General features: G+C 62.2%; 50 protein-coding genes (2 of these 50 only partly in view). 13 read left to right on the top strand and 37 right to left on the bottom strand.

Annotated features, from left to right (window positions below; translation table 11 throughout):
* Nucleotides 1-1486: the 5' portion of an energy-dependent translational throttle protein EttA gene (ettA, locus tag G7068_RS15510; RefSeq protein ID WP_166292790.1), read on the bottom strand. 197 nt of this gene lie to the left of the window's left edge; only the first 1486 of its 1683 coding nucleotides appear in the window; its start codon is at nt 1484-1486; its stop codon lies beyond the left edge, outside the window.
* Between the two features lie 93 nt (nt 1487-1579).
* Nucleotides 1580-2080, bottom strand: a complete 501-nt coding sequence (locus G7068_RS15505; protein WP_166292789.1) for a DUF6993 domain-containing protein — start codon at nt 2078-2080, stop codon at nt 1580-1582.
* A 251-nt stretch (nt 2081-2331) separates the two neighbouring features.
* Between G7068_RS15505 and ssb the strand changes: the two genes are divergently transcribed.
* Entirely contained in the window at nt 2332-2847 is a 516-nt protein-coding gene (gene ssb, locus G7068_RS15500; RefSeq protein WP_166292788.1) for a single-stranded DNA-binding protein, read from the top strand.
* On the opposite strand, the gene msrA is transcribed toward ssb, so the two are convergent.
* Genes msrA through G7068_RS15480 form a run of 4 tightly spaced genes read right to left on the bottom strand, consistent with a single transcriptional unit; the run spans nt 2844 to nt 8941 of the window.
* On the bottom strand, nt 2844-3383 hold the full coding sequence (gene msrA / locus G7068_RS15495) for a peptide-methionine (S)-S-oxide reductase MsrA (RefSeq protein ID WP_166292787.1): 540 nt from the start codon (nt 3381-3383) through the stop codon (nt 2844-2846). The genes ssb and msrA overlap by 4 nt on opposite strands.
* The gene (gene nadE, locus G7068_RS15490) at nt 3380-4213 is read right to left on the bottom strand and encodes an ammonia-dependent NAD(+) synthetase (protein ID WP_166292786.1); all 834 of its coding nucleotides are present in this window, start codon (nt 4211-4213) and stop codon (nt 3380-3382) included. The genes msrA and nadE overlap by 4 nt, the downstream gene beginning before the upstream one ends.
* 46 nt (nt 4214-4259) lie before the next feature.
* Nucleotides 4260-7820 (bottom strand): DNA polymerase III subunit alpha, encoded by a 3561-nt coding sequence (gene dnaE, locus G7068_RS15485; protein WP_166292785.1) that lies wholly within the window; start codon nt 7818-7820, stop codon nt 4260-4262.
* A 53-nt stretch (nt 7821-7873) separates the two neighbouring features.
* On the bottom strand, nt 7874-8941 hold the full coding sequence (locus tag G7068_RS15480; protein WP_166292784.1) for an acyltransferase: 1068 nt from the start codon (nt 8939-8941) through the stop codon (nt 7874-7876).
* A 40-nt stretch (nt 8942-8981) separates the two neighbouring features.
* Here G7068_RS15480 and G7068_RS15475 point away from each other — a divergent pair, with 40 nt between their 5' ends.
* Nucleotides 8982-10505: a glycosyltransferase family 2 protein gene (locus G7068_RS15475; RefSeq protein ID WP_244304555.1), complete on the top strand. Its 1524-nt coding sequence runs from the start codon at nt 8982-8984 to the stop codon at nt 10503-10505.
* Here the strand turns inward: G7068_RS15475 and G7068_RS15470 are convergent, their stop codons facing one another.
* The 20 genes from G7068_RS15470 to G7068_RS15375 form a co-directional block, all read right to left on the bottom strand.
* Nucleotides 10506-11423, bottom strand: a complete 918-nt coding sequence (locus G7068_RS15470; protein WP_166292783.1) for an RluA family pseudouridine synthase — start codon at nt 11421-11423, stop codon at nt 10506-10508.
* Nucleotides 11410-12024 carry a signal peptidase II gene (gene lspA / locus G7068_RS15465; protein WP_341873753.1) on the bottom strand — a complete coding sequence of 205 codons (615 nt, stop codon included), beginning with the start codon at nt 12022-12024 and terminating at the stop codon, nt 11410-11412. Before lspA ends, G7068_RS15470 begins: the two co-directional genes overlap by 14 nt.
* Before the next feature lie 8 nt (nt 12025-12032).
* Nucleotides 12033-12695: a DivIVA domain-containing protein gene (locus G7068_RS15460; protein WP_166292782.1), complete on the bottom strand. Its 663-nt coding sequence runs from the start codon at nt 12693-12695 to the stop codon at nt 12033-12035.
* A gap of 90 nt (nt 12696-12785) precedes the next feature.
* Nucleotides 12786-13082, bottom strand: a complete 297-nt coding sequence (locus tag G7068_RS15455) for a YggT family protein (RefSeq protein WP_166292781.1) — start codon at nt 13080-13082, stop codon at nt 12786-12788.
* 1 nt (nt 13083) lies between these two features.
* Nucleotides 13084-13587: a cell division protein SepF gene (locus tag G7068_RS15450; protein ID WP_166292780.1), complete on the bottom strand. Its 504-nt coding sequence runs from the start codon at nt 13585-13587 to the stop codon at nt 13084-13086.
* 30 nt (nt 13588-13617) lie between these two features.
* Nucleotides 13618-14319 (bottom strand): YggS family pyridoxal phosphate-dependent enzyme, encoded by a 702-nt coding sequence (locus G7068_RS15445; RefSeq protein ID WP_166292779.1) that lies wholly within the window; start codon nt 14317-14319, stop codon nt 13618-13620.
* Between the two features lie 4 nt (nt 14320-14323).
* Nucleotides 14324-15526 carry a cell division protein FtsZ gene (ftsZ, locus tag G7068_RS15440; RefSeq protein WP_166292778.1) on the bottom strand — a complete coding sequence of 401 codons (1203 nt, stop codon included), beginning with the start codon at nt 15524-15526 and terminating at the stop codon, nt 14324-14326.
* A 121-nt stretch (nt 15527-15647) separates the two neighbouring features.
* Nucleotides 15648-16649 (bottom strand): cell division protein FtsQ/DivIB, encoded by a 1002-nt coding sequence (locus G7068_RS15435; protein ID WP_166292777.1) that lies wholly within the window; start codon nt 16647-16649, stop codon nt 15648-15650.
* On the bottom strand, nt 16646-18076 hold the full coding sequence (murC, locus tag G7068_RS15430; protein WP_166292776.1) for a UDP-N-acetylmuramate--L-alanine ligase: 1431 nt from the start codon (nt 18074-18076) through the stop codon (nt 16646-16648). Before murC ends, G7068_RS15435 begins: the two co-directional genes overlap by 4 nt.
* Nucleotides 18077-18140: 64 nt before the next feature.
* Nucleotides 18141-19214 (bottom strand): UDP-N-acetylglucosamine--N-acetylmuramyl-(pentapeptide) pyrophosphoryl-undecaprenol N-acetylglucosamine transferase, encoded by a 1074-nt coding sequence (locus G7068_RS15425; RefSeq protein WP_166292775.1) that lies wholly within the window; start codon nt 19212-19214, stop codon nt 18141-18143.
* A complete protein-coding gene (locus G7068_RS15420; protein WP_166292774.1) occupies nt 19211-20413 on the bottom strand; it encodes an FtsW/RodA/SpoVE family cell cycle protein in 1203 nt (400 codons plus the stop codon). Before G7068_RS15420 ends, G7068_RS15425 begins: the two co-directional genes overlap by 4 nt.
* Entirely contained in the window at nt 20397-21923 is a 1527-nt protein-coding gene (murD, locus tag G7068_RS15415) for a UDP-N-acetylmuramoyl-L-alanine--D-glutamate ligase (RefSeq protein WP_166292773.1), read from the bottom strand. The genes G7068_RS15420 and murD overlap by 17 nt, the downstream gene beginning before the upstream one ends.
* Nucleotides 21905-22990 (bottom strand): phospho-N-acetylmuramoyl-pentapeptide-transferase, encoded by a 1086-nt coding sequence (gene mraY / locus G7068_RS15410; RefSeq protein WP_166292772.1) that lies wholly within the window; start codon nt 22988-22990, stop codon nt 21905-21907. The genes murD and mraY overlap by 19 nt, the downstream gene beginning before the upstream one ends.
* A complete protein-coding gene (locus G7068_RS15405; RefSeq protein WP_166292771.1) occupies nt 22987-24402 on the bottom strand; it encodes a UDP-N-acetylmuramoyl-tripeptide--D-alanyl-D-alanine ligase in 1416 nt (471 codons plus the stop codon). The genes mraY and G7068_RS15405 overlap by 4 nt, the downstream gene beginning before the upstream one ends.
* Entirely contained in the window at nt 24399-25973 is a 1575-nt protein-coding gene (locus tag G7068_RS15400; RefSeq protein WP_166292770.1) for a Mur ligase family protein, read from the bottom strand. The genes G7068_RS15405 and G7068_RS15400 overlap by 4 nt, the downstream gene beginning before the upstream one ends.
* 30 nt (nt 25974-26003) lie before the next feature.
* Nucleotides 26004-27806, bottom strand: coding sequence for a peptidoglycan D,D-transpeptidase FtsI family protein (locus G7068_RS15395; RefSeq protein ID WP_166292769.1), 1803 nt, complete (start codon nt 27804-27806; stop codon nt 26004-26006).
* A gap of 26 nt (nt 27807-27832) precedes the next feature.
* Nucleotides 27833-28417, bottom strand: coding sequence for a cell division protein FtsL (gene ftsL, locus G7068_RS15390; protein WP_166292768.1), 585 nt, complete (start codon nt 28415-28417; stop codon nt 27833-27835).
* Nucleotides 28414-29385, bottom strand: coding sequence for a 16S rRNA (cytosine(1402)-N(4))-methyltransferase RsmH (gene rsmH, locus G7068_RS15385; RefSeq protein WP_166292767.1), 972 nt, complete (start codon nt 29383-29385; stop codon nt 28414-28416). The genes ftsL and rsmH overlap by 4 nt, the downstream gene beginning before the upstream one ends.
* Before the next feature lie 11 nt (nt 29386-29396).
* Nucleotides 29397-29828, bottom strand: coding sequence for a division/cell wall cluster transcriptional repressor MraZ (gene mraZ, locus G7068_RS15380; protein ID WP_166292766.1), 432 nt, complete (start codon nt 29826-29828; stop codon nt 29397-29399).
* 310 nt (nt 29829-30138) lie between these two features.
* The gene (locus tag G7068_RS15375) at nt 30139-30510 is read right to left on the bottom strand and encodes a DUF3040 domain-containing protein (protein ID WP_166292765.1); all 372 of its coding nucleotides are present in this window, start codon (nt 30508-30510) and stop codon (nt 30139-30141) included.
* Nucleotides 30511-30583: 73 nt separating this feature from the next.
* On the opposite strand from G7068_RS15375, the gene G7068_RS15370 reads away from it, so the two are divergent.
* Complete coding sequence (locus tag G7068_RS15370) at nt 30584-31684, top strand: polyprenyl synthetase family protein (RefSeq protein ID WP_166292764.1); 1101 nt, start codon at nt 30584-30586, stop codon at nt 31682-31684.
* Between the two features lie 6 nt (nt 31685-31690).
* Here the strand turns inward: G7068_RS15370 and G7068_RS15365 are convergent, their stop codons facing one another.
* Nucleotides 31691-32038, bottom strand: a complete 348-nt coding sequence (locus G7068_RS15365; protein ID WP_166292763.1) for an Rv2175c family DNA-binding protein — start codon at nt 32036-32038, stop codon at nt 31691-31693.
* Nucleotides 32039-32132: 94 nt separating this feature from the next.
* Here G7068_RS15365 and pknB point away from each other — a divergent pair, with 94 nt between their 5' ends.
* The gene (gene pknB, locus G7068_RS15360) at nt 32133-34064 is read left to right on the top strand and encodes a Stk1 family PASTA domain-containing Ser/Thr kinase (protein WP_166292762.1); all 1932 of its coding nucleotides are present in this window, start codon (nt 32133-32135) and stop codon (nt 34062-34064) included.
* Nucleotides 34065-34150: 86 nt separating this feature from the next.
* Here pknB and G7068_RS15355 read toward each other — a convergent pair whose 3' ends face one another.
* Nucleotides 34151-35518, bottom strand: coding sequence for a class II 3-deoxy-7-phosphoheptulonate synthase (locus tag G7068_RS15355; protein ID WP_425280483.1), 1368 nt, complete (start codon nt 35516-35518; stop codon nt 34151-34153).
* Between the two features lie 94 nt (nt 35519-35612).
* A complete protein-coding gene (locus G7068_RS15350) occupies nt 35613-36290 on the bottom strand; it encodes a lysophospholipid acyltransferase family protein (protein ID WP_166292761.1) in 678 nt (225 codons plus the stop codon).
* A 144-nt stretch (nt 36291-36434) separates the two neighbouring features.
* On the opposite strand from G7068_RS15350, the gene G7068_RS15345 reads away from it, so the two are divergent.
* A complete protein-coding gene (locus tag G7068_RS15345) occupies nt 36435-38273 on the top strand; it encodes an AMP-dependent synthetase/ligase (protein ID WP_166292760.1) in 1839 nt (612 codons plus the stop codon).
* A gap of 33 nt (nt 38274-38306) precedes the next feature.
* Here the strand turns inward: G7068_RS15345 and G7068_RS15340 are convergent, their stop codons facing one another.
* Together G7068_RS15340 and fabG are read right to left on the bottom strand one after the other, a co-directional pair.
* On the bottom strand, nt 38307-38762 hold the full coding sequence (locus tag G7068_RS15340) for a MaoC/PaaZ C-terminal domain-containing protein (protein ID WP_205881317.1): 456 nt from the start codon (nt 38760-38762) through the stop codon (nt 38307-38309).
* The gene (gene fabG / locus G7068_RS15335) at nt 38759-39562 is read right to left on the bottom strand and encodes a 3-oxoacyl-ACP reductase FabG (protein WP_166292759.1); all 804 of its coding nucleotides are present in this window, start codon (nt 39560-39562) and stop codon (nt 38759-38761) included. The genes G7068_RS15340 and fabG overlap by 4 nt, the downstream gene beginning before the upstream one ends.
* Nucleotides 39563-39696: 134 nt before the next feature.
* Between fabG and G7068_RS15330 the strand changes: the two genes are divergently transcribed.
* The 4 genes from G7068_RS15330 to G7068_RS15315 all read left to right on the top strand — a co-directional run bounded on the left by G7068_RS15330 (nt 39697) and on the right by G7068_RS15315 (nt 45276).
* A complete protein-coding gene (locus tag G7068_RS15330) occupies nt 39697-40617 on the top strand; it encodes a LysR family transcriptional regulator (RefSeq protein WP_166292758.1) in 921 nt (306 codons plus the stop codon).
* Nucleotides 40618-40741: 124 nt separating this feature from the next.
* Nucleotides 40742-42634, top strand: a complete 1893-nt coding sequence (locus G7068_RS15325) for an acyl-CoA dehydrogenase family protein (protein WP_166292757.1) — start codon at nt 40742-40744, stop codon at nt 42632-42634.
* On the top strand, nt 42631-43833 hold the full coding sequence (locus tag G7068_RS15320; protein WP_166292756.1) for a CaiB/BaiF CoA transferase family protein: 1203 nt from the start codon (nt 42631-42633) through the stop codon (nt 43831-43833). The genes G7068_RS15325 and G7068_RS15320 overlap by 4 nt, the downstream gene beginning before the upstream one ends.
* Nucleotides 43834-43911: 78 nt before the next feature.
* The gene (locus G7068_RS15315) at nt 43912-45276 is read left to right on the top strand and encodes an MFS transporter (protein WP_205881316.1); all 1365 of its coding nucleotides are present in this window, start codon (nt 43912-43914) and stop codon (nt 45274-45276) included.
* 39 nt (nt 45277-45315) lie between these two features.
* On the opposite strand, the gene def is transcribed toward G7068_RS15315, so the two are convergent.
* Together def and G7068_RS15305 are read right to left on the bottom strand one after the other, a co-directional pair.
* Nucleotides 45316-45807: a peptide deformylase gene (def, locus tag G7068_RS15310; protein ID WP_166292754.1), complete on the bottom strand. Its 492-nt coding sequence runs from the start codon at nt 45805-45807 to the stop codon at nt 45316-45318.
* Between the two features lie 8 nt (nt 45808-45815).
* The gene (locus G7068_RS15305) at nt 45816-49214 is read right to left on the bottom strand and encodes a pyruvate carboxylase (RefSeq protein WP_166292753.1); all 3399 of its coding nucleotides are present in this window, start codon (nt 49212-49214) and stop codon (nt 45816-45818) included.
* Between the two features lie 167 nt (nt 49215-49381).
* Here G7068_RS15305 and G7068_RS15300 point away from each other — a divergent pair, with 167 nt between their 5' ends.
* Nucleotides 49382-50191, top strand: a complete 810-nt coding sequence (locus G7068_RS15300) for a ParA family protein (RefSeq protein ID WP_166292752.1) — start codon at nt 49382-49384, stop codon at nt 50189-50191.
* Between the two features lie 82 nt (nt 50192-50273).
* On the opposite strand, the gene G7068_RS15295 is transcribed toward G7068_RS15300, so the two are convergent.
* The 4 genes from G7068_RS15295 to G7068_RS15280 all read right to left on the bottom strand — a co-directional run bounded on the left by G7068_RS15295 (nt 50274) and on the right by G7068_RS15280 (nt 53732).
* Complete coding sequence (locus tag G7068_RS15295; RefSeq protein WP_166292751.1) at nt 50274-50828, bottom strand: MerR family transcriptional regulator; 555 nt, start codon at nt 50826-50828, stop codon at nt 50274-50276.
* Nucleotides 50829-50977: 149 nt separating this feature from the next.
* Nucleotides 50978-51655 carry a transcriptional regulator FtsR gene (gene ftsR, locus G7068_RS15290; protein ID WP_166292750.1) on the bottom strand — a complete coding sequence of 226 codons (678 nt, stop codon included), beginning with the start codon at nt 51653-51655 and terminating at the stop codon, nt 50978-50980.
* A 1-nt stretch (nt 51656) separates the two neighbouring features.
* Nucleotides 51657-52121: an FHA domain-containing protein gene (locus G7068_RS15285; protein WP_166292749.1), complete on the bottom strand. Its 465-nt coding sequence runs from the start codon at nt 52119-52121 to the stop codon at nt 51657-51659.
* Nucleotides 52122-52217: 96 nt separating this feature from the next.
* Nucleotides 52218-53732, bottom strand: coding sequence for an XRE family transcriptional regulator (locus G7068_RS15280; RefSeq protein ID WP_166292748.1), 1515 nt, complete (start codon nt 53730-53732; stop codon nt 52218-52220).
* Nucleotides 53733-53914: 182 nt separating this feature from the next.
* On the opposite strand from G7068_RS15280, the gene aceB reads away from it, so the two are divergent.
* From aceB to G7068_RS15265, 3 genes are all read left to right on the top strand, one after another.
* Nucleotides 53915-55579 carry a malate synthase A gene (gene aceB, locus G7068_RS15275; RefSeq protein WP_425280482.1) on the top strand — a complete coding sequence of 555 codons (1665 nt, stop codon included), beginning with the start codon at nt 53915-53917 and terminating at the stop codon, nt 55577-55579.
* A gap of 151 nt (nt 55580-55730) precedes the next feature.
* Nucleotides 55731-56231: a type III secretion system chaperone family protein gene (locus G7068_RS15270; protein ID WP_166292747.1), complete on the top strand. Its 501-nt coding sequence runs from the start codon at nt 55731-55733 to the stop codon at nt 56229-56231.
* Nucleotides 56224-57671, top strand: the 5' portion of a protein-coding gene (locus G7068_RS15265) for an HSP90 family protein (protein ID WP_166292746.1). The gene runs 403 nt beyond the window's last position; only the first 1448 of its 1851 coding nucleotides appear in the window; it begins with the start codon at nt 56224-56226; the stop codon falls past the right edge of the window. The genes G7068_RS15270 and G7068_RS15265 overlap by 8 nt, the downstream gene beginning before the upstream one ends.

Genomic DNA, 57671 nt, shown 5'->3' with positions numbered 1-57671 from the left:
CCACGGCACAACCGGGGAACTCGAGCAGCGCGTTCTCAAGGCTCGACAGCGTTTCGACGTCGAGGTCGTTTGTGGGCTCATCGAGCAGCAACAGGTTGCCGCCCTGCTTGAGCGTGAGCGCGAGGTTCAGGCGGTTGCGCTCACCGCCGGAGAGCACGCCGGCAAGCTTCTGCTGATCCGGTCCCTTAAATCCGAACGTCGACACGTAAGCGCGCGACGGAATCTCGGTGTTGCCGACCTGAATGTAGTCGAGCCCGTCAGAGACGACCTCCCACACGTTCTTCTTCGGGTCGATGCCACCGCGGGTCTGATCCACGTAGCTCAGTTTGACGGTCTCGCCGATCTTCAGCTCGCCGCCATCGAGCGGCTCGACGCCAACGATGGTCTTGAAGAGTGTCGTCTTACCGACACCGTTCGGGCCAATGATGCCAACAATGCCGTTGCGCGGGAGCGTGAACGACAGGCCATCGATGAGCACACGCCCGTCGAAGCCCTTGTTGAGGTTCTTCGCGTCGAGCACCAGGTTGCCGAGGCGCGGGCCCGCGGGAATCTGGATCTCTTCGAAATCGAGCTTCTTCGTGCGCTCGGCTTCTGCGGCCATCTCTTCGTAGCGGGCGAGACGAGCCTTTGACTTGACCTGACGGCCCTTTGCGTTGGATCGCACCCACTCAAGCTCGTCCTTCAGACGACGCTGCAGCTTCTGATCCTTTTTGCCCTGCACCTCAAGGCGCGCAGCCTTCTGCTCAAGGTAGGTCGAGTAGTTACCCTCGTAGGGGTAGAGGCGACCGCGGTCGACCTCGCAGATCCAGGTGGCGACGTGGTCGAGGAAGTACCTATCGTGGGTGACGGCCATGACCGCACCGGGGTACTTGGAGAGGTGCTGCTCAAGCCAGAGCACACTCTCTGCGTCCAAGTGGTTTGTGGGCTCGTCAAGGAGCAGCAGGTCGGGCTTCTCAAGCAGCAGCTTGCAGAGTGCGACGCGGCGCTTCTCACCACCCGAGAGGTTCTTGACGATCGCATCCGACGGCGGGCAACGCAGCGCGTCCATCGCCTGCTCAAGCTGGTTGTCGAGGTCCCAGCCGTCGACGTGATCAATCGCCTCTTGCAGTTCGCCCATCTCGGGGAGCAGCTTGTCGTAGTCGGCATCGGGATCAGCCATCTCAGCCGAGATCTCGTTGAAGCGATCGAGTTTGCCCTTGATGTCTGCAACACCCTGCTGCACGTTCTCGAGCACGGTCTTGTCTTCGTCGAGCTCGGGCTCCTGCATGAGGATGCCGACGGAGTAGCCAGGTGTCAGGATCGCATCGCCGTTTGACGGGGTATCGAGCCCAGCCATGATCTTGAGGATCGTCGACTTACCCGCACCGTTCGGGCCAACCACACCGATCTTCGCGCCGGGCAAAAACGCCATGGTCACGTCATCGAGGATTACTTTGTCGCCGTGCGCCTTGCGCGCGCGCACCATCTGGTAAATGTACTCAGCCATATAACTTCCGGGGTGATCCCCGAACTCCCTGCTTTAAGAGGCGAAAAACGAAACTCTGACTACTCTACCGGCGGTCAGCAAAACTGTGTGCAGTTACCAATCAACCGAACGCGTATTGCCGATCAGGCAGATGTCGGTGTTTGGGCCGAGGGCCGGCTCGTTCTTGGCGACAAACGTGCGGTCGCTGGTGACCAGCTGACCAATCAGGCAGTCGGTACCGATACGTACCGAAACGAAGATGTTGTCGGCTTCAAGGTTGGTCTTTGTCTGGTCGAAGCTGAACTGCATCATCGTCGGATCAAACCCGGCGTCGATGACGGCCTGCGCAACCGGCTTGCCCTTGATCGGTTGGTCCCCGGCGGTGTACTTGCGGATCACCTCGGTGAAGTAGGGCAGGTTTTGCTCGGCGGTGCCATCCGGCACAAACACCGGAGCGACCGTGGGCTTTTTGGTCGTCTCTTCGCGCTTCGGCGTCTGCGGCGTTGGCCCCTCAACCACGTTTTCGACGACCGAGCACCCGGCCAGCAGGGGCAGTGCAATTCCAAGCGCCAGCACAGCTCGGCTCACACGCTTGACAGTTGTGGATTCAGTCACTCCACCAGTTTACGCAAGCCGGACCTCTGGGTAGCTGAGCGTCACCAAAAACGACCTCCGCTCACATACAGGCAATTCTCCGTTGGCTCAGGATCTTATCCACAAATTGCTGCTTCGATCCGCTCTGCGCTATCTCGCAGGGCAATCTAGAGATGGGCGGACGGATCGGATCCCGCACGGCACGGTCCGTCCGCTCACTCAACTACCCACACCGTTCAAAGTGCACGAGTGAACCCAGCAGAGGAGACAACATGTCCATCCAAATCAGCGTCGTTGGCACGGTCGCGACAGAGCCAAAACTTCTCAACTCAGCGGGGAAAACTTCATTCTGCACGTTCCGCGTGGCCAGCAATGAGCGGCGCTACGACCGAGAAAAGAACCAGTGGGTCGATGGTGAGACGACCTGGCTCTCGGTCAATGCTTTCCGCAGTCTTGCAGAACACGCGCAGCAGTCATTTTCGATTGGGGATCGCGTCATCGTCAACGGGAAGCTCCGTGTGAAACGCTGGGAATCGCAGGATCGCAAGGGCGTATCAGTTGAACTGGACGCTGAGGGGCTCGGGCACGATCTTCGCTGGGGCGTCTCAACGTTTACAAAACGGATGATCGGATCGCCCGTTCCCGACATCGAGCCGGTAGAGAGCGCCGCGACGGCATCAAGAAACCCAACCAACGCCACAAGCGAGGGTTGGTTGGCTCCAGCGACCGCCTCAGATCAGGGTCAACACGGTGATGGTTTTGGCCAGGTAAGAGCTGTGGCGGCCTAGCGCAGGTACTTCGTGAATGCCGCGCGAACCTTGTTCACTTTAGGAACCGCGACCGCAAGGCAGTACCCCTGAGTGGGGTTCTTCGCAAAGAAGTCCTGGTGATACTCCTCAGCGGGAAACATTTCCCCGAGGGGCTCAATAGTGGTCACGATCTCACTCGGCCACCACTCGCTCGCACGCTCAATTGCTGCCTCGAAGGTAGCGCGCTGAGCGTCGTCAGCTGGGAACATCGCCGAACGGTACTGTGTGCCGACATCATTACCCTGCCGGTTCAGCTGGGTCGGGTCGTGCATGGTGAAGAACGCGTCCAGGATCACGCTAGACGGGATCTCGGTCTCGTCAAACGTCACGGCAACTGCCTCAGCGTGTCCGGTAGCCCCGGTGCACACCTGTTCGTAGCTGGGGCTGCTGGTGTGGCCTCCGGTGTAGCAGGAGACTACATCGGTCACACCGCGAAGCTGGCGATAGGCCGCATCGAGACACCAGAAGCATCCTCCGGCGATCACGTAAGTGGTGAGATTGGGTGTGGCGTTCACGGTGTTTCCTTCCACCAGGTGTCAGCAGGTCCGACTGGAAGCCTACGCTTGTGCTCACTCGTGCGGTAGCGTCGTTCAAGATTTTCAGCCGCGGGCGCAGATATTTCTTCGCCGCGCAAGTATGCGTCAATATCTGGGTAGCTCACGCCAAGACTCGACTCATCAGTCTGGCCGGGATCCTCATCGAGCAGATCCGCGGTTGGAATCTTTTCCCAGAGCCGCTCGGGTGCCCCGAGTTCCTGCAGCAGCGCCGCCCCCTGCCCTTTTGTTAGTCCAGAGAGAGGAAGAACATCCGCAGCACCATCTCCAAACTTTGTGAAGAACCCCGTGATGGCTTCCGCCGCGTGGTCCGTACCGATCACCAGGAGACCGCGGTCACCAGCGATGGCGTACTGAGCAATCATGCGCATCCGTGCTTTGACATTGCCGCGGTTGAAGTCACTCACGGGCTCCCCCATCGCCCGCGTCACCTCCGCGGCGAGCGCGTCAACGCCACTCGCAATGTCTACCGTCACAGAGCGATCTGGGCGAATGAATGAGAGCGCCAACTGCGCGTCGTCTTCGTCGTGTTGCACAGAGTAGGGCAGGCGAACCGCTATGAACTCGGCGCTATGACCGTCGGCGCGCAGTCTCTCAACCGCAAGCTGAGCGAGTCGGCCTGCGAGGGAGGAGTCTTGCCCTCCCGAGATACCGAGAACAAACCCCCGAACGCCGGGGAGAGAGGAGGCGTAGTCCGCAAGGAAGGCAACTCGCCGCTCAATTTCTTCCACCGGGTTTATCTCGGGCTCAGATCCGAGCGCCTCGATAATTGCTCCCTGTGTTTCGCGCATCTTGTTCACGCTGTTCCCGTCTTCACTCGGTTTCGGTACAGATTGATTACGTTACGGCGTCTTCGATTGAGTTCAGGCAGCGCGGCCCAAGCAGCCCCTTGAGTTCACCGTACAGATCTGCGGTCACTCGCACCTGCTGCTTCAACTCAAACACTCGCACGACGTTGTTGGTCAGCAGATTCAGGCGAACCTCGCTGTCACCGCGGTGACGCCCAAGCATTGACTTCAGCTCTTCCATCAGATCCTCGGTTGCCCGGGTATCGGAGAGCGTGAGCATCAGTGTCGTCGCGTCGTCTTGCACCGCCGCGTTGATTGGGCGAACACCATAGGCGTGCATGGTCATGCCGTCGTCACGAGAGTTCATCTTGCCGCGTAGCGCAACAATCGAGTCGGGCTGCAGCAGCTGACCGAACTCCTGGTATGACTTGCCCATAAAGAGCGCCTGCACCTCACCGGTGTAGTCCTCTATGGTCACCATGCCGTAGAGGTTGCCCGACTTTGCCGTGCGGTGCTGCACGTTTGTGAGCAGCCCCGCGAAGGTGACAATCTCGCCGTCGAATCCCGGGCTCGCGTCGGGGTCGGTCACCTGCTGAATCGTCGCGGATGCCTCCTTCGCAAGCGCCGACTCGAGGCCACGCAGCGGGTGATCCGACACGTACAGCCCGAGCATCTCGCGCTCGAACGCAAGCTTGTCTTTTTTGGTCCACTCGGGGCGATCCGGAATCTGCAGCACCTGCTCCGCTTCGACCTCGCCGGCTTCGGCCGCCTCTGCGAACAGGCTGTCGAAGTCGAAGCCGACGTTGCCCTTCTCGGCGTCGCGTTTGTCTTTCACCGCGCTCTCGATCGCGGGCTCGTGAATCTCAACCAGCGCGCGCCTGGTTCCGCCGAGGCCGTCAAAGGCACCGGCCTTCACCAGTGACTCGACCGTGCGCTTGTTGAGCGCAACGAGCGGCACCTTCTTCAAGAAGTCGTGGAAACTCTCAAAGGCGCCCTGCGCCTCACGGGCGCCTCGGATGCCCTCGACCACATTCGCACCCACGTTACGAATCGCACCGAGACCAAAGCGAATGTCGTCACCGACGGCGGCGAAGTCGGCGAACGACTCGTTCACCGCTGGCGGCAACACCTTGATACCCATACGGCGGCACTCGTTGAGATAGATCGCGAGTTTGTCTTTGGAGTCGCCGACGCTTGTGAGCAGCGCGGCCATGTACTCGGCCGGGTAGTGCTCCTTCAGGTACGCGGTCCAGTAGCTAATCACGCCGTACGCGGCGGAGTGAGCCTTGTTAAACGCGTAGTCGGAGAAGGGCAGCAGAATGTCCCACAGCGCCTTGATCGCAGCTTCGCCGAAGCCGTTTGCCTTCATACCGCCGGAGAAGCCCTCGTACTGTTTGTCGAGTTCTTCCTTCTTCTTCTTACCCATCGCGCGTCGCAGAATGTCTGCTTGGCCGAGCGAGAACCCGGCGACCTTCTGCGCAATCGACATCACCTGCTCCTGATAGATAATCAGGCCGTAAGTCGTGTCGAGAATCTCGCGCAGCGGTTCCTCGAGTTCTGGGTGAATCGGGGTGATCGGCTGCAGGCCGTTTTTACGCAGCGCGTAGTTCGTGTGCGAGTCGGCGCCCATGGGTCCCGGGCGGTACAGCGCGAGCACGGCCGAAATATCTTCGAAGTTGTCAGGCTTCATGAGCCGCAACAGGCCACGCATTGGGCCGCCGTCAAGCTGGAACACCCCAAGCGTATCGCCGCGCGCGAGCAACTCATACGAGGGAGCGTCGTCAAGCTCGAGTCGTTCGAGATCCAGCACCTCGCCACGGTTCAGGCGAATGTTCTCGAGCGCGTCAGAGATGATCGTGAGGTTACGCAACCCCAGGAAGTCCATCTTGATGAGCCCGAGGCCCTCACAGGTCGGGTAGTCGAACTGCGTGACGATCTGGCCGTCTTGCTCACGCTTCATGATCGGGATGATGTCGATGAGCGGGTCACTCGACATGATCACACCGGCCGCGTGCACACCCCACTGGCGTTTCAGTCCCTCAAGCCCGAGCGCGGTCTCATAGACCGACTTCGCCTCGGCGTCCTCGGCCAGCACGGTTCGGAACTCCGCAGCTTCCTTGTACCGCGGGTGGGCAGGATCGGTAATGCCCGACAGCGGAATGTCCTTCGCCATCACGGCGGGTGGCATGGCCTTGGTGAGCTTCTCCCCCATGCCAAACGGGAAGCCGAGCACACGCGAGGAGTCCTTGAGCGCCTGCTTCGACTTAATCGTGCCGTAGGTCACAATCTGCGCCACACGCGCATCGCCGTACTTCTCGGTGACGTAGTTGATCACCTCGCCACGGCGACGATCATCGAAGTCGACGTCGAAGTCGGGCATGGAGACACGATCGGGGTTGAGGAAGCGCTCGAAGATGAGCCCGTGCTGCAGCGGATCGAGGTCCGTGATCCTCATCGCGTATGCGGCCATCGATCCCGCACCGGAACCACGACCCGGACCCACGCGGATCCCGTTGTCCTTTGACCAGTTGATGAAGTCGGCGACGACGAGGAAGTAGCCCGGGAAGCCCATCTGGGTGATAACGCCGGTCTCGTACTCGGCCTGCTTGCGCACGGCGTCGGGGATCCCACCCGGGTAGCGGTAGTGCAGGCCACGCTCGACCTCTTTAATAAACCAGCTTTCCTCGGTCTCCCCATCGGGCACCGGGTAGCGCGGCATATAGTTTGCGCTCGTGTTGAACTCGGATCCGCACCGCTCAGCAATGAGCAGCGTATTGTCGCAGGCCTCGGGCAGCTCACGGAAGACGTGCCGCATCTCGGCCGCCGACTTCAGGTAGTAGCCGCTGCCGCTGAACTGGAAACGGTTGGGATCGTCCATGCGTGATCCCGACTGCACACACAGCAGCGCGGAGTGCGCCTCGGCGTCGGTCTCGTGCACGTAGTGCAGGTCGTTCGTGGCGACAAGCGGGATCTTCAGGTCGCGCGCGATTTCGATGAGGTCTTTTTTTACCCGGCGCTCAATGTCGAGGCCGTGATCCATCAGCTCACAGAAGAAGTTCTCCTTGCCGAAGAGATCCTGGAACTCCGCCGCAGCCTCACGCGCTTCCTTCAGCTGACCCAGGCGAATACGCGTCTGGATCTCTCCGGAGGGGCAGCCCGTGGTGGCGATCAGACCGTTGTGGTACTTCTGCAGCAGCTCTCGGTCCATGCGGGGCTTGAAGTAGTAGCCCTCGATCGAGGCGAGGCTTGAGAGGCGGAAGAGATTGTGCATGCCCTCGGTGTTTTGCGAGAGCAACGTCATGTGCGTGTACGCACCGGCACCCGACACGTCGTCGCCAGCACCGTCGCCCCAGCGCACGCGCGTGCGGTCACTGCGATGAGTTCCCGGGGTCACGTACGCTTCGATACCCACAATAGGCTTCACACCCGCGTCGTTTGCAGTCTTCCAAAAATCAAAAGCGCCAAAGGTGTTGCCGTGGTCCGTCACCGCAATCGCCGGCATATTCTGCTCGGCCGCCGCCTGAATCAGCGGTTTAACTCGCGCCGCACCATCGAGCATCGAGTACTCGCTGTGCACGTGCAGGTGAACAAATCCATCGTTTTCAGCCACAGAGGACGCCCCTTTCACAGACCCTTCAAGGGTACCCTGCTTCGATGTGAGATTTACGACCCAAGATACTTTCCGACGCGCGGAATTCGCCGAATCAACACCGTCACCAGCAGGCTCGGCACCATGACGAGCACTGTCAGCACGGGAACCGTCAGCCACACCGGGCCCGTGTCTGTTTCGAACCCGAGCTGTTTGTAGAGCCACTGAAAGAAGGGGTGAATGAGGTAGACCCCCAGCGAGTTTGCTCCCAGAAACATCACGACGCCAAGAGAACGACCGGTGAGGGTGAATCGTTCACCCCAGGCCCGCGCAAGCACAAACACGGCAACCGCGACGGCGGCCACGTTAATCGTCAGGTATCGATAGAACAGCTCGTCTGATTCCTCTTGCGCGTGCGACACCAGCACAGTGCCGACGGCGGTTGCCACAAGCCCCGCCAGCCCGGCAATGCTCAGCCAGATCACTGCCCGTCGCGAGAGCCGGCAGGTGCTGAGCAGGTACCCCAGCAAAAAGTAAGCCGAGTACCCAAGCACAAGCTCAAGCTTGATCGTTCCGAGCACCTCTGCGAGCAGCTCACCGGCAACGGGAATGCGCGTGAGCAGCGGGAACACAAACGCAAACGGAATCGCAAGCGCGACGAAATACCAGGCCACTCGTCGATCCCTCGCAATCAGCCGCAGGATCGGCACCACCAGATACAGGCCAGCCAAGGCCAACAGAAACCAGAGATGAAAGTGCCCGGTCACAAAGCGCGTGACAAATTCCGCCGGATCCCGACTGCCGCCCGGTCCGTACACCACAAGCACCGCATACAACAGTGACCAAAATGCGTACAACAGCAACAGTCGCGGAATACTCTTCCGAAACAACGAGTTCCAGGTGACGTCACGCTCGGGGTTCAGAAAGAGCGCTCCCGAGATCATCAGAAACACCGGCACGCAGTAGCGAAGCATCGAGCCGAACACCGCCAGGTCATCCCAGCGCGGATTGTCGGGGGTTAGCTCGTGCCACTCAGTAATCGAGACGTGCAGCATCACGACCGCGATGATCGCGACCACCCGCAACAGGTCAAAATACTGCACTCTCGAGACAGCACGTCGCTGCTCAACCGCCCTCCCCATCTGCACATGCTAACAAGCTGAGCACGCTAAAGTTGCGAAGGTGAGCGAATCTGCAGGTACCACCAACGCCCCCACCGTAAGCGTCATCCTTCCCGTCTACAATTCGATGCCGTATCTCACGGGCACCATGGAGTCCGTTCTCGCCCAAGACCTCCACAACATCGAGGTCATTGCCGTGAACGACGGCTCGACCGACGGCTCGGGCGAAGAACTCGACCGCTTCGCGGCGCTCGACAGCCGCGTCACCGTGCACCATCAGCCCAACAGCGGCTGGCCGGGGATGCCACGCAATCGTGGGCTCGAAATAGCACGCGGCACGTTCGTTATGTTCATGGATTCCGACGACACCCTGGCAGAAAACGCGCTGAGTTCACTGGTCAACATGGCAGAGGATCGCCAGGCAGACGTCGTGATCCCCCGCTTCCAGGGCACCGGCGGCCGCCAGGTGCAGGGTCTCTTCCTGAGCTTCCCGGAGGGCGACATTGGTCTCCCCCGCGCCATGGAGACACTCTCGCCGCAGAAACTCTTCCGCCGCAGCATGATCGAGCAGGATCAGCTGCGCTTTCCCGAGGGCAAGGTGCGGCTCGAAGACGGCATCTTTATCACCCGTGCCTACACGATTGCCCGCCGCATCGCGTTCTGCGGAACGGACCCGCTCTACTTCATTGCGGAGCGCGACGACGGTCAGAACATCTCCGCGCGCCCGATCGATCCCGACAACTATGTTTCCTCGTGCCGCAAGATCGCCGAGCTGCTGCGCGACGGTGTCCCGGATGCAAAGCGGTCCGAACGCCTCATCCGCCAGTTCTTCTCCCGCAAGGGGCTGCGCTTCTACGCGGCGAAGCGATGGCTGAAGTTTGACGCCGCTCGCAAGCAACGCTGGGTCACCCTGCACCAGCAGTTTCTGCAAGACTTTGTGTCATCCGAAAGTGACGCACTCATTCAGAACGTCACCGATCGCCGTAAGGTGATGCTGATCCGCGCGGGCGACGTTGCGGGCCTCGACCGCCTGATCTCCGCGGAGCAGGATCTCGTGCACACGAACCAGTACCTCGGTGGCACCCAAGCCGCGTACGGCGTTGAGCTTCTCATCGCGATCAAGGCCGAGGACGCCACGGGCGTTCTGGGCCAGAGCCGCACACCAGCTACCTGGCGGCTCAATACCGCGCGCCTCGTACACCGTGTGCTGCGCCCGTTTTTTGGCCACCACTTTGCCCGAGGCCTCAGCCGCAAACTCTCACAGTTCGCAGTCGGGCACGTACCGGGTGCCTATCTGATGCTGGCAGGTCGTCGGGTGCGAAACGCTATTGCCGTACCGGGTCGCCTGGTCGGCGCAGAGGGCGGGTCACTGCACTTCAGGTTTGTGCTGCCTGAACAGCTACTCAAGCGCTTTCCAGGCGAGCGAGTCGACATGTGGACCATCGCCGAAGTGCACCCGAACCTGAGCGGCCGCCAGGCGCGTGTCCGCACGGCTCCGCTCAAGAAGGGTCAGAAGCTCGGTGGCATCGCCTACGCCACAAACCAGGGCAACCTGAGCCTGGATCTGCGCAAGAAGCGCGGTTAACTACGCGTCGAGCACATCAATGGCGTGCTGCAGATCGGCTGGGTAGACACTCTCGAACTCAACGGGTTCGCCCGTGCCGGGGTGTCGGAAGCCCAGCCGCATCGCGTGCAGCCACTGGCGGTCAAGGCCGAGGCGCTCTGAGAGTGTCGGGTCTGCTCCGTACATCGTGTCGCCAACGCAAGGATGGCGCTGTGCCGACATGTGCACACGAATCTGGTGCGTGCGCCCGGTCTCGAGCTCTACCTCAAGCAGGGTTGCGTAGGGAAACGCCTCGAGCGTGCGATAGTGCGTGACGGAGTGTTTGCCCTCCTGCACCACCGCAAACTTCCACTCGTGGCCGGGGTGACGCCCAATCGCGCTCTCGATCGTTCCCGAGAATGGATCGGGGTGACCCTGCACAACGGTGTGATAAATCTTGTCGACCTCACGCTGCTTAAACGCGCGCTTCAGCCTGCTGTAAGCGCGTTCGCTCTTCGCAACGGCCATGAGTCCACTCGTGCCCGCGTCGAGGCGGTGCACAATGCCCTGGCGCTCTGGTGGGCCAGAGGTCGCGATCCGGTACCCGGCGCCCGCGAGTGCTCCAAGCACGGTGGGGCCGTCCCACCCCAGGGAGGGGTGCGCGGCGACGCCAGCGGGCTTGTCGACCACAACAAAGTCTTCGTCGTCGTAGATGATGCCAAGCTCTGGCAACTCGACCGGCACGATCTCGGGACCGGTCTTTTCTGCCCAGCTCACTTCAAGCCAAGAATCCGCGGTCAAGCGATCCGATTTGCCGAGCACTTTGCCGTCAAGCGATACGCCCCCGGCCTGAGCGACCTCGGCGGCGAAGCTTCGGGAAAATCCCATCAGCTTGGCTAGCGCGGCGTCGACCCGCTGCCCGGCAAGCCCATCGGGCACGGGCAGGCTACGGTGTTCCATCGTTACTTTCGCTGGGCTCGGGATCGGACTCGCGATCCTGCTCGACTTTTGCACCCCTGCGAGCGCGTGGTGTGCCATCGAGCGGCAACCCGAACAGGGTAATGAGCACAAACAGCACCATGCCGACCACGATGCCCATGTCTGCGATGTTGTAGATCGCGGGGATCATCCACGGGGTCGAGATGAAGTCGATGACGTGACCAACCGGAAAACCGGGGTCCCGCGTCAACCGATCAGTCAGGTTACCGAGTACACCGCCAAGCAGCAGGCCCAGGAAGATCGACCACGAGATCGAACGTAGGCGCCGGATCTGCCACAGGATCACCACAACAACCACGGCTGCAAGAATGGTGAAGATCCAGGTGGAGCCACTCGCCATGGAGAAGGCTGCACCCGGGTTGCGCACAAAGTGCCACTGCAAAAACTCGCCCAGAACGGGCACGGTTTCGCCCTCTGGCAGGTTTGCGACAACCCAGTTCTTCACGAGTTGGTCAGCGATGAAGACCGCTGCCGCTACCAAAAGCAGCAGCAGCGGTATCCAGCGCTTACGCGAAGCGGGTTGCTCGACTGTCGTTCCCGATGCCTCGGGAGTCTCGCTCACGCTCTCGATTACTGCAGGCCGTCAGGAGCGCCAGCGGGCTCGGGTGAGCCGTCAAGGCCGCGCAGCTGCGACTGAATGTAGGAGCGCAGCGTTGAGCGGTACTCGCTCTCGAACTGGCGAAGGTCTTTGATCTTGAACTGCAGATCGCTGCGCTCGTCGCCGAGCAGGCGAAGCTCATCAGCACGCTGCTTCTGCGCCTCTTCGATGAGCTGCTTAGCGGTGAGCTCAGCGTCTTCGACCATCTGGTCGCGCTTTGCCTGCGCCTCGCTGATGAGGCTGTCGCGAGTTGCTTCGCCCTCACGAACGTGCTTGTCGTGCAGTTCAAGTGCGAGCTGCAGCATTGCGCTCGACTTGACGGCGTCGGGCTGCGCAGCGTGCGTTTCTTGCACCGCGGGTGCCTCTGCCGGAGCTGCGGGAGCGACCGGTGCCTCTACGACGATGGTCTGCTCGGAAACGGCCTCTTCGGACGCACCGGAGCGAGCCTCGCAAGCCGCAAGCTTCTGGGTAAGATCATCGACCTGTGCCTGAAGCTCAGACTTCTCCACCTCGTGCTGGCGCAGCAATTCGACGATTGAGTCAAGGAAATCGTCGACCTGGTCGAGATCGTAACCGTCGCGGAACTTAGTGATCGTAAATTTCTGATTTACGACATCTTCAGGAGTCAAGGCCATCGTTACGTCTCTTTCAATTCGGTTTCACTCACGTGATCAGTACAACGCTAGCAAAAAAAGCCTGATTCTCGCAGCGCGCACCATTTTCTACTACAAATAGCCAGGAATGACCGCTAACAAGATCCAGCAAGACAGCATAGTAAGCAGCCAGCCAAGGTCCAAAGAAACCTGGCCGAGCCTGATGGGAGGGAGGAGGCGTCGGAACATCCGAATGGGCGGATCCGTCAGCGTATAGACAAATTCAACTGCAACAGCCATCGGGCCGCGCGGCCGGAAATTGCGGCTGAGCACACGAATCCAGTCGATCACGAACCGCGCCCAAAGAATGATCACAAAAATGCGCAGGGCGACACGGAAGAGTGTCAGAACCCCAAAAAGTATCTCCACGTTATGCGGAAGGCGTCACAAAGAACGAACCGCTGTCGTTCGGCGCCGATTCGTCGCTGCCAACCTCGATGTGCTCGGGGGTCAGCAGAAAGACCTTGCTCGTGACACGCTCGATGCGCCCGTTGAGGCCCATGGTCAAACCGCTCGCGAAGTCGATGAGGCGCTTTGCGTCTGGTTCGTTCATGCGCGACAGGTTGATGATAACGGGAAGACCGTCGCGGAAGCCCTCTGCGATCGACTTTGCGTCGCGGTACTCTGCGGGGTGAACCGTCAAAATCTCGTTCATCACGGGAGCGCCAGCCTGCCTGGTGGGCGTAACCCTACGCAGGGGCGTGACGGCCGCGCGCTGCGGAGCAGGGCGGCTGTTCTGAGGCTTCGCCGCCGGCGTGGCGGCAGAGCTCTGCTGCACCGACTGGGTCGGCTGCTGTGCCGTGGCGTTCTGGTCTTCGAGGTCTTCCTCGGCGAGTCCCAGGAACACCATGGTCTTCTTCAGCGCGTTACTCATTTTCTCTCCCAACGGTGCGGTGTCTTGAGACTACCGGTGCTCCGGCCGATTACCCGTGATTGCACTGCCAATACGAAGGTGTGTCGCGCCCGCCGCAATGGCCTCGACGTAGTCGTGTGTCATCCCCGCGGATATCGCCGAGGCACTGGCGTCAAGCGCCCGCACCCGATCCGAGTAACCCGCAAGGCGCTCGAACGCAGCCGCGGCGGGCTCTTCCAACGGCGCCACCGACATCACACCGCGCAGTCGCAGCGAGGGCGTTGCCAGCACTTTCTCGGCGAGAGCTTCGATCCCGTCGGGGGCAACTCCCCCGCGACCCGGGTCATCCGTAAGGTTGATCTGCACAAACGCATCAATCGTTCGCTCAGATTCGGGATCCGCGAGCGCATCAACGAGCCGCTCGCGATCAATCGAGTGGATCGCGTGTGCGTACCGCGCGGCCTGCCGCGCCTTCTTTGTCTGCAACTGGCCGATGAAGTGCCAGTTCAGATCAAGCTGCGCGAGCTCCTCGGCCTTTGCCTGGGCTTCCTGGTGACGATTCTCGCCAACGTCGCGGACCCCCAGCTCAGCGAGGGCAGCCACGAGGCTCGCGGGGTGAAACTTCGTCACCACGATGAGCGTAACGTCGCCAGCGTCTCGGGAGGCCTGCTTGCAGGCCTCAGCGATACCCTCCTGCACTTGTTGCAGGCGGGCACCGAGTTCCGGGTATGACGCCAGGGCTTCGTTTGCCAACGAATTACCTCAGGAACTCGGGAATGTCGAGGTCGTCATCGTCATCGCCGTCAAACGCTGGATCAGGCAGCTGCGCCTCAACGGGAGGGTTCGAAAGCACTTCACCGAACTGCCCCGTAGCGGGGCTGGAGAGCGATTCAGCACCCCCGGCGCTCACCGCGCCAACACCGGCGGCAATGCGGGCCGTGCTTGCAGCCTCATCGATGCCCTCGACGTGGCTGCCGCGGCGGCCACGCTCGACGGGAGCGGTCTGCGCGACGGGCTCATCGTCAAAACCAGCGGCGATCACCGTGACGCGCACCTCGTCACCGAGCGTGTCGTCAATGACCGTACCGAAGATGATGTTTGCCTCGGGGTGCACAACGTCTTGCACGAGGGTCGATGCCTCGTAGATCTCGCTGAGCGCGAGGTTCGAGGATCCCTGAATGGAGAGCAGCACACCGTGGGCGCCCTCAACCGAGGCCTCAAGCAGCGGCGAAGCAACGGCAAGCTCGGCCGCCTTAATGGCCCTGTCAGCACCCCGCGCCGATCCGATACCCATGAGGGCAGCACCGGCTCCCTGCATAACCGACTTCACGTCCGCGAAGTCAAGGTTGATGAGACCCGGGGTGGTAATCAGATCGGTGATACCTGAGACACCGGCGAGCAGCACCTGATCTGCTGCGGCAAACGCTTCGATCATGCTGATGCCCGGCTCGCTGATGTCGAGCAGGCGGTCGTTTGGCACAACGATGAGCGTGTCGACGGCCTCGCGCAGCGTGTGCACACCGGCATCGGCCTGGGCAGCACGGCGCTTGCCCTCGAAGCTAAAGGGACGGGTCACAACACCGATGGTGAGCGCACCGATCGACTTTGCGATCCGCGCCACGACCGGAGCAGCACCGGTGCCGGTGCCACCACCCTCACCCGCGGTAACAAAGATCATGTCGGAGCCGGCGAGAGCCTCTTCGATTTCCTCGGCGTGGTCCTCGGCTGCGCGACGCCCCACCTCGGGATCGGCGCCAGCGCCAAGTCCGCGAGTGAGTTCGCGTCCGATATCGAGCTTGACGTCGGCGTCGCTGAGCAGCAGCGCCTGCGCGTCGGTGTTCACGGCAATGAACTCAACTCCGCGCAGACCAAGCTCGATCATGCGGTTGACAGCGTTGACGCCACCGCCGCCAACACCGACGACCTTGATCACCGCGAGGTAGTTCTGGTTCGTTGACACGTGGTTCCTCCGCCCCTAACCCTAAACCTCTACCTGAAGTTAAAAGTTAGTATCGCCGTATACATTTCCTGGGCACCAAGGTATGTCCCAGGGAGGCAAGTCGCCCGGAGACACGCCGAAACTACTGGAAGACGGGGGCCTCAGTTGATGAAACGTCGATGCGCGTGACCGCGCGATCGCCAAGGGCACCCAGCATCGAGGTGAGCACAACGGCCTTTTTCTTCGAGAGTTCGGCGTCGCCCCACATCACTTCAACCCCGCTCGCGAGCTTGAGGGTCACGTCCTGACCGCTTGAGGCGGTGATCGACACAACCTGCGCGCGCAGTTCGGCCGGCATGTCGCGCAGCACGCGGGCTGAAGCGGCGAAGGCCTTCGACTTTTTGTCTGATGCTGGGCCGCTCGCGAGTGGTACTCCCGCTGGCGGGGCCTCCGCGGTTCCAAGCATGACACCCGCCGCATCGTAGAGCTGGAACGCGCCACCCTTTTCGATCGACAGCACCGGTACACGCTCCTCAATACGTACTTTGAGCGTGCTCGGCGGGATCACCTCCATGGAATACCGCTCGATCCCGGGGAAGGGCTCGAGGGCATCTCGGATCGCGGAATCCTGAACAAGCGCGAGCGGCACTCCCCTAAAGTCCGACAGTGCCTTTTGCAGGTCTTCAACTTTGACGCTTGTGGCACCCTCGATCTGCACATCACGCACCGCCATGAGGGGCGTAAAAACCCCCACTGCCACAAAGAGCGCAAGCGCGGCAACGGTTCCGAGCGCGATAAACCAGTTGCGCCGACGCCGACGCGTATGCGCCGAGAATCTGCGGCTCTCTCGCTTCTGCTGAGACTTCACCCGGCGAGCGGCCTCACGCAGCTGTCGCTCTGCCTCGGCTACCGGGTCGGGCTCCGCCCGATACACCGGCTCCGAGGCTGACTCGAGGTCGTTTGACGCCTCAGATTGAAACCTGCGCAGCACGCCGCTCAGTCGTCGCGAATGATCGGGGGCCGGGTCTTCGTCAGTTTCCGGCACCGATGGGACCGGCACCGATGGAACCGACACCGACGCGATCGGCTGCTCATCGGGCTCCTGCCGATCCGGCAACCGGTCAAACCCGCCTGGTCGTTTCACTTCGCTGCAGGCTCCGCGACGTCGAAGCGGTTCTGCAGCGCTGCCACGATCTGCGGGATGATCTGGTAGACCGTTCCGCAGCTCATCGTGACCATCACGTCACCGGGCTTGGCGATTTCAGCGAGGTAATCCGCGGCGTTCTGCCAGTTGTCAAGGTAAGCCACCTTTGAGGCATCGTTGAAGTCGCGGGACACCAGCTCGCCTGTCACACCGGGCACCGGATCCTCGCGCGCGCCGTCAACCGCGAGCACCACCGTGTGATCGGCACCCTGTTCAAGCGCCTCCGCGAACTCGCGGTGGAAGGTACTGGTTCGGCTGAAGAGGTGCGGCTGGTGTACCGCGATCAGGCGCCCCTCACCGACCACAGCGCGGGCCGAATCAAGGAGCGCTGCAACCTCGGTCGGGTGGTGAGCGTAGTCGTCGTAGACACGCACACCCGCAACATCCGCGTGAAATTCAAAGCGACGCTTTGTGCCACCAAACTCTGCAATGGCGGCCAGGGCGGCGCCCGGTTCGTGTCCAAGGGCGGTCAGTACGGCAAGCACACCAACGGCGTTCAGGGCGTTGTGGCGGCCATACACACCGAGCTGTGCGTCGAAACGGTTGCCGTCGATCTCGACCCCAAAGCGCACGAGGTCGGAATCATCAACGTCGACCAGTCGCACATCGGCATCTGCGGCCTCACCGAAGGTGCGAATCGGTGTTGTTGTCCCCGCCGCACGGAGGGCAGCGAGCACTTCAAGCGCCCCCTTGTCATCGGCAGAGATCACGATCTGTTCGGTGGCACCACGGGCGAAGTCGACAAACGCCTGCATGAACGCTTCACGGGAGCCGTAGAAGTCGAGGTGTTCCGGGTCTACGTTGGTGATGAGCGCAACTGCCGTCTCGTAGAGCAAAAATGACTTGTCAGACTCGTCTGCCTCAATTGCAAACAGTTCGTCCGCGCCCGCGCCCGAACTCACTCCCAGCGACTCGATGATCCCGCCGTTCACAAAAGACGGATCGAGCCCGAGACCGAGCATGCCCGTAACGAGCATGCCGGTCGAGGTGGTTTTGCCGTGGGCACCGGCAACCGCCACCACACGCCTATTGCGCGACAGCCAGGCGAGCGCCTGGGAGCGGTGCAGCACCGGTAGGCCCTTTGTGAGGGCCAGCTGATACTCGGGATTATCTTGCCAGAGCGCTCCGGTCACAACGAGCGTGTCGGCGTCACCGACGTTCGCGGCGTCGTGGCCGATCGCGACCTTGATGCCGAGCTCTTCGAGCGCTTTGGTCGAGTAGTTTGCGCTGCGATCGGATCCCGTGACCCGAACCCCAGCCTGATGCATCATGCGGGCGATTCCGCTCATGCCTGACCCGCCAATGCCAACAAAGTGGACGTTACCGAGATCGGCGGGAATCTTCAGATCGAGATCAGGGTAAATCATCGGGGCTCCTTCTGGGGGTCTGCCCGTCAAGAATAGCGCTATGCGGCTTGGAAGATCACACGAGCTACCCCGCCAGCGCCTCCCGCACCATCTCGAGCAGTCGCTCGGTGCCATCAAGCGAGCCCGCGCTGCGTGCCCGGGCCGACATATCGGCGAGACGCGTCTCGTCTCCCAGCAACGGGATAAGCGTCTCCCGCACCCAAACAGGTGTCAGCTCGGTGTCTTCAACAAGAAGCGCGCCCCCCGCAGACACCACACTCGCCGCGTTAAAACGCTGCTCGCCATTCCCATGGCTGTAGGGAACAAGAACCGCGGGCACACCGAGGCCAGCAAGTTCACTCACCGTCGTGGAACCGGCGCGCGAGACTGCAAGGTCACAGGCGGCAAACGCGAGATCCATGCGGTCACAGTAGGGAATGACGCTGTAACCGGGCACACCGGGATCCTCGAGCTCCGTGAGCCCACCCCAGACGTGCAGCACCTGCACACCGGCTGCGGTCAAGTCGGCAGCTGCCGAAGAAATCCCGTGGTTGATCGCGCGGGCGCCCAGGGATCCCCCGGTCACAAGAAGTGTGCGCCGTTCGGGATCGAGGCCAAAATGTTCGCGAGCACTCGCGCGCAATCCGGCACGATCGAGTCCCGTGATCTCGGGCCGCAGCGGCATCCCCGTTACTCGGGCCCCCGCGATGGGGGTGCCGGGGAACGTCACGGCAACAAAGTTCGTGTTGCGCGCGCCCAGTTTGTTTGCCATTCCGGGCTTCGCGTTCGCCTCGTGGATCACGTACGGAATGTTCTCGGCCTTTGCCGCTCGATACGCGGGGGCAGCGGCGTAACCGCCAAAGCCCACAACAACGTCGATCCCCCTAGAGCGGATCAACTCGCGCACCTCGCGCACCGCACCCGCGAAGCGCGCAGGAAACTTCAGCGCCGCTGCGTTCGGTCTCCTCGGAAACGGGAGCCGGGCGATGAATGCCAGCTCGTAACCGCGCTCGGGCACAAGCCTGGCCTCGAGCCCCTCGCGGGTGCCAAGAACGAGCACCTCCGCGTCGGGTTCCTGAGCACGAATAAGGTCGGCGAGGGCTAGCAGCGGGTTTACGTGTCCCGCGGTGCCACCTCCTGCAAGCAGATAGCTGGTCATCGCAGAAGCTTACCCTCCGCGAGCTCTCGCTGGTACAGCGTGCCGTCGCGCGCGATCGAAATCACCACGCCCATTGCGACCAAACACGCAATGAGCGCCGTGCCTCCCGAACTGATGAGCGGAAGGGGAACACCGAGAACCGGCAGGATCCCGACGACCACGGCAATGTTGACGAAGGCCTGGCCGATGATCCAGACCATCACGCCGCCCACAACCGCCTTGCCAAAACGATCCCTCGCCCGCGCAATGACACGCAGCATCACGAGGGCGAGCACCACAAACATTGCCACGACGAGAATGGCGCCGATGAGCCCAAGCTCTTCGCCAATGATCGCGAAGATGAAGTCGTTGTCTGCCGCGGGAAGCCAATTCCACTTCGCCTTCGAGCCGCCCAAACCAACACCAAAGAGTCCGCCACCCGCGAGCGCCCATTTACCGTGCAGGGCCTGCCAGCCAAGCCCACTGTAGTCAGAGTCACCGTCAGCGTGCCCCAGGAGGCGGGCCATACGGTTCGGGCTCGTCACGAGGAAGAAAATCACTGCGAGCACCCCACCGAGCACAATGACCCCGAGCGACTTCCAGCTGACTCCCCCGAAGTACAGCGCGCCAATAACAAGCGCCGCCATAATCATGACAGTGCCGAGATCATCACCGAGCAGCACAAGGCCGAGTGCGAGTACCGCCCCGGGAAACACAACTGGAATCAGCTCGTGCTTCATCTCGCCAAGTAGCGGCTCCTTTTTCAGCAGCACCGCGCCGATCCACACCACCAACGCAAGCTTGAGCGTCTCTGAGGGCTGGGCGCTAAACGAGGTACCGATCTGGATCCAGTTGCGGTTACCGTAAACCTCAACTCCGAGCGGAGTAAACACCAGCAACTGCAAGAACAGGCCTATGCCGAACAGCCACCAGGCCCAACGCTTCCAAAAGGTTACCGGCATGGCCGCGGCGAGCAGCATAAGTGGAAGCCCGATCAGCGCAAACGTTGCTTGACGCCATAGCCCACCGAAGAATCCCTGTCCAGCCACATACGACGTGATCGAAGACGCCGAAAGCACCATGATCAGCCCGAACCCCACCAGCAACAGGGTGATGGCGTAGAGCGCAGCAACCGTACGGTCTGTTCCAGCTCTGAGAGAGGCACCCAAACTTATACGGGTCTGGGCGCCAAAAGCACCGGGATTACTCCCCGCCGACACCCGCGGCTCCTCCGGTCAACTCACGGACCGCATCCTGGAAACGACGGCCGCGATCTGTGTAACCCTTGAACTGGTCAAGCGATGCCGCCGCTGGTGAGAGCAAAACCGTGTCGCCGGACTGGGCGATCCTCGCAGCCGCCGCAACCGCCTCAACCATAATCAGGTCGGGATCCGACGTCGCAACCTCAACAAAAGGCAGCTCACCCAGGTGGCGCGTCAGCGCCGCCATCACCTCGGTACGCTCCGAGCCAATCACAACCGCACCCCGCAGCTTCGGGGCGTGCGTGAGCACGAGCTCGTCAATGTCGACTCCCTTGAGCTGGCCGCCAAGAATCCAGACGACCTCGCTCAGGGCCCGCAACGACGCATCTGCGGCGTGCGCATTCGTGGCCTTGGAATCGTCGATCCAGCGGATGCCCTCGTGTTCACCGAGCTGCTGGGCCCGGTGGGGTGAGGGCTGAAAGCTGAGGATCGCGCTCGCGACCTCGGTGGGTTCAACCCCGCGAGACCGCGCGAGTGCACTCGCAGCCAGAATATTTTGCACCATGTGAGGAGCCGCGGTTCCGCGCTCAAATAGTTCGTCGACCGTCACTAGCTCAAAGGCCTCGTTGCGGCGCTCCGCGTGGAATCCGCGGTCAACCAAAATGCCCTCGATCACACCAAACCCGCTCGGCGGCGGTGTATCTAGGCCAAAGCTAATAGCGCGCGCACCCTCAACAACATCGGCGTTCTCCACCATCTGCTCGGTTGCAAGGTCTGCCCGGTTGTACACGCAGGCGACCTGGGTGTTCTCGTACACCTTCGCTTTTGCGGCACGGTACGCCTCGGGGCTGCCGTGCCAGTCGAGGTGATCGTCTGCGATGTTGAGGCAGGCGCTCGCGTAGGGTGAGATCTCGCCCAGGCGTTCAAGCTGAAAGCTCGAGAGTTCAACGACCAGCGCGTCGTAGCCCTGCGGATCACGCAGCGCGTCCAAAATCGGCGTGCCGATGTTGCCCGCCGGTGTCGCGCGCAAACCACCGGCAACGAGCATGTGCGCGGTGAGTTCGGTCGTTGTGGTCTTGCCATTGGTGCCGGTGATGCAGATCCAGTCGGCGATCCGCGCGGTCTTATCGCGCAGCCGCCAGCCCAGCTCAATGTCGCCCCACACAACAACGCCGTTCTCGGCCGCCCACGTGGTGAGCGGGTGATCAGGGCGATACCCGGGAGACACAATGACCAGCTCGGGGTCAAACACCCGCAGGTCCGTGAGCTGACCGTCGTTGTTGTCGTCGCAGTAGCGTTCTGAACCGATGACGTCGAGTAGGCGCTCGCGATCCGGGTCGGGGGCGCCGTAAATCACCCGCACGCGCGAGCCCAGCTCCACGAGTGTGTCCGCGACCGAAAAGCCGGTTACGCCGAGGCCGAGCACAGCGACCCGAAGCTCGCTCCAGTCGTGGTGCCAGCTCGAAAGGGCCAGCACTCGATCCCGCACCGCGTTTGTCTGTTCTTGCGTCACTGCTGCAGCAACCATTCTCCGTAAAATCCACCAATGCCTGCGATCACAAAGAGCGCCGCGATTATCCAGAAGCGCACAACCACCGTCACCTCGGCCCAGCCTTTGAGTTCAAAGTGGTGGTGGATAGGGCTCATCAGGAAGATACGTTTGCCCCGCGTCACTTTGAAGTAGGCGCGCTGCAGGATCACGGATCCCGATTCGATAATGAAGAGACCGCCGAGCAGCACAAGCAGCAGTTCGGTCTGGGTGAGGATCGCAAACGCAGCAATCGCGCCGCCAAGGCCGAGAGAGCCGGTATCGCCCATGTACACGTGTGCGGGGCTCGTGTTCCACCATAGGAAGCCACCGAGCCCGCCGAGGAAGGCCGCCGCAACAACCGCGAGATCCATCGGATCGCGCACGAGGTAGCAGCCGGCTTCGTAGGCGGTGCTGAAGCAACTCTGCGAGGCCTGCCAGAAGCCGATGATCATGTAGGCACCAAAGACCATAATCGAGGCGCCACCGGCAAGGCCGTCAAGCCCGTCCGTGACGTTCACGGAGTTGGTGGTCGACACAACAATCACGATGACCCAGAGCACAAACAGGCTGATGCCGAGGATCGTGCCGAAGGACATGAAGTCGAAGGGGAGATCGCGGAAAATCGAGATGTGGGTCGACCCCGGGGTGAATCCCGCGTCGTTCGGAAAACGGAGCGCAAGGAAGGCAAACACGATCGCCACGAGCACCTGGCCACCAATTTTCGCCCAGCCGCCAAGGCCGAGTGACTGCTGCTTGCGGGTCTTCAAGAAGTCGTCGATAAAGCCGACCGCTGCGGAGCCAACGGCCATCAGGATCACGAGTAGCGCTGACGGTGTCGGCTGCTCCCCCATCAAGAACTTGCCGAGGAAGTAGGCGATGACGGCGCCAGAGATGAAGATCAGCCCACCCATGGTGGGTGTGCCACGCTTCGCAAAGTGCGACTCGGGCCCGTCTTCACGAATGAACTGTCCCCAAGACAGCTTGCGGAAACCGCGCACGAACAGCGGCGTCAGCAGCAGCGAATAGAGCAGCGAGAAGCCACCCGCGATCAACAGGGCGATCATGCGAAAGCCTCTCCAAGTCGGTCACCGAGGAATCGAAGTCCCGCGGAGTTAGAAGATTTTACGAGCACTGTGTCGTTCGGTTGCAGCGTGCTCATCAGGTAGTCGAAGGCTTCATCCTGCTCTTCGAAGAACACACTCTCGCCATCCCACGAGCCCTCGTTAATGGCGCTGATGTGAAGTTGGCGAGCTTCTTTACCCACAACCACAAGCTCATTGATGCGCAGGCGCACGGCCTGCAGCCCGATACGAATGTGCTCCTCGATCGAGTACTCGCCGAGTTCGCTCATGGCTCCCAGCACGGCAACCGAGCGCCCGTCTGGCTTGCGAATCTGCGCGAGGGTGCGGATTCCCGCCGCCATCGAGTCTGGGCTCGCGTTGTAGGCGTCGTTCACGATTGTGACGCCGTCACGGCCGCCCATCACCTCCATGCGCCAGCGCGCTGCCTTGGTGGCGCTCTGCAGAGAATCCACAATCTCGCCGAGACTGAGGCCCAGCTCGTGGCCGACCGTCGCCGCCGCGAGGGCGTTGGTGACGTGGTGCTCGCCGAGCACGTGGAAATTGACGGGAGCGGACTCACCGTCGATGTGCAGCGTAAAGCGGGTGCCAGCAGCGTCGGAGTCAATGTCGCTCGCGCGCACGTGCGCCTCGGGGTGCAGGCCGAACCAGCGCACTCGGGCCTGCGTCAGCTCCGCCATGCGCGAGACGTGAGGATCATCCCTGTTGAGTACCGCCACCGCGGAGTCCGGCAGATCCCGAACCATCTCGCTCTTGGTGCGGAACGTGGTCTCGATGCCACCAAATTCTCCGGCGTGCGCGAGCCCAACGGTGAGCACAACACCGATGCTTGGCGGTGCCATGGCCGTCAGCCGCGCAATCTCACCCTCGGCGCTCGCACCCATCTCGGCAACGAGCGTGCGGGTGTCTTGCTGCACACGCAGCATGGTGAGCGGGCCGCCCACCTCGTTGTTAAACGACTTTTCTGAAGCGACCGACGATCCGCGTCGCTCCGCCATCGCGGCGACGAGGTTTTTGGTCGTGGTCTTGCCGTTCGACCCGGTAATCCCGACGATTGTCAATTCACCGGCCGCACGCACGCGATGCACCACCGCAGTCGCGAGCTGACCGAGTGCGATCGTCGCGTCGGCGACCACAATCTGCGGCACTCGATCGTCGACCTCACGCTCAACAACGAGCAACGCGGCGCCCGCGTCGACCGCTTTCGCAACAAAAAGGTGGCCGTCAGTTTCTTCACCGCGACGGGCGAAGAAGATCTGCCCCGCTTTTACCTCGCGCGAGTCGGTCTGCGACTCCCCGCTGACAATGGTGTCCGCCGACACAGAGTCGACTGATCCGCCGATTACAAGCCGCCCGTTCATGGCCGCCGCAATCTCGGCGAGCGTCAGATCAATCACGTGAGCAATCCTGCCTCGCGGAGCGCCCCGCGTACTTCATCACGCGCCGAGTAGGGAATCATCTGCCCAGCGACTTCTTGGTAGTCCTCGTGTCCGGGACCGGCATATAGAATAACGTCCCCCGGCTCAGCAAGCGAAATAGCGAGCCTCACCGCGCGCCGCGGATCGCCCTCTTCGATCACCGTTGCGTGGTTTGCGGATCGCGCGCCGGCCAGTAGCTGAGCGCGAATTTGCTCCGGTGGCTCGGATCGAGGGTGGTAGTCGCAGATGATCACGGTGTCGGCGTGAGCCCCCGCGATCCTGCCCATCTCCTCGCGTTTGGTTGTGTCTCGGTCGCCATCGGCGCCAAACATAAAGATGATCTTTCCGGGAGCGACTTCGCCAAGGGCCTCCAGCATCGCCTCGAATGCGCCCGGTGTGTGGCCGTAGTCAACGTAAAACCGGGGGCTGTGTTCGCCCGCGTGGTCACTCATCTCTTCAAGACGCCCCGGAATATAGACCGGGATCAGACCGTTCTCGAGCCCCGCTTCAACCTGGGCAATCGGGATCCCGGCCTCGTGCAGCATGATGAGCGCGAGCGCAGCATTCTCTGCCATGAACCGACCGAACACGGGCACCCGACCGCGAAAGTGCTCACCAGACGGGCCCTGCAAAACAAACGAGACTCCGTCGAGCGTTTGCCGTGTAATCGCGAGGTGCCAGTCGGCCTGCTGCCCAAACTCGGTTGCAAGCCTGGTCACGGGAATCTGAGACTCGCGCGCGATCCTCTGCCCATACGGCGAATCGACGACCACCACACCACGCGCGGCGTGCTCGGGCGCGAACAGCGCGAGCTTCGCCGCGAAGTACGTCTCCATGTCGCCGAAGTCGTCTAGGTGGTCCTGCGAAAAATTGTTGAAGGCAACCACGTCGAAGTGCACACCGTCGATGCGGTGTCGTTCGACAGCGTGCGCCGAGACCTCAAGCGCAACCGCGTCAACCCCTGCCTCTCGCATGCGTGCGAGCAGGCCGTGCAGCTCGGGCGCCTCTGGGCTCGTCAGGTTGCTCGTAATCACCTCGGCGCCGATGCGCCTTTCAGCGGTCGAGCTGAGGCCGGGCGTGAATCCCGCTGCGCTCAGTAGCTCGGCGAGCATGTAGACAACACTCGTTTTACCGTTTGTGCCAGTGATGCCAAACGTTTTGGCGTCGAAGCGCTCGTCGGTTCCGTAAATGGTCGCCGCGACTTCACCGGCAATCTGGCGCGGGTGAACCGACGTAACCAGAATCGGCATCGCGATCTCGGCGTTCTTAAACGCGGTGGCGGCAAGTTCAGCACCATCCGCATCGGTCAGGATCGCGACCGCACCCAGTTCAGCAGCCTGTTTTGCGAATTCCGCGCCGTGGCGCAGCGCTCCCGGTATACCCAGGTACAAATCCCCAGGTCGCACGTCGCGGGAATCGAGAGTAGCTCCCGTCGCCTCCGCGTTACCAGCCTCACCAACAGCCCTCAGCGAAAACCGCTCCGTCAGGGAGGCCAGAGATACCGGCGTCGGTGCCTTGGGTCGAATGCTGAGTACGTCTCCGGAACTCACGTGTTTTTGCCTCCTGGGCGGGGTGTGCGATCAATACAACGTTGGGTACGGGGTGAACTCTCCAGTGGACGGCGGAATGTGGAACGTGCGGATCGTAGCCTCGGCCGCGTCGTGGAACGCGGCGATGGCCGCCACGCTTCCATCATCCACCGAGTCGGAGAACCCAATAGATGCTACCGCGACGTACTGCGGGTTATCGGCGGGGAACACCCCGGCGAATGAGTTGACGTAGCCGTCGGTTCGGTAGAGACCGGTGTTCGGGTCCACTTCCTCCGCGGTTCCCGTCTTGCCAGCTACGCGGTAGCCGGGGATCGCGAGATTCTTACTGAACCAGCCCTGAGTCGCAACGGTCTCCATCAAGCCCATCATCTGCTGGGCAGTCTCGGGTTTCACGACCTGTACCGGGTCTCCGTGTTTGGGCACCACGGTTTTTCCGTCACCCGTTTTGCACGATTCGACGAGGGTCGGCGGCACACGCTTTCCACCGTTTGCAAGTGCCTGATAGACACCCGCGGTCTGCACGATGGTGGAGGAGAGTCCCTGCCCGAACATGGTGTTGTAAGAAGTTTGGGGATCCCACTTGTCAACGGGGGCCAACATCCCGGAGTCTTCCAACGGCATACCCGCTTCAGTCGCGATGCCAACACCGAACTTGCGCAGGTAGTCGTAGCGCACCTGAGGGGTGAGTCTAGCGCCCAGCATCGAAGTGCCCACGTTTGAGGACCGAGTCAAGATTCCCGCAAGGGTCCACGGCATTACCTCGTGGCTGAAGGCGTCCTCAAAGTACACATCTGGCTCAGGTCGCCAGTTTTCAGGGGTCGCGTTCTGGGTCTCGGGGGTCGCCTCGCCCTGATCGACCAGCGCTGCCGCGGTGATCATCTTAAATGTTGACCCTGGCTCGTAGGGCGCCACAAAGGATCGCGCCTCACGTTTCGTGGGGTCGGAGGCATCAACGTCGTTGGGATCCACGGAGCCGTCCTCCGCAACCGCCACGAGTTCACCGGTCTTGACATTCATGATGACCAGGTAACCGTACTCGGCGTTCACTTTCTGCGTCTGCTCGTTGATGATCTGCTGGGCTTGCCATTGCAGATCACGATCAAGCGTCAGCTTGACCGTGCCACCGTCGATCGTTTTCTGGGTAACCACAACACTGCCCGGCAGCGGCACACCGTCCGCGCTGCGCTCGTAATTCTCGGTGCCATCAATACCCGTGAGGCACTTGTCCTGTGACAGTTCGATACCGGCTTGCGGTTTATCTTCAGCCCCAGAGAACCCAATGATGTTTCCCGCGACCGCCCCGTTCGGGTAGGTCCGGGTCATGTGCGTGCTAAACGTGAGCCACGGAATGTTGAGTGCCTTCAGCTTGTTCAGCACAGTGAGGTCAACTGAACGCTTGACGTACGCGAAGTCTGACTTCTTGTTCTTCTTCAGCGCGTCGTCAACCGTTTTCTGAATCTCACTTGCCTTCTGGCCGGTGATCGCACCGATCTCCTCAAAGGCCTCTTTCGCGGTGACGTTGATCGTACCGACGCCGCCCTTCGGGTCTGGCCGGGTAAACACTCCCCCGTTCAGCCTCGTGTTTTTGGGCGAGAGCTGCACGTCGTATCGGGCGTCCGTGGTCGCCAGCACCACGCCGTTACGATCAACGATGTCACCGCGCATGCTCGGAATCTCAACGGGCACGGCACGCTTATCTTTTGCGTCCTCGTTCAACGCCGCGGCCGACACCAACTGCACGTCAGTCAGTCTCACCAGAAAGGCCAGCGAGGCGACCACAACGAGCGCTAGGGCAATTACGCGGCGAAACCGCGGTTGGCGCAGTCTCAACATCCCGCTCCTCACGTCTGTAACCGGGCCTAGTGCGTGTCTGGCGCCGGAAGTTTACCCTTCCACCGTACCGGCGCGTCAGTTGACTTGGCGGTAGTGGCAGCTGGGAGTCCGGTGTTACGGGAGACGGACACACCCTGTGCGTCGACCGTCGGCAGAGTGCTCAGTGTGGCGTTGGGCACGAGGTTGCTGTTCGCCTCCGTGGTCATCGAATCTAGCGAGCCAAGAATCGCACCGGTGCTGAGTTGCAGCGTCGCGGGCTGCACGTTCTGCACCATGCCCTGCGCGGCAGCGTTTGCGGCAAGGTTCTGCGGCGAAGCGAGCTTGTCGACGTTCTGCGAAAGCAGTCGTTGCACACGACCAAGGTCGCGCTTCTCGATCTCGAGAGCGCGTACCTCGTAGGCGCCCTGCGAAATGGCGATGCTGAGGCCAAGCTGCGCTGCGAGAATTCCGAGCACAATACCAACCGATACAAGAGCACCGATCAGTGGGCTCTTTCTGACGCGTTTGGGGGCCTCGGCGAGCCGCAGGGGTCGCTCGGTCGGCTCGGGCAGCGGTGCGACCGCCCCGAGTAGCCTGTCTCGGTCTAGTTCGAGTGGAACGGTAACGCTCATTCCACACCCCTTACTCGTTCAGCGGCGCGCAAGCGCACCGGGATTGCCCTTGGGTTCTGGGCACGTTCTTGCTCGTCCGCGAGTTCCGCGCCGCGGGTAAGCAGGCGGAACTCGGGACGATGTTCAGGAAGTTCGACGGGCAGCCCGGCCGGGGCCGTCGAACGGGATCGCTGCGCAAGCTCTCGCTTCACGAGACGATCCTCGAGTGACTGGTAGGCCATGATGACGGCGCGGCCGTTCAACGCAAGCAGGTCAAGAGCCGCGGGGATCGCGCGCTCGAGCACTGAAAGTTCGCTGTTGACCTCGATCCGCAGCGCTTGGAAGACACGCTTTGCGGGGTGTCGCTGGTCACGCACTGCAGCGGGTGTTGCCTGCTGCAAGATGTCAACCAGCTGTCCGCTTCGCTCGATCGGTGTTTCGGCCCGGGCCGCAATGATGGCCCGCGCGTACCGTGCTGCGAGCGGCTCTTCGCCGTAGCGCTCAAAAATCGCGCGCAGCCGCCCCTCGGGGGCAACCGCCAGCACCTCGGCTGCGGTCTCACCACTGCTCTGGTCCATGCGCATGTCGAGTGGCGCATCCTGCGCGTACGCGAATCCGCGTTCTGCCTCGTCCAACTGCAGTGACGAGACGCCCAAGTCAAAGAGCACTCCATCGATGCGGTTGAACCCGGCACTGCGCACGGCCTCGGCAATTTCGTCGTAAACCGCGTGCACAAGAATCGCCCGCTCGCCAAACCGCGCAAGCCTGTTCCCTGCCAGTCGCAAGGCCTCGGTGTCGCGATCCAGGCCGATCAGTGTGAGGCCTGGGTGAGCCTCGAGGAGTGCCTCGCTGTGCCCGCCCATGCCGAGCGTCGCGTCAACAACCACGGCGCCCTCTTGCGAGGCAGCCGGGGCAAGGAGTTCAAGGCAGCGTTGCAGCAGCACCGGAGTGTGCAGCGCGCTTGCATCACGTTCATCGTGTTGAGTCATGTGTCTCCGGGCTAGAACATGCCCGGAATCACCTCCTCTTCGATGTCAGAGAATGCAGATTCCTGAGCCGTCAGGTAGGCCTGCCAAGCTTCGGCATCCCAGATTTCAGCTCGGGATCCCGCGCCGATCACGGCAAGCTCACGGTCAAGCCCCGCGTACTCGCGAAGGCCGGCGGGTATCGTCACTCGAGACTGCTTATCCGGGGTTTCCGGGTGGGCACCCGACAGAAACACACGCAGGTAGTCACGCGCCTGCTTTGAGGTGACGGGTGCCTGTCGAATGCGCTCGTGCATCGAGGCAAACTCCGCCTCACTGAACACGTAGAGGCAGCGTTCCTGTCCACGAGTGATCACAAGTCCGTCAGAGAGCTCGTCACGAAACTTCGCGGGAAGGATCAGCCGTCCTTTGTCGTCAAGGCGAGGCGTGAAGGTTCCCAAAAACATGGCACCTCTCCTCTCCCTGACGCGATCAACGACCCCAGACTACTCCACTTTCCTCCACTTGAATGACTTTTTGCTCCACTTCGTTGCAGCGGAGCCAGACTTGCCCGTCATTACGCCAAGTTTTTTGGCGCGCCAAAGCGACCTGCTGACGCAATTGGTCGCGAGAGATCGCCAAAGAAGCGACCAACAGCGCACTCATCGATCATTTGTGGAGCAAAGTGGAGCAAAAGTGGGACGCAGAAGCGCGCAACAAAAAAGGGATCGTGGCCGAGGCCACGATCCCTAGATTGTGCTTACTACGCGAGCGGTACTACCGGTCGCCTTCCATACGCTCGTCCCAGCGGCGCTCCATGCGCTCGCTAAAGGACTCGCGCTCTTCCGCTTTCTTCTTCGACGAGTCGCCCTCAGGCGTTTCTTCAGCTTCTGGGCCGCGCGCAAACATAAGAAGTACCCCACCCAGCATGGCGGCAAAGCCGATTAGCCCCAGCCATAGCTGTTGGGCAGCAACTCCGCCGATCAGCACGCCGATGCCGACGATGCAAACAACGATGCCCAACACGAGTGAACGGTAATTTGTACGAGTGCGACGCACGGAAGCGGTCTGCATAACGTCAGCTTCGCTGCGATAGAAACCACGTTCCATTTCGTCCAGCAGCCGCTGTTCGTGCTCTGACAGAGCCATAACACCCTCCTGCGGTCGATGGATCCTGATGTCACAACAGTCTACGCTGCCCCACCACGGCTAGGCTAGTTGCGTGCACGAAACGACACGACTCGCAGGCCTTATTCAGGAGCGGATCTCCGATACCCTCTCGAACCACCGGCGCAACCTTGAACCACTCGGCCGCGATACTGAGCCCCTTCTCGATGAGGCACTCGGATTCCTCTCGGGCGGCAAGCGATTCCGCGCTCAGTTTGCCACTCTCGGTTACCGGGCCGTAAAGCCTCTCGACCTAGCCGGAGAGGTCACCCCAGAATTTGGTGCGGTTCTTGACGCTGCCTGCGCGCTTGAGCTGTTCCACGCCGCTGCGCTGATCCACGACGATCTCATCGACCGTTCCGACACGAGGCGCGGCCGCCCGTCCACCCACCGCCTTTTCTCCGCCATGCACCAGCAGCACGGCTGGCGCGGAGCCTCTGAGCACTTTGGACTCGCGGGAGCCATCTTGCTTGGCGACCTGTTGCAGTCGTGGGCCGACGAACTCATGCAGGCGGCCTGTGATGCAGTGACCGATCGCGCCGCCGCCCGCGCAGCGCGTGCTCACTTCAATCGCATGCGCAGCGAGGTCGCCCTGGGGCAGTACCTTGACGTGCTGGAAGAGCAGCAGCCCGTGTTTGCCGAGCACGCTGAGCAGCTGGAGCGATCGACCAGGGTGCTCGTTTACAAGTCAGCGAAATACAGCGTGGAGGCCCCACTGCTGATCGGCTCGGCGCTGGCCGGGGCGAACGAGGCACAGGAGACCGCACTTAGCAGCTTTGGGCTTCCCGTTGGTGTTGCCTTCCAGCTGCGTGATGATCTGCTCGGGGTTTTTGGCGATGAAGAGGTCACCGGCAAACCGAGCGGCGACGACCTGGCAGAGGGCAAACGCACGGTTCTGGTGACACTCGCTCGAGAGAACCTGCCGACAACTCACCGGCGCATCTTTGATGATCTGCTGGGAACCGACCTGGACCCCAGCCAGATTGCCATTCTGCAGCGTTCGATTCGCGAGAGTGGTGCCGTCGATCAGGTCGAGGGCATGATCTCGCGAAACATCGCCCGCTCGACGGCAGCGGTAAACGGGGCACCACTTCGCCCCGACGCGGTCGCGTCGCTCACGCAGCTTGCGGAGCGGGCGGCGCGTCGGAGCGCGTAGCTTTAGCTAAAACGCGAGCGACTGCGTCGCGCGGCGCACCGCGCTCTTACGACCCGCCATCAATGAATCAATGGGGCGCTCACCGAGCTCCTCATTGATATCAAAGACCCAGGCAACGGCTTCCTCGTTGGAGTACCCAGCATCGAGCAGTGCCAGCAGCGTGCCGCGAAGCGGAGGCAACGGCTCGTTGCCCTGCACAAATTCTGCGGGAACTTTCAGCACCCCATCGACTCGAACCGCAGCGAGGTAGGAATCTTCAATTAACCGGTGGATCTTTCCGGGGGCGAGATCTAGCCGCTCAACCAGATCAGGGATAGTCAGATAAACAGTTTCGGGCGTTGATTTCTCGGACACACCTTAACTTTGCCAGTGACCTCGCGCGAGCGCAATCTTCGGCCATCCGGCGCGCGTACGGCTTCGCTCCTCAGATGTTCCGTAAACTCTCGGTGTGACCTCCGTGCCTTCCGACCCGCTCATCGGGCAGACGCTTGACGAGCGATACGTGATTCGCTCACGCATCGCTCGCGGCGGCATGGCCATGGTCTACCTCGCAAACGATCTCAGACTCGAACGCCGCGTTGCCGTCAAGGTGATGCACGAGCACCTCGCTGAAGACGACAACTTCACGAGACGCTTCGAGCAAGAAGCTCGCAGCGCAGCCCGCCTCTCCCACCCCAACCTGGTGAATGTGTTCGACCAGGGGCAAGATCTCGGGCGCACCTACCTGGTGATGGAGTACCTCCCGAGCATCACGCTGCGTGATCTCCTCAAGCAGCAAAAGCGGCTCACCATCGAGCAGACGCTCGAGGTCGGCGAGGCAGTGCTGGCAGGGCTCTCCGCGGCCCACCACGCCGGCATTGTGCACCGCGATCTGAAGCCCGAAAACGTGATGCTCGCCGACGACGGCCGCATTAAACTCGGTGATTTTGGCCTCGCCCGCGCAGTTTCCGCCAACACCACAACCGGCCAGGCGCTCCTCGGAACAATTGCCTATCTCTCCCCCGAGCTTGTGACTCGCGGGGTCGCCGATGCCCGCAGTGACCTCTACGCCTTCGGTGTGATGCTGTACGAGATGCTCACTGGCACTCAGCCATTCACGGGCGAGCAGCCTATGCAGATCGCGTACCAGCACGCCCACTCAGAGGTTCCGGTCCCGTCGCTCAAAAACCCAGAAACTCCTCCCGAGCTCGATGAGCTCGTGCGGTGGACGACCCAGCGCGAACCCGATAACCGCCCAAGGGACGCCGGCGAGGCTCTCGAGTACCTCACCGCGCTGCGTCACGGCGCCCCTGTGCAAGCCACTCGGGTGCTCGCACCGCTCGAAGCGACCACCGTGCTTACCCCCTCAACCACGGTCTTGGATGAAGCGCAACAGGATTTGTTGGCCGCGGGCATTGATCCGACCAGCTCCTCTCAGGATCGCGACAGCGAGTCGCCCTCGACGCTCACGGCAGCCGCAACCGCCGCGCAGCGTCGCAGGGCACGTGGGCGGATCGCAGCGCTTATTGTCGCTGTGCTCGTTGTGACAGCGGGCGGGATCGGCTGGTGGTTCGGGCAGGGTCCTGGTTCGCAGGCAAGCGTCCCAAGCCTTGTAGGAAATTCGGTGGATGAGGCCCGCGCTGCCCTCACGGAGCACTCGCTTGAGGCAAGCGTGACCGAGTGCTCAAGCCTCAAGATCCCGGTCGGCAAGGTGGCTTCCACGAAGCCCGAGGCCGGCACTCGACTTGATCGTGGTGCGACCGTGGAACTCTGCAAGTCGACCGGCCCCGCGCAGAAGCCGGTTCCCACGATGGTCGGGCTCACTGTTGACGAGGCGAAGGCAGCCGTCATTGGCGCGGGCTTCACCTTCGGCAAGATCACTGAAAAACGCTTCTCTGATGACGACGCCAACGTTGTGCTCGCGGCTCTTGGTAGCGACGGTGAACCACTTGGCGATACCTACGCAGAACAGGGCGCGGTCGATTTTGTCGTTTCGGCGGGCAGTGTGCCCGACGTTGCCGGCATGAAGGTCAAGCAGGCGACCGACGCGCTCACCAAGAGTGAGCTCACCGTTGATCCTGCCCTCGGCAGCGAAGCGCACAGCGACGACGTGCCAGAGGGTGCCGTCATCTCTCTCGTGTTGAACACGGACCCCGTGCGGCCAGGCGACTCGGTCGGTCTGCAGGTTTCGCTCGGCCCCGAACTCTTCGAGATTCCTGACGTGTCTGGCATGGGTCTGCAGGAGGCCATGGACGCCCTCACCAACGCGGGGTTCTCACCCACGACCCTCGTTCCTGACGCCCTCCGCGTTTTGGCCACGGCCACCGAAACGAAACCCGCCGCCGGCGAAAAGGTTCCCGCTGGCACGGAGATCAGCGTAAAGAGCACCCTCAAGCTGTAGCTGCGTTCAACCACCACTCCGAAAAGCCATCGTTTCGTCGAGAAGCCATCATTTCGGATAGGTTCTCGTCGAGACGTGTAGCTCGACTAGTGCTTGAGCTTCTTCAGCTCTTCCGCCACCTGGAACGCAAGCTCCAGGGACTGGCGGTGGTTGAGGCGAGGATCGCAGAGCGATTCGTAGCGGGTCGCCAGGGTTGCCTCATCAATGTTCTCTGAACCGCCAAGGCACTCGGTCACGTCGTCACCGGTGAGTTCCACGTGGATGCCACCGGGGAACGTACCAACCTCGCGGTGGGCCTCAAAGAAGCCGCGCAGTTCGTCCATCACGTCGTCGAAGCGGCGGGTCTTGTAACCGGTTTCGGTGGTGATGCCGTTGCCGTGCATGGGGTCGGTGATCCAGAGCGGCTGCGCGCCAGAATCGCGCACGCCCTCGAGCAGGCCCGGCAGCACGTCGCGGATCTTGCCAGCACCCATGCGGGTGATGAAGGTCAGGCGACCGGGCTCGCGCTCGGGGTCGAGCTTTTCGATCAGGCGGAGAGCATCGTCGACCGAGGCCGTCGGCCCGAGCTTCACGCCGATCGGGTTGCGGAGTCGCGACAGCAGCTCAACGTGCGCGCCGTCGAGGTCGCGCGTGCGCTCCCCGATCCAGAGCATATGGCCGGAGGTGCCGTAAGGCAGCCCCGTGCGCGAGTCGATGCGCACCAGCGGGCGTTCGTAGTCGAGCAGAAGCGCCTCGTGGCTCACGTAGAACTCGGTCTGCGTGAGCGCGGTGTGATCCACACCGCAGGCTTCCATGAATTTGAGGGCGCGATCGATCTCAGCGGCGAGCGACTCGTAGCGCTGGTTCGCTGGGGTGCGCACGAAGCCCTTGTTCCACTCGTGCACCTGGCGCAGATCGGCGAAGCCACCCTGCGTGAACGCACGGATGAGGTTCAGCGTTGACGCCGAGACGTGGTAGCCACGGGTGAGACGGTTCGGGTCCACTGCGCGTGACTCAGGGGTGAAGTCGTAGCCGTTCACGAGGTCACCGCGGTACGCGGGCAGCGTCACGCCGTCGCGAGTTTCGGTGTCACTCGAGCGCGGCTTGGCGAACTGGCCTGCCATGCGCCCAACTTTAATAACCGGCATCGAAGCGCCGTAGGTCAGCACAACCGCCATCTGCAGCAGGGTTTTGACCCGATCCCGAATCTTGTCGGCTGTCGCGGCCTCGAAGGTCTCGGCGCAGTCCCCACCCTGCAGCAGGAATGCCTCGCCGCGAGCGGCGGCGGCAAGCCTGGCGCGAAGCTGATCCGCTTCACCGGCAAACACGAGGGGCGGCTGCGACGAAAGCTCTTCGGATACCTTCTGCACCGCGGCTAGGTCTGGCCACTGTGGCTGCTGCTTCGCCTCGAGTGCACGATAGGCGTCGAGCCCCTCGTTCACAAGACGGGCATCAATTCCGTGTGTCTGAGTCACACTCACCACCGTGGTCCTTTACATCGTGTAGCCACGCCGTGCTCGACGCAACAGTCTTCTAGCCTAGCGAAGGGCGGTGAGAACCGCTGCCAGATTACGCCGAGGGCTTGCGCACACTCGACGCATACACGTCAACGTACTGCTGGCCGCTCAGCTTCTGAATCTCGAGCATGATCTCGTCGGTCACGCTGCGCAGCACAAAGCGGTCGGCGCTCATGCCCGCAAAACGAGTGAAGTCGAGGGGTTCACCAATCACGGTGCCAATGCGGCGAATCTTCGGGATCTTCGCCCCAATGGGCATCGCCTTTTCGGTATCGATCATGACGATCGGCACCACCTGCGCGCCAGACTCCAGCACAAGCCTGGCGACTCCGGTTCGTCCCCGGTACAGCCGCGCGTCGGGACTGCGGGTGCCCTCCGGGTAGATCGCGAGCACCTCGCCGCGATCCAGCACGCTGAGACCCGTGTTCAGAGACGCCTCAGACGCTTTGCCACCGGATCGGTCAATGGGTAACTGACCGACGGCGAGCATAAAGTTCTTGACGATCCACCCCTTGAGTCCCTTTCCCGTGAAGTAATCACTCTTCGCTAGAAAGTAGACACGCCGATCGATCATCAGCGGCATAAAAAAAGAGTCGATGACAGAGAGGTGGTTTCCCACAATAATCACCGGTCCCGTCGCCGGAAGATTCTCGGATCCCTCCACCCACGGGCGGTAGATCGTTTTCAACAGCGGCCCGAAGACTAGGTGCTTAAAAAACCAGTACAACACGGTGTGGTTTCCTCTCGACTCAGAACAGAATAGCGTGATCCCTGAGGATCCCAAGGCATACCTATATGCTGAAAGGAATAAGGGGTGCTGGAGAAATGGAGTTCCACACCCGCGTTCGATACACGAGGTATCAAAGGAGCTGCCATGAATGTGTCAGAAAAATCGATTCTCATTCCGATTGTCCCCGAAGACAACATCACCGATCTACTGGAGCAGCGAGTCGAGGCAACACCCGATCGCGTCATCTTTGCAGTGCCAGCGGGCGACTCCTGGAGCGATGTTACGGCTACCGAGTTTCGCGCACAGGTCATTGCACTCGCAAAAGGCTTCGCGGCGGAGGGTGTGCAGCCCGGTGACCGCATCGCGTTTATGTGCAAGACCAGTTACGAGTGGTCGCTCGTAGACTTCGCGCTTCTCTATGCCGGCGCCATCATGGTGCCCGTCTACGAAACCTCCTCCGCGCTGCAGTTGCACTGGATCCTTGAGGATTCGGGAGCCTGCGGCATTCTGACCCAGTCGGCTGAGCACGCCGAACGCCTCGCCGAGATTCGCGAGGACGCCCCGAAGGTCGAACTCGCCTGGCGCATGGATGAAGATGCGCTCAAGACCCTCGTCGCGGGTGGCACCGAGATCGCCGATGACGAGATCGAACGTCGCCGCAACATTGCCGTTGGCAGCGACACTGCCACGCTCATCTACACGTCAGGATCGACCGGCCGCCCCAAGGGCTGCGTACTGACCCACTCAAACTTCGTTGATCTCTCCCGCAACGCAGGCGCGGCCCTCTCCCAGGTGGTTCAGGAGGAGGGCGCGTCGACGCTGCTCTTTGTGACCCTCGCTCACGTATTCGCCCGTTTCATCTCGGTACTTTCGGTTCACGGGGGTGTGCGCGTTGGCCACCAGCCCGACACCTCGAAGCTGCTCCCCTCGCTCGGCTCGTTCAAGCCGTCCTTTTTGCTCGCCGTCCCGCGTGTGTTCGAGAAGGTCTACAACTCAGCCGAACAGAACACTGAGGCCGAGGGCAAGGGCAATATCTTCCGGGCAGCAGCCAAGGTTGCCGTGGCCCACTCCAAAGCGCTCGACGAGGGCAAGGTGCCGCTCATGCTCGGCATCAAGTTCAAGGTGTTCGACAAGCTGGTCTACTCGAAGCTGCGCGCTCGCCTCGGCGGACGTGTGAAGTTTGCGGTTTCGGGATCCGCACCCCTTAGCCATTACCTCGGCCATTTCTACCGCAGTCTCGGTGTCAAGATTCTTGAGGGCTACGGCCTCACCGAGACCACCGCTCCTGTCACGGTGAACCTGCCCGATCACTTCAAGATCGGCACCGTCGGCCCCCCGCTTCCGGGTCACACCGTACGCATCGCCGCCGACGGCGAGATCGAGGTGAAGGGCATCGACGTCTTCAAGGAGTACTGGAACAATCCAGAGGCCACAAAGGCTGTCTTTACCGAGGACGGGTTCTTCAAGACCGGCGACCTCGGCTCGCTCGACAGCGAGGGCTACCTCACGATCACGGGCCGCAAGAAAGAGATCATCGTCACGGCGGGCGGCAAGAACGTCTCCCCCGCGGCTCTCGAAGATCCGATTCGCTCGAACACCATCATCGGCCAGGTGGTGGTCGTCGGCGACCAGAAACCGTTTATCGCGGCACTCATTACACTCGACCCCGAGATGCTCCCGGCCTGGCTGAAGAACAACGGCGAAGATCCCGCGATGTCCATCACCGAGGCGGCCAAGAACCCGAAGGTACTCGCGGAGGTGCAGAGCGCCATCGACCTTGGAAACAAGTACGTGTCGCGCGCCGAGTCGATCCGCAAGTTCGTCATTTTGCCGACGGAGTTCGTTGAGGCCAACGGGCACCTCACCCCGAAAATGAGCATCAAGCGCGACAACATTCTTCGCGACTTCTCGCGCGATATTGCTGAGCTCTACGGCGACAACCCGCAAACGGAGATCGTCAAGACGCAGCGGGCCGGGGCCTAGACCCGAACCCACGCTAGCTTTCGTCGCCGAATCTCAATCGGTGACGAGAGCCAGCGTGCGGGCAACACAGTGCACCTCGCCGGTCTCAGCGGCCGTCACGGTGTGGTCAAGCATAAAAAGACGCCCCGATTCGCGCGCTTGCACCCCGGCAAGGCGCAGCGTGTCAATAAACGGTTCTCCTACGCGAACGGGCGCGACAAAGCGCACCCGTTCTGAGCCGTAGTTGATCACCGCACCGTGTTCGCTGAAGTCGATCACCTCGCGGGTGAGCGATGGCAGCAGGGAGAGGATCAGGTAGCCGTGAAGAACGGTGCCACCGTAGGGGCCCTCGCTCGCTCGCTGCGGATCGGTGTGAATCCACTGCGTGTCCCCGGTAGTCTGCGCAAAGCGGTCGACCTCGGACTGTGAGATCGCACGTGGCAGGCTCGCGCCCAGTTCGGTTCCCACGGACAATGCAGCCGCCTGATCCGCACGCATGCGCACCTTCATCGTGCACCACCGTCGACCCCGATCGTCTGGCCACTCACGTAGGAAGCCTCAGGTGAGGCGAGAAAGGCGATCACAGCTGCCACTTCTTCGGGCTGGCCAACCCGCCGTAGCGGGGTGCGCTCCGCCACCTCCGCCCGATACTCAGCCGGATCACGTCCCTGCCGCTCAGCCGTTGCATCGGTCATGGCGGTTCGAATGAACCCCGGGGCCACGGCGTTTGCCGTGATGTTGAACGGACCTAACTCGATTGCGAGGGTCGCCGTGAACCCCTTGACCCCCGCCTTCGCTGCCGCGTAGTTCGACTGGCCGCGGTTTCCCAGCGATGAACGGCTGCTGAGACTCACGATGCGGCCGTAGCGCGCGGGAACCAGGTGCTGCTGAGCCACCTGGGTGCACACAAACATGCCGGTGAGATTGGTATCAATAACGGCATTCCAGTCCGCGCGCCGCATGCGAAACAGCAGCTCGTCTCTTGTGATCCCCGCGTTGTTGACGAGAATTTCGAGGCCACCCGATGCGCTCACGAAGGTGTCGAAGGCCGCCGTTACTGACTGCTCCACGGTCACATCTGCGCCGAGACCGATCGCGGTTCCACCGTGCTCGATCACGGCCGCGTCGGCAGCGATGGCGCGCGCTGCGCTTTTGGCCTCGGACTCACGCACATCAAGCACACCGACGGTTGCCCCCTCACGAGCGAGTTTCAGGGCTGTCGCGTATCCGATGCCCGCCGCGCCGCCGGTGATGACGGCGCGCTGACCCGCAAAACGGTTTCCGCTACTCGAGTTCTCTGTGTTTGCCACATTGCCCCACTTTCTCAGAGCGACATCTGTGTCGCTCAGTCGTGGCGCCAGTCTCCCGCACGGCTATCCTGAAGTCCAATGAGAAATTCGCACCCGAGGGTGTCGCAAATCGCATCGATCGCTGGGGGTTTTGGGTGGAACAGCAACAGGTACTCGCGTTTCTTGCGCTCGCTGAAGAGCTGCACTTCGGTCGTGCGGCTCAACGCCTGTTTCTGACCCAACCGACCCTGAGCCGCACGATTCGGGGGCTCGAGCAAGAACTCGGGGTCGCCCTTTTTGAGCGCAGCAGCCGCAGTGTTCGGCTCACACCAGCGGGCAGCGCACTGGTGCAACCCGCCGAAGACCTGCGTGACAGCCACGACCGAGCTGTCGCCAGCGTCACCGAAGCGGCCGCGGGCCTCTCGGGAACGGTCACACTCGCGTTCACGGGAGCCGCCTCCTACCGCCTCGCCGCGCGCATAGCTGCGCTCGTGGCCGAACGGCACCCCGGGGTCACACTGCGCCTCTTCAGCACCAGCGTGGCCAACGAGGGTCTCAACCAGGTGCTCGATCACTCCGTTGATGCCGTGCTTGGCCGCTGGGGATCCGTGCCCGCTGGTATCTCTTCGCGCAGGCTTGCGCGCGAAGACTTTGTTGTTGCGGTGCCGTCATCGCACAGGCTCGCGGGCCGGGGATCAGTGGCCTTCGGGGAGATTGCGCAGGATCCCTTTATTCACCTACCTGAGCATCCCCGCTCGGTGCTTCGTGAGCGGCTCAGCGAACTCAGCGAGCGTTACGGTGTCACCCCGGACACGGTGCGCTCAGCGCCCGATAGTTGGACGGCACTCGCCCTGGTTGGCGAGGGCCTCGGCATCACGCTCACCATCTCTTCGGTTCGCGATAACACTGACCTGCCAGGAATCGAGTTTCTCGATCTCAGCGACGATGGTGATCCTGCCTGGCTCAGCCTCGCCTGGCTCACCCGCTACACCAACTCAGCGGTTGTGTCGGTGTTGCGCTGCGCTGAGGCGGCGGCGAGTGAGCTGCCGAACGGCATCAGCACAGACGAGGCCTGACCATCTGAGTGTTCTCGTGACGCATCACTGCATTTTGGCGCAGTGACGCATTCAAACTATGCATCATTTAAGCCGCTGACTTCTGCGAGGGTTGGGCCACAACCCAAAACCTCAAACGGATTGGATGCCGATTTCAATGACGCTCAGCACCGCCGATACCCTCACGGCAACGACGCCGGTATCGCCAATAATCCAGATGCCCGACACCGCGGGCACAAACTTCTACGACATCGATCACGACTTGCGGAGCATTCTGGCCCGCGCGCTTTCGGAGCAAGACTTTGCGCTCGTCGAGCCGCATCTTCGTGAGCTCGGCGCTCTTGTTGGTGGCGAGCTCAGTGAACTCGCACTGGAGGCCGACGCCAACCCGCCGCAGCTGCGCACCCACGACAAACGCGGGGTGAGGATCGACGAGGTCACCACACACCCCGCGTACCAGCGGATGGTCGACATCGCCGTCAAGCAGTTTGGTCTTGTGGCGTTGTCACACGCACAGGTACTCGACTTCCCCGCACCCGCCAAGCACGTCGTCAAGTACGCTCTGTGGTACGAGTTCGGGCAGGCCGAGTTTGGCCTCGCTTGCCCCCTCAGCATGACCGACGCGGCCGCTCGGGTGCTGCGCCGCTACGGCAGTCCGGAGCTCAACGCGAGATACGCCGACCAGCTGATCCGCACCGACGCCGGCTTCGAGTCGGCCTCCCAGTTCATGACTGAGAAGCAGGGCGGCTCAGACGTCGGCGCGAACACGGTAACGGCGTCTCGCGACGGGGACGCCTGGCGCCTCTACGGTGACAAGTGGTTCTGTTCGAACGTGTCGGCCGATGCGGCGCTGGTTCTCGCCCGCCCCGACGGCGCACCGGAGGGCACCTCCGGTCTCGCCATGTTTGTGATGCCACGGGTATTGCCCGGCGGCGAGCGCAACGGGTATCGCATTCTGCGTTTGAAAGACAAGCTCGGCACACGCGATATGGCCTCGGGTGAGATCGACCTCAATGGCGCGGTCGCCTACCAGGTGGGCGAGCTCGGCACCGGTTTCAAGCAGATGATGTCGATGGTGAACTCGTCGCGGCTTTCAAACGCAATGCGCTCTGCCGCGCTCATGCGGCGAAGTGTTGTCGAGGCGCAGGCTGCGGCGCGCGGTCGGTGGGCTTTCGGGTCCCCGCTGCTCGACAAACCGCTCATGCGCGACACCCTGTTTCGTATGGTTGTGGCCTCGGAGGCTGCCACGGCAATGCTGTTCCGCACGGCAGAAATCTACGACCGGTCCGACCGCGCGGTCGCAGAGGTTGCGACCCCTGTTGGCGTGAGCGTGCCGTCGGACCCTGACTCGCGTCTCCTTCGTCTACTCACCCCGATGTTGAAGGGAGTCATCTGCAAGCGAGCTCGCACGGTCGTTGCGGAGGGCATGGAGGCCCGTGGCGGGAATGGCTACATCGAGGAGTGGGGTGATGCCCGCATGGTGCGTGATGCTCACCTGGGATCGATCTGGGAGGGCACCACGAGTATCGTCGCGCTCGACGTGCAACGAGCCCTGCTGCGCAACAGCTCTGGCGAGCCACTGTTTGCGCACCTGCGCGAAGAACTTGCTGTCGCAGAGGCGACCGCAAGCGACTTGCAGTCCGGTGAACTGCTCGGGCTCACACGGCTGCTGAAGGATCGCACCAGCCGACTTGAGCGGCGGGTCGATGGCCTGTCAGATTTGCCGCAGGAACAGCGAGAGCTAGGGGCGATCGGGCTCATGAACACCCTGTACGACCTCACCGCCGCCACACTGCTTCTAGGCCAGGCCGCGACGCAACTGGTGGAGTCCGGCAACGCACGGAAGCTCGCCGTGCTGGTCGGGGCGCTTCGCCCCTCGCCGCTCGGGGATCCCACCGTGGATCCCGCCCCCTCCGATGTGCTGCTCTCGGGGTACGCAGAAGAGATCCTCTCGGGTGGCCATGTTCCCGTTGAGGCCGTCGAGGCCGCGGTAGACGCGCTGCTTGAGAATGCCTTCGACACGGGTGGCAAGCCATGACTACCGCTACTCGCCCCTTAGAAGGTGTGAGGGTGCTTGATCTCAGCCGGGTTGTCGCGGGCCCACTCTGTGCGAGCCTGCTTGGCGACCTCGGGGCCGAGGTCATCAAAGTGGAAGGGCCGACCAACCCCGACGAGACCCGGGGATGGTTTCCTCCGGACGTTGAGAGTGTTGGTGTCTACTTCGCAACGGTCAATCGCAACAAACGCGCAATAACGGTTGATCTGAAAACTGAGGAGGGGCGCGAGATCATTCGCACACTCGTCAAGCGCAGTGACGTTGTCGTGGAGAACTTCACCTTCGGCACCCTTGACCGACTGGGCCTCGGCTACAAAAGCCTTCGTAGTATCAACCCGGGAGTAGTGCTCTGCTCGATCACCGGGTTCGGGCAGACCGGCCCCAACCGCGAACAACCCGGTTACGACATGGTTGCCCAGGCGATCAGCGGCTTTGTCAGCATGAACGGTGCGCCTGCTGACGAGGCGACCAAGGCCCCCATCGCACTCGCGGATATGCTCACCGGCCTGCACGCGACGATCTCCATCATCGCGGCCCTGCGGGCTCGGGACCTCAGCGGCGAAGGTCAGCACCTCGACCTTTCGCTGCTTGACTCGATGGTCTTTTCGCTCCTCAATCTGGGCACCTCGTACCTCAATACGGGCGAGATCCCGCCCCGCTATGGCAACCAGCATCAGACGCTGGTGCCCTACCAGCGGTTCGAAACCGGTGACCAAGACATTGTTATCGCCGTTGGCAACGACGCGCAGTTTCAACGGTTGTGTTCCGAGCTTGGCCTTGAGGCGCTCGCCGCGGACGAACGGTTTCGCACCGCGAGCGCACGGATCCGGAACCGCGAGACCCTCATCCCCCTGATCGCCGCTGCGCTCTCGGATCGCTCTGCCACCGCGCTCCTTGCGCGCCTGCAAGAACTGCGCGTGCCGAGCGCACCGATCAACACGATCGCAGAGGTCTTCGACGATCCCCACGTCATCGCCAGGGGTATGGTGCGAAACGTCGAGCATCCAACGGCTGGAACCCTTCGGCTGCTTGCAGCACCGCTCGGGTTTAATGCCGATGTGACCGCGATCCGCCGCCCACCCCCGGCTTTCTCCGAACACACCGACGAGGTGCTGAGTGAGCTCGGCTATTCCTCCGAAGAGATCAGCGAGCTGCGAACGAACGCGGTGATCGCCGGCTAGCCCGCTTCCGCTTCGCAGAGCGAGCCTCCCCATCCACAGTCCAGTTTCATCCAATGATGTATGAACAAGGAGTTTCAATTGTCCATCAAAAAGTACACCAACCCGAGAACAATTTGGATCGCAGTGTTTGTCTCCTGCTTTCTCGGTTTGTTTGTAGACGGCTTCGACCTACAGATGCTGTCGCTCACCCTGCCAAGCCTTCGCGAAGAGTGGGGCCTCTCAAACACGCAGGCTGGACTGCTCGGCACCGCCTCGCTCATGGGTATGGGCATTGGCGGGATCATCGGCGGTAACCTCGCCGATCGTTTTGGCAGAGTGCGCATGGCTGCGGCCATGGTTGTCATTTTTTCGATCGGTTCGTTTCTGCTGGGGTTCACGCAGGAGCCCTGGCAGTTCATGGCAATCCGCTTTATCACCGGCATGGGCCTCGGCGCCGAGTACACCATCTGCATGATGCTGATGGCGGAGTACACAAATGCGAAACGCCGCGGCATCACCATGGGCGCCCTCATGACCGCCTACTCGCTCGGGTACATGTCTGCCGCCCTGCTTTCCGGAGTCATCATCCCGAGCCACGGCTGGCGGTGGATGTACTGGATCGCGATCGTTCCCGTGGTGCTCGCGATCTACATTCGCAGGCACATTCCCGAGCCCGCCGGCTGGGAGCAACGGCGCGAGCAGGCAACACACAGCGGCAAGACGAAGGTTAAGCGGAGCCAGTGGCGCCTCATCTGGGAGAACCGAGTCGCCAGGCGCATGTTCCTGCTGTGGACCATCACCGCCGCGTTCCTGCAGTTTGGTTACTACGGAGTCAACACGTGGCTCCCCTCCTACGTGGCCGGTGACCTCGGTGTCGAGTTCTCGTCAATGACCATCTACGTATCGGGCACGTACATGGCCGGCTTTGCAAGTCGGCTGGTCGGCGGCTGGCTGGCCGACCGTTTCGGACGCCGCTGGATCTTCAGCGGTGGCGGCATCCTGACTGCCGCGCTGCTCCCCGTGATCTACCTGTACCAGAACCCCGACAACATCGTCGCGTTCCTGATTGGCCTTGGCCTCGTCTACGGCATGCCCTACGCCGTCAACGGCACCTACATGAACGAGAGCTTCCCGACGGAACTGCGCGGCACGGCCACGGGAGGTGCGTACAACCTCGGAAGGGTCGGGGCGATGCTCGCTCCCGTAACCATCGGCCTGATCGCCGACTCGTTCAGTGTCGGCCTCGGCCTCGCTGTGCTCGGAATCGGCTACGGGATCGCGGCACTCATTCCGTTCTTCTTCATTCGAGACCGGCTCTACGACCCGAATCGCGCCGACACCGATGAGATCCAGCAGCAAATTGCAGAGGTGAGCACCAGCCCAATCCGAGTGCACGCTGACCCTCGGCCCCACGGCTCCGCCCCAGCGGAGCAGTCAGAACCCGAGCGAGCGTCACGCGGTTAGCCCGCAGCTGCTTCGCTGACGTGCAGCCGCGGTGAGTGCCTAAAACCAGTCCGAGGTGCGGATCTGGCGCATGGCCTCACCGCGGCTTTCGCGGTCCAAGCGAGAAATGTAGAGTTTTCCGTCAAGGTGATCGCACTCGTGCTGCAGCGCCTGGGCGAGCAGTCCCTCACCCGAAATCACGATCTCGTTGCCGTCGAGGTCCATGCCCCGCACGGTCGCCTTCGGGTAGCGCAGCACGTCGAACCAGAGATTTGGCACTGAGAGGCAGCCCTCGCCGGTGAGCTGCGGCTCCCCCTCAAGCGCAACGATCTCGGGGTTGAGCACGTAGCTGACCTTGCCATCGATGTTCAGGCTAAAGGCGCGCTGCGTGTGCCCAATCTGGGTTGCGGCGAGGCCCGCGCGGCCGTCAAAGTCCACCGTCTCGCACAGGTCGTCGACGAGGGCCCGCACGCCGTCATCGACCTCAAGAATGGGGTCGCAGACGGTGCGCAGCACCGGGTCTCCAAAGATGCGGATGTCTCTGACGGCCATGCGGTCTCCTAAGCAATAACGGCGATGAGGTCTCCGGCCTCGACTGCGCGGGTACCGGAGAATGCAACGCGTTCGATCGTACCGCTTACTGGCGCAGTGATGGCGGCCTCCATCTTCATGGCCTCAATCACACCAATCGGCTGCCCAGCTTCTACCGTGTCTCCGGCAGCAACCTTCACGGTCACGGTTCCCGAGAACGGTGCAGGCACGTGGCCCTGGAGCGTACGATCCGCCTTCTCAGCGACCGCCACGGTCACGGCAACCGAGGTGTCTTTCACGAACACCTGCCGCAGCTGGCCGTTCACCCGCACCATCACGGTGCGCACCCCCTTGTCGTCGGCCTCGCCGATGGCTTCGAGCCCAACGTAGAGCCGCACGCCCTTGGCAAGATCGATCGCGTGCTCCGTGCCCGCATCGAGCCCGTACAGGTAGTCGCTGGTTTCGAGCACCGACAAGTTTCCGAAGTGCTCTTTGGACTGCTCGTACTGTTTCGTCGGGCCGGGGAAGAGCAGTCGGTTCAACGTCTGCCGCCGTTCGACGCTGGTCCCGTCGAGAAGTGCCTGATCCTCACCGCTCACCTCGGCGACCTCGATGTTGACCTCTCGACCCGCGAGCACCTTCGTGCGGAACGGCTCGGGCCAGCCACCGGGAATCTCGCCGAGTTCACCCGCAAGAAAGCCAACAACCGAGTCGGGAATGTCGTACTTGCCCGGGTTCTGTTCGAAGTCCTTTGGATCTGCGTCGACCGCGGCTAGGTGCAGTGCAAGATCGCCCACAACCTTCGAGGAGGGTGTGACCTTGGGAATGCGGCCCAGGATCCGATCCGCTGCCGCATACATGTCTTCAATTTTCTCGAAGTTGCCAGCGAGGCCCAGAGCGATTGCCTGCTGCCTCAGGTTCGACAGCTGGCCGCCCGGGATCTCGTGCGTGTATACGCGTCCCGTCGGACTCGGCAGACCCGATTCGAAGGGCTTGTACAGTTCACGGACCGCACCCCAGTAGGGCTCGAGCGCATACACCGCGTCCTGATCAAGGCCGGTGTCACGCTCGGTGTTTGCGAGCGCCGCAACGAGCGACGACATGGAGGGCTGGCTCGTGGTGCCAGACATCGGTGCGGAGGCGACGTCAACAGCGTCGACTCCCGCGGCGCTGGCTGCGAGCAGCGTCGCGAGCTGGCCACCAGGGGTGTCGTGGGTGTGCAGGTGCACCGGCAAATCGAAACGCTCCCGCAACGCCGTTACAAGCTTGCCTGCGGCCGCTGGGCGAAGTAGCCCCGCCATGTCTTTGATCGCGAGCACGTGTGCGCCCGCGTCGACGATCCTGTCCGCGAGCTGCAGGTAGTAGTCGAGCGTGTACTTGTCTTCTCTCGGGTCGAGCAGATTGCCCGTGTACGACATCGCCACCTCGGCGACCGCGGTGCCGGTCTCCCGGACGGCGTCGATCGCGACCCGCATCTGGCCGACATCGTTCAGCGCGTCGAAGATGCGGAAGACGTCAACACCCGTCGCAGCCGCCTCCTTCACGAAAGCCTGGGCGACCTGCTTCGGGTACGGTGTGTAACCAACGGTGTTCTGCCCGCGCAGCAGCATCTGAATCGGAATGTTCGGGAGAGCCTCGCGGAGGGCTGCGAGCCGGTCCCACGGGTCTTCACCCAGAAACCTGAGCGCCACGTCGTAGGTCGCCCCACCCCAGGCCTCAACCGACCACAGCTCGGGCGTCAAACGCGCAACGTACGGTGCAACACGCACCAGGTCGCGTGTGCGCACACGGGTCGCGAGCAGCGACTGGTGCGCGTCGCGGAACGTTGTCTCGGTAACGGCGAGAGCCGTCTGCTGACGAAGCTTGGCTGCGTACTGTTCGGGGCCAAGGTCAAGCAGCTGCTGGCGGCACCCCGAGGGTGCGGGCTGAGTCACGTCGATGGCCGGCAGCTTCAGCCCCGGATCCAGCTGCGCCGGGCGCTGGCCGTTTGGCTGGTTCACGGTCACGTCGGCGATGTGCTGCAAAAGCCTTGTGGCGCGGTCTTTGGGCTTGTTCATCTGCAGCAGCTCGGGTCGCTCCTCGATAAACGAGGTTGAGACGTCGCCCGCGCGGAAGTCGGGATCGGCCAGCACGGCCTGCAGGAACGGAATATTTGTGGCGACCCCGCGAATGCGGAACTCAGCGAGCGCACGCTCCGCGCGGATCACCGCAGACTGGAAGTCCCGGCCACGGCAGGTGAGCTTTGCGAGCATCGAGTCGAAGTGCGGGCTAATCTGCGCACCCGCGTTGATCGTGCCGCCATCCAGGCGGACTCCACCGCCACCCGGCGACCGGTACGCGGTGATGCGCCCGAGGTCGGGGCGGAAACCGTTTGCGGGATCCTCCGTCGTAATGCGGCACTGCAGAGCGGCACCGCGCAGCTGAATCTGATCCTGCAACAACCCGAGCTCCTCGAGCGTCGCGCCAGCCGCGATCCTCATCTGCGCCTGCACGAGATCAACATCGGTGACCTCTTCGGTCACGGTGTGCTCAACCTGGATGCGGGGGTTCATCTCGATGAACACGTGCTGACCGGCACGCTCCCCCTCGGTGTCCATCAAAAACTCAACGGTGCCGGCGTTTTCGTAGCCGATTGACTCGGCAAACGCGACCGCATCGCGTGTCAGTGCGTCCCGCTGCTCCTGCGACAGGTTCGGGGCGGGCGCAATCTCAACGACCTTCTGGTGGCGGCGCTGCACGGAGCAGTCGCGCTCGAACAAGTGGACGGTGGCGCCCGTCTTGTCGGCTAGCACCTGCACCTCGATGTGGCGCGGGCGAAGCACGGCCTGCTCGATGAACATCGTTGCATCACCGAACGCGGACTCTGCCTCGCGCATCGCCGCTTCAAGCGCGTCTTTCAGATCCTCAACCCGCTCAACACGGCGCATGCCGCGCCCACCACCGCCAGCGACGGCCTTGGCGAAGACCGGGAACCCAATTTCTATTGCGCCGGCAATCAGGGCGTCGAGATCTTGTGAGGGTGGAGTCGACTTCAACACGGGCACCCCCGCAGCGATCGCGTGCTCCTTCGCGGCGACCTTATTGCCTGCCATTTCAAGAGCGAGTTTGCCCGGCCCGATGAAGCGAATACCGGCCGCATCGGCTGCCGCTGCGAGCTCGGGGTTTTCTGAGAGAAAACCGTAACCGGGGTAAATCGCGTCGGCGCCCGATTCACGGGCAACTCTCACGATTTCAGAAACGTCAAGGTATGCCCGCACGGGGTGACCCTCAACACCAATCTGATACGCCTCGTCAGCTTTCAGCCGGTGCAGAGAATTTCGATCCTCATACGGAAACACCGCAACAGTGCGGGCTCCGAGCTCATGCGCTGCGCGGAACGCACGGATCGCAATTTCTCCGCGATTAGCAACCAAAACTTTACTGAACATCCAGGAACACCTCTCTGTATTTGCTGTAGTAAACCGGTTGCCCAGACCGTTTCTGTTACTCAAATCAGCGTACACGCTGCGGTTGCGCGAGGCCCAAAGTCGGTGGATTGTTCGGGCTCACACTTCTTTCGGGAAGTTCTTCCGCATGAATCCACTAAACTGAGGGCGTGCATGTATTGAGTGTGAGCTCCCTTAAGGGTGGCGTCGGCAAGACAACAGTGACACTTGGCCTCGCTTCGGCTGCCTTCTCGCGGGGTCTCCGGACCCTCGTCGTCGACTTCGATCCGCAGTCCGACGTCTCAACCGGCCTCGATGTCAACCCTGAGGGTTACGCCAACGTTGCTGACGTGCTGGAGAGCCCCAAGGAAAAGACTGTGCGTGACGCGATCGCACACAGCGGCTGGAACCAGTACCACGAGGGTGGCACGATCGACCTGCTCGTTGGCAGCCCATCGGCCATCAACTTTGACGGCCCCCACCCCTCCGCTCGTGACATCTGGAAGCTCGAAGAAGCGCTCGCCACTGTCGAATCCGAGTACGACCTTGTGCTCGTTGACTGTGCTCCGTCGCTCAACGCCCTGACCCGCACGGCCTGGGCCGCGAGTGATCGTGTATTGATCGTTGCCGAGCCGAGCCTGTTTGCTGTCGCAGCAACGGACCGTGCGCTGCGCGCGATCGAAGAGATCCGTCGCGGCGTGAGCCCGCGCTTGCAGCCCCTCGGTGTGCTCATCAACCGCACCCAGCCGCAGTCAATGGAACACCAGTTCCGCATTCGCGAGCTTCGCGAGATGTTTGGCCCACTCATTCTGAGCCCCCAGCTTCCCGAGCGCCCCTCACTTCAGCAGGCGCAGGGTGCAGCTCGCCCCGTCCACATGTGGCCGGGTGAGGCCTCCCAGGAGATGGCGGCGAACTTCGACACCATCCTTGACCGGATCCTGCGCTCAGCCGGTATGGCTGACGCTGTCGCGTCCGAGTAATACTCGGCGCGAGTCGCTCGCGATACGAGCGGCGTGCCGCACGAGCACCTCGCGATTAGTCGGCCAGTTGCCGACCAACTCACTAAGAAATCTTGCGAGCCTTACGGCGCTGAGCGAGCTCGTCGCTCGCGGCGTGAGCGGGCTCAGCCTGGTCGCGGTGCTCTTCCATGTCTACGAGTGAGGTTTCGACCTCGCGCAGCACCTTGCCGACGGCGATCCCGAACACTCCCTGGCCCTGGCTGACGAGGTCGATGACCTCATCGTTCGAGGTACACAGGTACACACTCGCACCGTCGCTCATGAGGGTGGTCTGCGAAAGATCGTGCACTCCAGCGTCGTGCAGCTGCGCGATAGCCGTGCGGATCTGCTGCAGCGAAATACCTGTGTCGAGCAGGCGCTTGACGAGCTTCAGCACCAGGATGTCGCGGAAGCCGTAGAGGCGCTGCGATCCCGATCCCTGCGCGCCGCGCACGGTCGGCTCAACGAGTCCCGTACGCGCCCAGTAGTCGAGCTGACGGTAGCTAATTCCCGCCGCCTTCGCCGCGGTTGCACCCTTGAATCCACCGTCCTGATTGGGGCGGGGAAGGCCGTCATCAAACAGCAGATCTGAATCAATCGGCTGCTGCGGGTTCTCCATGACGGTCCTTTCTCGGGCGGTGCACCGCACCGAACTCCACTAACGCTACCCACCGCGTGAACCCTGTGCAACGACCTCCGAACAACAATTTGGACGTGTCGCTCTCAAGTTTCACTTGAAGGTTGAAATTACGCGGAAATCGACTCGAATTATTGCCCGCTAAAACGCCTGCGCAACACGCCGGAGCGGACCGTGTCGAGGTAGCCCGCGAGCTCCAACGAGTCCTCGGTACCGAGGGGCGTTCGGCTGTTCACACCGCGTGTCGAAACCGCGTGCGAGATCATCTCCGCTTCCTTCTCAGCAGCGACCCGAAGCGAGCGGAGGTGACGCGGGGTGATCCCCCGCTCAGCCAGCCTCATCAGAGCCGTCAGCTGCGGCACAGCGTCGTGCGGGAAGACCTCGGCCGCGGGCAACAACCCAGCCGCAATTGCCTCGCCGAGAAAGCGAGAGCTCGCACCGGTAACCCGGCGCAGTTCGTCGCTGCTCAGCACCCGCTTGGGGGCGAGCACACTCGAGGCGTTTCGCTGCGAAGCACCCGGAATGATCGGGTCTAGGCCCTGATCCATGTCATCCAAGACTTCTGCAATCACCTTCAGCGGCAGGTAGTGATCCCGCTGCAGGGTAAGGATCAGTCGCAGACGCTCAATATGGGACTGCGAAAACTTGCGGTACCCCGACTTTGTGCGCTCAGGAGTAACGAGACCCTGTTCTTCAAGGAATCGAAGCTTCGACGGCGTGAGATCAGCGAAGTCGTCTTGAAGAGCCGCGAGCACCTGACCGATGCTGAGAAGCCCGCCAGACAGCTTTCGGGCACCAGCAGCCGTCACGCTAGAGCTCTTCCGCGAGATCAAAGCGTGATGCAAAGAAGGTGAAGCGGAACTTGCCCACCTGCACCTCTGCGCCGTCTTCCAGGCGGAGTTCGCCGTCGATGCGCGAGCCGTCGCAGAAGGTTCCGTTCAGCGAGCCGAGATCCGCAACTGAGAATTCCGTGCCACTCCTGCGGAACTCCGCGTGTCGCCTCGAAACGGTGACGTCGTCGAGAAAAATATCGACTGCGGGGTGACGCCCCGCAACAGTGACATCTTGGTCAAGCAAAAAACGAGCACCAAGGTTGGGGCCACGACGCACGACGAGCAGGGCAGCACCGGAGGGCAACGCTTCGACCGCGTCGCGCTCATCAATCGTCAGATCGGTCGCGCGGGCACGAATCATGGACCCCAGGTCATCACGGAACTGCTGGGTAGCCTTTACCTCGGTGCTGTCATCACGACGAATCTGCTTCTCGGAGTCCACGCTCTCACCCGTTTTCTACACTCGCGCCTTCTCGAAACCAATCGGTTCCACGCCCCTACGCTATCGCAGCGAGCACACAACCCGCACCTCGAAGCGCTAAATTCTGTCAGCCACCGGCGTGGCGCGCAGACTTTCCAGGGAAAGCCGTTCTTGAGTCTCCAAAAACTCGTAAACCTCGTGGGAATCAACACCGGGAAACGTGCCGGTCGGCAGCGCCGCAAGCAAACTCGTGGGTGTTGCCGCTTCGGGCCACGCGGCCGCCTGCCACTTTCGTGTGAGTTCGTCAGAGGCACGCCTGCAGCACCGGTCGTCCGGGCAAAAGGACTGTGAGCGATGGGGCGTTTCTCGCCCTCGAAACCACTTCACGTCTTCAAACCGCACCCCAACACTGACCGAGTAGAGACCCTCCTTGGCCTTCTCCACACGCGAGGTGCACCAGTAGGTTCCTCCGCTTGCCATGTCGGTGTACTGGTACCAGGGGTTAAACCGGTCTGGCTGAGAGAAGATTGTGCGCGCGGTCCAGTTGCGGCACACCATTGCCCCCTCGAAGTTGCCGAGTGCATCAGAGGGGAATCGCACACCATCGTTCTCGTAGGCCTTGATGAGGGTTCCCGATTCGTGCGCCTTCATAAAGTGCACTTCAAGCCCCAGCCGCTCAGTGGCGAGGTTGGTGAAGCGGTGGGCGGCCATCTCGTACGACACCCCAAACGCATCGCGCAGATCCTCCATTGAGATCCTGCGCTGCTTCTTCGCTTCCTGAAGCACGTCAACACTCGCCTCTTCGGGCAGCAGAACCGCTCCGGCAAGATAGTTCGCCTCAACTCGCTGCCGCAAGAAGTCCGCGTAGTTTTTGGGCTCCTCGTGACCACACACCACACTTGCGAGCGCGCGCAGAATCGGGGCCCGCGCATCTCGCGACGGCAAGTTGCTGCTCAGATAGATACGCCCGTTTCGCCGATCGATTACGGATCTCGTCGAGTGCGGCACATTCGAGACGTAGTGCAGCTGAAACCCGAGCTTCTCGGCAACGCTAGAGATCATCTGCTGCGAGACCGGGCCGCCACTGTATCCGACGCTATCGAGCAGCTGGGAAGAGGCCTTCTCAAGGTCGGGGTAGTAGTTACCGGCGACCCGCATTTCCGCGCGCAGTTCGGTGTTCGCACGACGGGCCTCTTCGGGGGTGGCAGCGCGCTCGCTGTGCAGCCGCTCAACTTCTTGGTGCAGCCCGAGGATCGCCCGCAGCGTTTCGTCACTCGTGGCCTTTGAGACGCGCACCGGCTGGATGCCGAGCGAGCGAAACACTGCGCCACGCTGCGCGCGCTCCACCGAAATCTCGAGCGCAGCCCTCTCGTTCGGAGCCTCGTCAGCCAGCAGTTCGTCGACGGTCACCCCGAGAGCCGCGGCGAGCGCACGCAGTAGCGGCAGCCTGGGCTCACGTTTGCCGTTCTCTATCGCAGAGAGCTGCGACGGTGCGCGATCCACCGCCGCGGCGAGCTGCTCAAGCGTCAGCCCGAGCGCAATGCGGCGCTCACGTACCTGGCGTCCGAGGGTCAGGGCGTCGGTGCCGTTCTCGGGTTCGGCGACCGGTCCGGCGGTTTCGAGAATCGTCATGTCACCATGCTGCCAGAGCCGAAATTTTCTAGCAAGCAGAAATATCGCGAATCTTCACCCCCTTTTCAGTCACCTCGACCCCAAATCGACCCAGCAAGATAGAAGTACACCAGATTTCCAACTCCGTCTCGCCCAATCAGGCGAGACCCCAACCAACACTTCTCACACAAAGGATCAGGACTATGACCATCACGCAGGCGGCCCCGCAGCAGATGCAGACCGCCACCCCCGCACAGGATCGCACTCGCTCACCACGCATGGAGGTGCTCGGGCCGCAGCTCGACCGCTTCGACGAGATTCTCACACCCGAGGCGCTGCAGTTTCTCACCGAGCTCCATCACCGCTTTGCGAGCACACGCCACGAGCGTCTTGCAGATCGCCAGCGTCGGCGCTACGAGATTGGCAACGGTCGCGATCCGAAGTTCCGTGAAGACACCCGCCAGATTCGCGAAGACGCGAACTGGAAGGTTGCGGGGGCGGGCCCGGGCCTTGAGGATCGTCGTGTCGAGATCACGGGTCCCACCGACCCGAAGATGACCATCAACGCTATGAACTCCGGGGCACGCGTGTGGCTTGCTGACCAGGAGGATGCAACAAGCCCGACCTGGCGTAACGTCATCGGCGGTCAGCTGTCACTGTTTGACGCGATCCGCGAGCAGCTCAGCTTCACGAGTCCAGAAGGCAAGGAGTACCGCGTCACCGCAGAGCGCACTCCCACCATCGTGATGCGGCCCCGTGGCTGGCACCTGGTCGAGAAGCACATCCGCTTCACCGACGTGCAAGGCCAGTCGGGTGCCGCCTCGGGCAGCCTCGTTGATTTCGGCCTCTACGCCTTCCACAATGCCCGCGAGCTTGTGGCCCGTGGCCGCGGTCCCTACTTCTACATCGCCAAGCTCGAGTCAAGCGAAGAGGCGAAGCTGTGGGACGACATCTTTACTTTCACCGAGCAGACCCTCGGCCTTGCCCACGGCACAATCCGCGCGACCGTGCTCATCGAGACGCTGCCGGCAGCGTTTGAGATGGAGGAGATCCTCTACGTGATGCGGGATCACATCGCCGGCCTCAACGCGGGTCGCTGGGACTACATCTTCTCGATCATCAAGAACTACCGCGGCCGCGGCGCCAGGTTTGTACTGCCGGATCGCAGCGAGGTCACGATGACCGTGCCGTTCATGCGGGCCTACACCGAGCTGCTCGTGAAGACCTGCCACAAGCGCGGCGCACACGCCATCGGCGGTATGAGCGCGTTCATTCCGAACCGCCGCGATCCCGAGGTCACCGCACGCGCCGAAGAGAAGGTGCGCGCCGACAAGAACCGCGAGGCCAACGACGGTTTTGACGGCACCTGGGTGGCTCACCCCGACCTCATCTCGGTCGCGCAGGCCGAGTTCGACGCGGTACTCGGGGATCGTCCCAACCAGATCGAGCGTCAGCGCGATGACGTGCACGTCACCGCCGCAGAACTGCTCGACGTGCACATCGGCCGCGACGTCACAGACGCGGGTGTGCGCGACAACGTGTCGATCGGGCTCCGCTACATCGAGGCGTGGCTGCGCGGCCTGGGAGCCGTGGCGATCGACAACCTCATGGAGGATGCCGCCACCGCCGAGATCAGCCGCTCGCAGATCTGGCAGTGGATCCACCAGGATCAGACCACAGCCGAGGGCACCCGCATCACCCGCGAATGGGTGGCCGAGGTGCTGCAGGAGACGCTCGACTCCTTCGAACGCTTTGAGGGTGATCGCTACAACGACGCGGCCGAGCTCTTCGCCGATGTCGCACTTGGCGATGACTTCCCGACATTCCTCACGGTTCCGGCCTACAGCCGCTACCTCGTGGACGCCTAGGGGCATAGACGCGTAAGGCAAAACAGTGCGGCCCGGATCCTTCACGGATTCGGGCCGCACTGTTTTGCTGAGCACCCGTGCGTCCCAGGACGCTTCATAGCTTGACGTGGCATTCTTCAGGAGAGCACTTCTCCTCGAAAGGACAACGAGCATGGCTTTTTTCACAAAGGACGGCACCCCCTCACTTGGTGGTTCAGAGAACCTCCAGCCACTATCGAAAGAACGGGTGAAAGCCGGCCTCGACCGCGAAGAGTGGAACTACGGTGTTGACGAAGACGGCGACATCGGCGGAGGCTGGGAAGCCGCCTCGTACTACTTCTTCGTGACCGGCAACAATGAGGAACTGTTCTGCATTCGTGGTGCGTGGCGCGGTATTCTTCCGGGAACCGAGTTCGGTCGTGCGCTTGAACTCTGCAACTCCTGGAACTCCCAGAAGCTGTGGCCAAAAACCTACGCTCGCCTCGACGACGAGGGCATGGTGCGCGTGCACACCGAGCACAACGTCGACTTCGAGCAGGGCCTCACTGACGGCCAACTCTCGCAGCAGCTCCTTTGCGCGATCAACACGGCAAACGCGTTCTACGAAAGCCTGAACGAGGCCTACCCCGAGGTGTGGGAAAAGTACAACCCGGAGAACGCCCCCAGTGTCTGAACGGTTTCAAGTCGACCTTTCTGGAATGGTCGACCTTCTTTCCCACCACCTCTATTCGGGCCCGCAGGTGTATGTGCGCGAGCTCATTCAGAACGCCGTCGACGCCGTCACCGCGCGTCGAGAGATTGACGCCGAGGCGCCCGCTCAGATTCGCCTGAGCACCGCCACCGACGAGCAAGGTCGCCCAACACTCGAGGTGACCGACACCGGTATCGGGCTCACTGCTGCCGAGGCAACGGAGATGCTGGCGACGATCGGGCGATCCTCGAAGCGAAATGAAGAGTTCGGGATCGGCCGGGCCGAGTTCATCGGTCAGTTCGGGATCGGCATGCTCGCCGCGTTTATGGTCGCGGAGACCATCGAGGTGCGCTCGTTTTCGGCGCGTCCGGGGTCCACTCCGATCCGCTGGCTCGGCCGAGCAGACGGCACCTTCGACATCAGCGAAGACCCTGAGGCCACGACACCCGGCACCACCGTGCGCCTGACCGCCCGGCCAGATGTCGCGCACTGGATGGCGCACGACACCGTGCTCGCCCTTGCGACCGAGTACGCCTCACTGCTGCCCTTTGATATTGCGGTGCGCACGCAGCTTGAGGGATCCGAAGGCTCTGGCCTTTCAACGTCCGCCGAGGTCTGGCGCAGAATCACCGAACCCGAACTCCCCTGGCTTATCGAGCACCCCTCGGCCGCGGCACGGCAGCGAGCACTCAACGATTACTGCGAGCGCACATTCGGATTCACCCCGCTCGGCAGCATCAAGCTTGATCTACCCGTTGCGGGCGTGAGTGGTGTGGCCTTCATCCTGCCGCAGGCGGTCTCCCCCGGCTCCGGCCAGCACCGCGTCTACACGAAGCGCATGCTGCTCGGGCCCCGTGTCGATCGGGTGCTGCCCGACTGGGCGTTTTTTGTGCGCGCGGTGCTCGATACCAACACGCTCTCCCCCACGGCCTCCCGTGAGCAATTGCACGACGATGAGGTGCTCATGGGGGTGCGCGAAGCGATTGGTGAGCAGCTGAAGCAGTGGGCTCTCGCCGAGCTGCGCGGATCCTCAACCCTCGCGCGCACGGTCATCGCAACTCACCACCTCGCGCTGCGTGGTCTCGCGCTCACGGACCCCGCGATGCTCGACCTCGTCTCAGAGATTCTGCCCTTCGAAACCACCGACGGCGCAATGACGCTGGCGCAGGCCGCCAAGAGCGGCGAGGTCGTCTACACGACCACAACAGAGGCCTACCGCAGGGTTGCCGCTGTTGCGCGTGCGCAGGGCCTCGTTGTGGTGAACGCCGGGTATGTCTACGATGCCGATCTCATGGAGCGCCTCGGCAAGCGTCCGGGCTGGCGCGTGCGCGAACTTGAGAGCTCAGACCTGGTGCAGGTGCTCGGGCTGCTGGATCTGAGCCGCGACTGGGAGATTACTGACGCGGTTGCACACGCTCGCAC

Source organism: Leucobacter viscericola (genome assembly GCF_011299575.1).
GTDB classification, from domain to species: domain Bacteria; phylum Actinomycetota; class Actinomycetes; order Actinomycetales; family Microbacteriaceae; genus Leucobacter; species Leucobacter viscericola.
This window is presented reverse-complemented; position numbering and strand designations above follow the sequence as displayed.

Excerpts from the sequence above, each read along its gene's own strand:
- ssb (WP_166292788.1), top strand. The coding sequence starts at position 2,332 with ATGTCCATCCAAATCAGCGTCGTTGGCACGGTCGCGACAGAGCCAAAA.
- nadE (WP_166292786.1), bottom strand. The coding sequence starts at position 4,213 with ATGCGCGAAACACAGGGAGCAATTATCGAGGCGCTCGGATCTGAGCCC.
- G7068_RS15480 (WP_166292784.1), bottom strand. The coding sequence starts at position 8,941 with ATGGGGAGGGCGGTTGAGCAGCGACGTGCTGTCTCGAGAGTGCAGTAT.
- G7068_RS15470 (WP_166292783.1), bottom strand. The coding sequence starts at position 11,423 with ATGGAACACCGTAGCCTGCCCGTGCCCGATGGGCTTGCCGGGCAGCGG.
- G7068_RS15460 (WP_166292782.1), bottom strand. The coding sequence starts at position 12,695 with ATGGCCTTGACTCCTGAAGATGTCGTAAATCAGAAATTTACGATCACT.
- G7068_RS15450 (WP_166292780.1), bottom strand. The coding sequence starts at position 13,587 with ATGAGTAACGCGCTGAAGAAGACCATGGTGTTCCTGGGACTCGCCGAG.
- murC (WP_166292776.1), bottom strand. The coding sequence starts at position 18,076 with ATGATTTACCCTGATCTCGATCTGAAGATTCCCGCCGATCTCGGTAAC.
- G7068_RS15425 (WP_166292775.1), bottom strand. The coding sequence starts at position 19,214 with ATGACCAGCTATCTGCTTGCAGGAGGTGGCACCGCGGGACACGTAAAC.
- murD (WP_166292773.1), bottom strand. The coding sequence starts at position 21,923 with ATGGTTGCTGCAGCAGTGACGCAAGAACAGACAAACGCGGTGCGGGAT.
- mraY (WP_166292772.1), bottom strand. The coding sequence starts at position 22,990 with ATGATCGCCCTGTTGATCGCGGGTGGCTTCTCGCTGCTCTATTCGCTG.
- G7068_RS15395 (WP_166292769.1), bottom strand. The coding sequence starts at position 27,806 with ATGTTGAGACTGCGCCAACCGCGGTTTCGCCGCGTAATTGCCCTAGCG.
- ftsL (WP_166292768.1), bottom strand. The coding sequence starts at position 28,417 with ATGAGCGTTACCGTTCCACTCGAACTAGACCGAGACAGGCTACTCGGG.
- rsmH (WP_166292767.1), bottom strand. The coding sequence starts at position 29,385 with ATGACTCAACACGATGAACGTGATGCAAGCGCGCTGCACACTCCGGTG.
- mraZ (WP_166292766.1), bottom strand. The coding sequence starts at position 29,828 with ATGTTTTTGGGAACCTTCACGCCTCGCCTTGACGACAAAGGACGGCTG.
- G7068_RS15375 (WP_166292765.1), bottom strand. The coding sequence starts at position 30,510 with ATGGCTCTGTCAGAGCACGAACAGCGGCTGCTGGACGAAATGGAACGT.
- G7068_RS15345 (WP_166292760.1), top strand. The coding sequence starts at position 36,435 with ATGAATGTGTCAGAAAAATCGATTCTCATTCCGATTGTCCCCGAAGAC.
- G7068_RS15340 (WP_205881317.1), bottom strand. The coding sequence starts at position 38,762 with ATGAAGGTGCGCATGCGTGCGGATCAGGCGGCTGCATTGTCCGTGGGA.
- G7068_RS15325 (WP_166292757.1), top strand. The coding sequence starts at position 40,742 with ATGCCGATTTCAATGACGCTCAGCACCGCCGATACCCTCACGGCAACG.
- G7068_RS15320 (WP_166292756.1), top strand. The coding sequence starts at position 42,631 with ATGACTACCGCTACTCGCCCCTTAGAAGGTGTGAGGGTGCTTGATCTC.
- def (WP_166292754.1), bottom strand. The coding sequence starts at position 45,807 with ATGGCCGTCAGAGACATCCGCATCTTTGGAGACCCGGTGCTGCGCACC.
- G7068_RS15305 (WP_166292753.1), bottom strand. The coding sequence starts at position 49,214 with ATGTTCAGTAAAGTTTTGGTTGCTAATCGCGGAGAAATTGCGATCCGT.
- G7068_RS15295 (WP_166292751.1), bottom strand. The coding sequence starts at position 50,828 with ATGGAGAACCCGCAGCAGCCGATTGATTCAGATCTGCTGTTTGATGAC.
- G7068_RS15280 (WP_166292748.1), bottom strand. The coding sequence starts at position 53,732 with ATGACGATTCTCGAAACCGCCGGACCGGTCGCCGAACCCGAGAACGGC.
- aceB (WP_425280482.1), top strand. The coding sequence starts at position 53,915 with ATGACCATCACGCAGGCGGCCCCGCAGCAGATGCAGACCGCCACCCCC.
- G7068_RS15270 (WP_166292747.1), top strand. The coding sequence starts at position 55,731 with ATGGCTTTTTTCACAAAGGACGGCACCCCCTCACTTGGTGGTTCAGAG.